This window comes from Paenibacillus sp. FSL P4-0113 (assembly GCF_038009305.1).
Classification (GTDB): domain Bacteria; phylum Bacillota; class Bacilli; order Paenibacillales; family Paenibacillaceae; genus Paenibacillus; species Paenibacillus polymyxa_D.
This window is the reverse complement of record NZ_JBBPAZ010000001.1, coordinates 5,466,415-5,524,085: the sequence shown is the minus strand read 5'-3', so window position 1 is coordinate 5,524,085 and position 57,671 is coordinate 5,466,415. Positions and strand designations below refer to the sequence as shown.

At 44.0% G+C, this 57,671-nt stretch carries 56 protein-coding genes, 1 tRNA gene and 1 pseudogene (2 of these 58 only partly in view); 12 read left to right on the top strand and 46 right to left on the bottom strand.

The annotated features are described in order from the left end of the window. The 3 genes in view from hemG to hemE are tightly spaced (at most 31 nt apart) and all read right to left on the bottom strand, a layout consistent with a single transcriptional unit that may run on beyond the window. Positions 1 to 631: the start of a protoporphyrinogen oxidase gene (gene hemG, locus MKX46_RS24305; protein WP_341071879.1), read on the bottom strand. Its footprint begins 815 nt before the window's first position; 631 of the gene's 1,446 nt are visible here — the first part of the coding sequence; it begins with the start codon at positions 629 to 631; the stop codon falls past the left edge of the window. Between the two features lie 7 nt (positions 632 to 638). Next, on the bottom strand, positions 639 to 1,580 hold the full coding sequence (gene hemH, locus MKX46_RS24300; RefSeq protein WP_029516690.1) for a ferrochelatase: 942 nt from the start codon (positions 1,578 to 1,580) through the stop codon (positions 639 to 641). 31 nt (positions 1,581 to 1,611) lie between these two features. After that, positions 1,612 to 2,658, bottom strand: coding sequence for a uroporphyrinogen decarboxylase (gene hemE / locus MKX46_RS24295; protein WP_029516689.1), 1,047 nt, complete (start codon positions 2,656 to 2,658; stop codon positions 1,612 to 1,614). A gap of 235 nt (positions 2,659 to 2,893) precedes the next feature. Between hemE and MKX46_RS24290 the strand changes: the two genes are divergently transcribed. After that, on the top strand, positions 2,894 to 4,114 hold the full coding sequence (locus MKX46_RS24290; RefSeq protein ID WP_029516688.1) for an MFS transporter: 1,221 nt from the start codon (positions 2,894 to 2,896) through the stop codon (positions 4,112 to 4,114). A 112-nt stretch (positions 4,115 to 4,226) separates the two neighbouring features. On the opposite strand, the gene MKX46_RS24285 is transcribed toward MKX46_RS24290, so the two are convergent. Then, complete coding sequence (locus MKX46_RS24285; RefSeq protein WP_340884995.1) at positions 4,227 to 4,871, bottom strand: O-methyltransferase; 645 nt, start codon at positions 4,869 to 4,871, stop codon at positions 4,227 to 4,229. 157 nt (positions 4,872 to 5,028) lie between these two features. On the opposite strand from MKX46_RS24285, the gene MKX46_RS24280 reads away from it, so the two are divergent. Both MKX46_RS24280 and MKX46_RS24275 read left to right on the top strand, forming a co-directional pair. Continuing rightward, positions 5,029 to 6,189, top strand: a complete 1,161-nt coding sequence (locus MKX46_RS24280) for a THUMP domain-containing class I SAM-dependent RNA methyltransferase (RefSeq protein ID WP_023987994.1) — start codon at positions 5,029 to 5,031, stop codon at positions 6,187 to 6,189. Between the two features lie 188 nt (positions 6,190 to 6,377). Next, the gene (locus MKX46_RS24275) at positions 6,378 to 8,360 is read left to right on the top strand and encodes an LTA synthase family protein (RefSeq protein WP_069011070.1); all 1,983 of its coding nucleotides are present in this window, start codon (positions 6,378 to 6,380) and stop codon (positions 8,358 to 8,360) included. A 199-nt stretch (positions 8,361 to 8,559) separates the two neighbouring features. Here the strand turns inward: MKX46_RS24275 and MKX46_RS24270 are convergent, their stop codons facing one another. From MKX46_RS24270 to MKX46_RS24200, 15 genes are all read right to left on the bottom strand, one after another. Then, positions 8,560 to 8,829, bottom strand: coding sequence for a hypothetical protein (locus tag MKX46_RS24270; protein WP_023987992.1), 270 nt, complete (start codon positions 8,827 to 8,829; stop codon positions 8,560 to 8,562). Positions 8,830 to 8,923: 94 nt separating this feature from the next. Beyond that, a complete protein-coding gene (locus MKX46_RS24265; protein ID WP_007429791.1) occupies positions 8,924 to 9,145 on the bottom strand; it encodes a DUF1450 domain-containing protein in 222 nt (73 codons plus the stop codon). 23 nt (positions 9,146 to 9,168) lie between these two features. After that, positions 9,169 to 9,471 carry a heme biosynthesis protein HemY gene (locus MKX46_RS24260; protein WP_013370462.1) on the bottom strand — a complete coding sequence of 101 codons (303 nt, stop codon included), beginning with the start codon at positions 9,469 to 9,471 and terminating at the stop codon, positions 9,169 to 9,171. A gap of 140 nt (positions 9,472 to 9,611) precedes the next feature. Continuing rightward, positions 9,612 to 9,878 carry a hypothetical protein gene (locus MKX46_RS24255; protein WP_069011069.1) on the bottom strand — a complete coding sequence of 89 codons (267 nt, stop codon included), beginning with the start codon at positions 9,876 to 9,878 and terminating at the stop codon, positions 9,612 to 9,614. A 136-nt stretch (positions 9,879 to 10,014) separates the two neighbouring features. Beyond that, the gene (locus MKX46_RS24250; protein WP_039269978.1) at positions 10,015 to 11,235 is read right to left on the bottom strand and encodes a M14 family metallopeptidase; all 1,221 of its coding nucleotides are present in this window, start codon (positions 11,233 to 11,235) and stop codon (positions 10,015 to 10,017) included. Positions 11,236 to 11,352: 117 nt separating this feature from the next. Then, a complete protein-coding gene (gene racE / locus MKX46_RS24245; protein WP_069011068.1) occupies positions 11,353 to 12,162 on the bottom strand; it encodes a glutamate racemase in 810 nt (269 codons plus the stop codon). A 209-nt stretch (positions 12,163 to 12,371) separates the two neighbouring features. Next, on the bottom strand, positions 12,372 to 12,695 hold the full coding sequence (locus tag MKX46_RS24240) for a YtxH domain-containing protein (protein WP_318626741.1): 324 nt from the start codon (positions 12,693 to 12,695) through the stop codon (positions 12,372 to 12,374). 96 nt (positions 12,696 to 12,791) lie between these two features. Next, positions 12,792 to 13,439, bottom strand: coding sequence for a helix-turn-helix transcriptional regulator (locus MKX46_RS24235; RefSeq protein WP_029516682.1), 648 nt, complete (start codon positions 13,437 to 13,439; stop codon positions 12,792 to 12,794). A gap of 8 nt (positions 13,440 to 13,447) precedes the next feature. Next, the gene (locus MKX46_RS24230) at positions 13,448 to 13,888 is read right to left on the bottom strand and encodes a DUF86 domain-containing protein (RefSeq protein ID WP_029516681.1); all 441 of its coding nucleotides are present in this window, start codon (positions 13,886 to 13,888) and stop codon (positions 13,448 to 13,450) included. Between the two features lie 23 nt (positions 13,889 to 13,911). Next, the gene (locus tag MKX46_RS24225; RefSeq protein ID WP_013309679.1) at positions 13,912 to 14,199 is read right to left on the bottom strand and encodes a Dabb family protein; all 288 of its coding nucleotides are present in this window, start codon (positions 14,197 to 14,199) and stop codon (positions 13,912 to 13,914) included. 80 nt (positions 14,200 to 14,279) lie between these two features. Then, positions 14,280 to 14,705 carry a phage holin family protein gene (locus MKX46_RS24220; protein ID WP_029516680.1) on the bottom strand — a complete coding sequence of 142 codons (426 nt, stop codon included), beginning with the start codon at positions 14,703 to 14,705 and terminating at the stop codon, positions 14,280 to 14,282. Positions 14,706 to 14,911: 206 nt separating this feature from the next. Then, positions 14,912 to 16,048 (bottom strand): polysaccharide deacetylase, encoded by a 1,137-nt coding sequence (locus MKX46_RS24215; protein ID WP_341071878.1) that lies wholly within the window; start codon positions 16,046 to 16,048, stop codon positions 14,912 to 14,914. 477 nt (positions 16,049 to 16,525) lie between these two features. Beyond that, positions 16,526 to 16,855, bottom strand: coding sequence for a hypothetical protein (locus MKX46_RS24210; RefSeq protein WP_318626743.1), 330 nt, complete (start codon positions 16,853 to 16,855; stop codon positions 16,526 to 16,528). A gap of 28 nt (positions 16,856 to 16,883) precedes the next feature. Continuing rightward, positions 16,884 to 22,319: a polymorphic toxin-type HINT domain-containing protein gene (locus MKX46_RS24205; protein ID WP_341071877.1), complete on the bottom strand. Its 5,436-nt coding sequence runs from the start codon at positions 22,317 to 22,319 to the stop codon at positions 16,884 to 16,886. Positions 22,320 to 22,390: 71 nt separating this feature from the next. Then, the gene (locus tag MKX46_RS24200) at positions 22,391 to 25,630 is read right to left on the bottom strand and encodes a hypothetical protein (RefSeq protein ID WP_341071876.1); all 3,240 of its coding nucleotides are present in this window, start codon (positions 25,628 to 25,630) and stop codon (positions 22,391 to 22,393) included. Between the two features lie 295 nt (positions 25,631 to 25,925). Between MKX46_RS24200 and MKX46_RS24195 the strand changes: the two genes are divergently transcribed. After that, positions 25,926 to 26,510 (top strand): helix-turn-helix domain-containing protein, encoded by a 585-nt coding sequence (locus tag MKX46_RS24195; RefSeq protein ID WP_007429779.1) that lies wholly within the window; start codon positions 25,926 to 25,928, stop codon positions 26,508 to 26,510. A 205-nt stretch (positions 26,511 to 26,715) separates the two neighbouring features. Here MKX46_RS24195 and MKX46_RS24190 read toward each other — a convergent pair. The 3 genes and pseudogenes from MKX46_RS24190 to MKX46_RS24180 form a co-directional block, all read right to left on the bottom strand. Next, positions 26,716 to 27,097 (bottom strand): annotated as a pseudogene (locus MKX46_RS24190) (ribulokinase); the annotation flags it as partial. 267 nt (positions 27,098 to 27,364) lie between these two features. Then, positions 27,365 to 28,471, bottom strand: coding sequence for a GntR family transcriptional regulator (locus MKX46_RS24185; RefSeq protein ID WP_341071927.1), 1,107 nt, complete (start codon positions 28,469 to 28,471; stop codon positions 27,365 to 27,367). A 197-nt stretch (positions 28,472 to 28,668) separates the two neighbouring features. Continuing rightward, entirely contained in the window at positions 28,669 to 29,820 is a 1,152-nt protein-coding gene (locus MKX46_RS24180; protein WP_341071875.1) for a sn-glycerol-1-phosphate dehydrogenase, read from the bottom strand. A 168-nt stretch (positions 29,821 to 29,988) separates the two neighbouring features. On the opposite strand from MKX46_RS24180, the gene MKX46_RS24175 reads away from it, so the two are divergent. Then, positions 29,989 to 30,192 carry a hypothetical protein gene (locus MKX46_RS24175; RefSeq protein ID WP_029516673.1) on the top strand — a complete coding sequence of 68 codons (204 nt, stop codon included), beginning with the start codon at positions 29,989 to 29,991 and terminating at the stop codon, positions 30,190 to 30,192. A 112-nt stretch (positions 30,193 to 30,304) separates the two neighbouring features. Here the strand turns inward: MKX46_RS24175 and fabV are convergent, their stop codons facing one another. Together fabV and MKX46_RS24165 are read right to left on the bottom strand one after the other, a co-directional pair. Beyond that, positions 30,305 to 31,486, bottom strand: coding sequence for an enoyl-ACP reductase FabV (gene fabV / locus MKX46_RS24170; protein WP_341071873.1), 1,182 nt, complete (start codon positions 31,484 to 31,486; stop codon positions 30,305 to 30,307). A gap of 169 nt (positions 31,487 to 31,655) precedes the next feature. Continuing rightward, entirely contained in the window at positions 31,656 to 32,012 is a 357-nt protein-coding gene (locus tag MKX46_RS24165; protein ID WP_029516671.1) for a winged helix-turn-helix transcriptional regulator, read from the bottom strand. Positions 32,013 to 32,209: 197 nt separating this feature from the next. Between MKX46_RS24165 and MKX46_RS24160 the strand changes: the two genes are divergently transcribed. Continuing rightward, positions 32,210 to 32,740, top strand: coding sequence for an NAD(P)H-dependent oxidoreductase (locus tag MKX46_RS24160; protein WP_341071872.1), 531 nt, complete (start codon positions 32,210 to 32,212; stop codon positions 32,738 to 32,740). 92 nt (positions 32,741 to 32,832) lie between these two features. On the opposite strand, the gene MKX46_RS24155 is transcribed toward MKX46_RS24160, so the two are convergent. Continuing rightward, a tRNA-Leu gene (locus MKX46_RS24155) sits at positions 32,833 to 32,917 on the bottom strand. A gap of 394 nt (positions 32,918 to 33,311) precedes the next feature. Between MKX46_RS24155 and MKX46_RS24150 the strand changes: the two genes are divergently transcribed. Then, positions 33,312 to 33,746, top strand: coding sequence for an N-acetyltransferase (locus MKX46_RS24150; RefSeq protein WP_039269959.1), 435 nt, complete (start codon positions 33,312 to 33,314; stop codon positions 33,744 to 33,746). Between the two features lie 108 nt (positions 33,747 to 33,854). Here the strand turns inward: MKX46_RS24150 and MKX46_RS24145 are convergent, their stop codons facing one another. Then, complete coding sequence (locus MKX46_RS24145) at positions 33,855 to 34,364, bottom strand: GNAT family N-acetyltransferase (RefSeq protein WP_039269957.1); 510 nt, start codon at positions 34,362 to 34,364, stop codon at positions 33,855 to 33,857. A 70-nt stretch (positions 34,365 to 34,434) separates the two neighbouring features. Beyond that, complete coding sequence (locus MKX46_RS24140; RefSeq protein ID WP_069012170.1) at positions 34,435 to 34,950, bottom strand: hypothetical protein; 516 nt, start codon at positions 34,948 to 34,950, stop codon at positions 34,435 to 34,437. Between the two features lie 286 nt (positions 34,951 to 35,236). Between MKX46_RS24140 and MKX46_RS24135 the strand changes: the two genes are divergently transcribed. Both MKX46_RS24135 and MKX46_RS24130 read left to right on the top strand, forming a co-directional pair. Further along, positions 35,237 to 35,731 (top strand): hypothetical protein, encoded by a 495-nt coding sequence (locus tag MKX46_RS24135; RefSeq protein WP_039269955.1) that lies wholly within the window; start codon positions 35,237 to 35,239, stop codon positions 35,729 to 35,731. Positions 35,732 to 36,057: 326 nt separating this feature from the next. Beyond that, a complete protein-coding gene (locus MKX46_RS24130) occupies positions 36,058 to 36,552 on the top strand; it encodes a hypothetical protein (protein ID WP_069012171.1) in 495 nt (164 codons plus the stop codon). 108 nt (positions 36,553 to 36,660) lie between these two features. Here MKX46_RS24130 and nspC read toward each other — a convergent pair whose 3' ends face one another. The 7 genes from nspC to MKX46_RS24095 form a co-directional block, all read right to left on the bottom strand. Then, on the bottom strand, positions 36,661 to 37,800 hold the full coding sequence (nspC, locus tag MKX46_RS24125) for a carboxynorspermidine decarboxylase (RefSeq protein ID WP_029516665.1): 1,140 nt from the start codon (positions 37,798 to 37,800) through the stop codon (positions 36,661 to 36,663). 8 nt (positions 37,801 to 37,808) lie between these two features. Beyond that, the gene (locus MKX46_RS24120) at positions 37,809 to 39,008 is read right to left on the bottom strand and encodes a saccharopine dehydrogenase family protein (protein ID WP_016819676.1); all 1,200 of its coding nucleotides are present in this window, start codon (positions 39,006 to 39,008) and stop codon (positions 37,809 to 37,811) included. A gap of 314 nt (positions 39,009 to 39,322) precedes the next feature. Continuing rightward, positions 39,323 to 39,592 carry a bacteriocin immunity protein gene (locus MKX46_RS24115; protein ID WP_069012172.1) on the bottom strand — a complete coding sequence of 90 codons (270 nt, stop codon included), beginning with the start codon at positions 39,590 to 39,592 and terminating at the stop codon, positions 39,323 to 39,325. A gap of 157 nt (positions 39,593 to 39,749) precedes the next feature. Continuing rightward, positions 39,750 to 41,630 carry a molecular chaperone HtpG gene (gene htpG / locus MKX46_RS24110; RefSeq protein ID WP_069012173.1) on the bottom strand — a complete coding sequence of 627 codons (1,881 nt, stop codon included), beginning with the start codon at positions 41,628 to 41,630 and terminating at the stop codon, positions 39,750 to 39,752. A 180-nt stretch (positions 41,631 to 41,810) separates the two neighbouring features. Further along, the gene (locus MKX46_RS24105; RefSeq protein ID WP_069012174.1) at positions 41,811 to 42,434 is read right to left on the bottom strand and encodes an SMI1/KNR4 family protein; all 624 of its coding nucleotides are present in this window, start codon (positions 42,432 to 42,434) and stop codon (positions 41,811 to 41,813) included. A 154-nt stretch (positions 42,435 to 42,588) separates the two neighbouring features. Beyond that, positions 42,589 to 43,902 (bottom strand): PQQ-binding-like beta-propeller repeat protein, encoded by a 1,314-nt coding sequence (locus MKX46_RS24100; RefSeq protein WP_029516660.1) that lies wholly within the window; start codon positions 43,900 to 43,902, stop codon positions 42,589 to 42,591. Positions 43,903 to 43,952: 50 nt separating this feature from the next. Continuing rightward, positions 43,953 to 44,426 carry a DUF7716 domain-containing protein gene (locus MKX46_RS24095; protein WP_069012175.1) on the bottom strand — a complete coding sequence of 158 codons (474 nt, stop codon included), beginning with the start codon at positions 44,424 to 44,426 and terminating at the stop codon, positions 43,953 to 43,955. Between the two features lie 133 nt (positions 44,427 to 44,559). Between MKX46_RS24095 and MKX46_RS24090 the strand changes: the two genes are divergently transcribed. After that, the gene (locus MKX46_RS24090; RefSeq protein WP_069012176.1) at positions 44,560 to 45,690 is read left to right on the top strand and encodes a phosphodiester glycosidase family protein; all 1,131 of its coding nucleotides are present in this window, start codon (positions 44,560 to 44,562) and stop codon (positions 45,688 to 45,690) included. A gap of 131 nt (positions 45,691 to 45,821) precedes the next feature. Here MKX46_RS24090 and MKX46_RS24085 read toward each other — a convergent pair whose 3' ends face one another. From MKX46_RS24085 to MKX46_RS24075, 3 genes are all read right to left on the bottom strand, one after another. Then, on the bottom strand, positions 45,822 to 46,268 hold the full coding sequence (locus MKX46_RS24085; protein ID WP_245231559.1) for a DUF6386 family protein: 447 nt from the start codon (positions 46,266 to 46,268) through the stop codon (positions 45,822 to 45,824). A 224-nt stretch (positions 46,269 to 46,492) separates the two neighbouring features. Beyond that, positions 46,493 to 46,591 carry a hypothetical protein gene (locus MKX46_RS24080; protein WP_014599622.1) on the bottom strand — a complete coding sequence of 33 codons (99 nt, stop codon included), beginning with the start codon at positions 46,589 to 46,591 and terminating at the stop codon, positions 46,493 to 46,495. Between the two features lie 100 nt (positions 46,592 to 46,691). Continuing rightward, positions 46,692 to 46,919, bottom strand: a complete 228-nt coding sequence (locus MKX46_RS24075; RefSeq protein WP_256026102.1) for a hypothetical protein — start codon at positions 46,917 to 46,919, stop codon at positions 46,692 to 46,694. A gap of 391 nt (positions 46,920 to 47,310) precedes the next feature. Here MKX46_RS24075 and MKX46_RS24070 point away from each other — a divergent pair, with 391 nt between their 5' ends. Beyond that, positions 47,311 to 47,649: a helix-turn-helix domain-containing protein gene (locus MKX46_RS24070; protein ID WP_029516656.1), complete on the top strand. Its 339-nt coding sequence runs from the start codon at positions 47,311 to 47,313 to the stop codon at positions 47,647 to 47,649. A 204-nt stretch (positions 47,650 to 47,853) separates the two neighbouring features. On the opposite strand, the gene MKX46_RS25660 is transcribed toward MKX46_RS24070, so the two are convergent. The 8 genes from MKX46_RS25660 to MKX46_RS24035 form a co-directional block, all read right to left on the bottom strand. Continuing rightward, positions 47,854 to 48,339 (bottom strand): DUF1036 domain-containing protein, encoded by a 486-nt coding sequence (locus MKX46_RS25660; RefSeq protein WP_029516655.1) that lies wholly within the window; start codon positions 48,337 to 48,339, stop codon positions 47,854 to 47,856. Positions 48,340 to 48,641: 302 nt separating this feature from the next. Continuing rightward, a complete protein-coding gene (locus MKX46_RS24065) occupies positions 48,642 to 49,781 on the bottom strand; it encodes a 5-methyltetrahydropteroyltriglutamate--homocysteine S-methyltransferase (protein ID WP_069012179.1) in 1,140 nt (379 codons plus the stop codon). Between the two features lie 123 nt (positions 49,782 to 49,904). Beyond that, entirely contained in the window at positions 49,905 to 50,807 is a 903-nt protein-coding gene (locus tag MKX46_RS24060) for a LysR family transcriptional regulator (RefSeq protein ID WP_029516653.1), read from the bottom strand. Positions 50,808 to 50,942: 135 nt separating this feature from the next. Continuing rightward, on the bottom strand, positions 50,943 to 52,352 hold the full coding sequence (locus MKX46_RS24055) for a glycoside hydrolase family 1 protein (protein ID WP_069012180.1): 1,410 nt from the start codon (positions 52,350 to 52,352) through the stop codon (positions 50,943 to 50,945). Between the two features lie 74 nt (positions 52,353 to 52,426). Continuing rightward, complete coding sequence (locus MKX46_RS24050; protein ID WP_069012181.1) at positions 52,427 to 54,307, bottom strand: beta-glucoside-specific PTS transporter subunit IIABC; 1,881 nt, start codon at positions 54,305 to 54,307, stop codon at positions 52,427 to 52,429. 183 nt (positions 54,308 to 54,490) lie between these two features. Next, positions 54,491 to 55,348 (bottom strand): BglG family transcription antiterminator LicT, encoded by an 858-nt coding sequence (licT, locus tag MKX46_RS24045; protein WP_029516650.1) that lies wholly within the window; start codon positions 55,346 to 55,348, stop codon positions 54,491 to 54,493. Between the two features lie 247 nt (positions 55,349 to 55,595). Further along, the gene (locus MKX46_RS24040) at positions 55,596 to 55,931 is read right to left on the bottom strand and encodes a carboxymuconolactone decarboxylase family protein (RefSeq protein WP_069012182.1); all 336 of its coding nucleotides are present in this window, start codon (positions 55,929 to 55,931) and stop codon (positions 55,596 to 55,598) included. Next, positions 55,928 to 56,314 (bottom strand): tautomerase family protein, encoded by a 387-nt coding sequence (locus MKX46_RS24035; RefSeq protein ID WP_165145314.1) that lies wholly within the window; start codon positions 56,312 to 56,314, stop codon positions 55,928 to 55,930. Before MKX46_RS24035 ends, MKX46_RS24040 begins: the two co-directional genes overlap by 4 nt. 111 nt (positions 56,315 to 56,425) lie before the next feature. On the opposite strand from MKX46_RS24035, the gene MKX46_RS24030 reads away from it, so the two are divergent. After that, a complete protein-coding gene (locus tag MKX46_RS24030) occupies positions 56,426 to 57,301 on the top strand; it encodes a LysR family transcriptional regulator (protein ID WP_341071871.1) in 876 nt (291 codons plus the stop codon). A gap of 153 nt (positions 57,302 to 57,454) precedes the next feature. Here the strand turns inward: MKX46_RS24030 and MKX46_RS24025 are convergent, their stop codons facing one another. Beyond that, on the bottom strand, positions 57,455 to 57,671 hold the 3' end of the coding sequence (locus MKX46_RS24025) for a PTS fructose transporter subunit IIABC (protein WP_029516646.1). The gene runs 1,712 nt beyond the window's last position; 217 of the gene's 1,929 nt are visible here — the last part of the coding sequence; its start codon lies off the right edge, out of view; the stop codon is at positions 57,455 to 57,457.

Genomic DNA, 57,671 nt, shown 5'->3' with positions numbered 1-57,671 from the left:
TCATCATTCCGTGAATGAGACTTCCGTATTGCTTCTCTACCTCAGCAAATTGTGGGAAGGTCGCTTGCAAACTTAGTGTCTTCATGTTGGCAGCATAAATCCCTGCCAGTAGTGGTTCGGTTACATTTTCTAGCACTTCTTTGCCAAGTCGGCGTTCAATAAAATCACCCAACGCCTCATCTCCCGGTACACGGCGAGGCGGAATGACAAAATCCATCATAGCCCGCATTTTCCCGCCTAAAGAGATCAAGCCGCTGCGCAAAAAGGGTTTCAGCTCCGTTGGAATCCCCAGCACCAGTCCAGGGGGCATCGGATGAAGCTGTCCTTCATGCAAAATGTATGTCTTTTTAGCCTCAGGATTCGTGCTCACCAGTTCATGATCCAACTCCAGCTCTTTTGCCAGGTCTATCATGGCCGTTTTACGGGCCAGAAAGGAATCTGGCCCTTTTTCAATCACAAAACCATCTTTATGCAGTGTTTCAATTTTTCCGCCCAGCACGGATGCTTTCTCCACCAGCGTAATTCGAGGTGTGTAGCCAGCTTCTTTGTACATTTTTCGTGTATAAAAAGCAGTGCTAAGCCCGGTCAAGCCTCCGCCTACAATTACAATATTACGTAACCTTTGCTCCATTATGTCCTCATCCCTTTTTCCATTGGTCTATGATGACATCACTAAGCGTCTCCATATACAGTGGATCACTGTTGAGTGAATCAATACGCTGAAAACGCATATCCAATTCCTTCGCCAAAGCCTGTGCTTCAATATCCAGATCGTATAACACCTCTAAGTGATCAGAAACAAAGCCAACTGGTGCAGCCAGCACATACTCCACTTGCTCCTCTTTAAGACTGTGCATGGTATCCAAAATGTCTGGCCCCAGCCATGGTTCTGCTGTACGACCGGCGCTTTGCCACGTAAACTGCCAGTTGGTAATCCCCGCCTTGTCCGCAACAGCCTGCGAAGTAGCCATTAATTGCTCTACATAAGGATCACCCATAGCCAAAATCCGCTCAGGCAAGCTGTGCGCACTAAATAGAACACGAACCTCATCCCGCTTGGCTCCAGCTTCTTCAAAAAGCGCCAGCTTGGCGTTCACACGCTCAGTTAGCGTCTTAATCAACTTTGGATGAAGATAATAGCTCTCCACAAATGATATGGCCAGATCCAGTTCCTGTGCCTTAGCCTGTGCGCGCTTAATATAAGTGCCTACACTCATAACGGAATAATGCGGAGCCAGCACGACACCCACCGCAGCACGAATGCCATCTTGCACCATGGCTTCCACACCGTCCTCAATAAACGGTTTCGCATGTTTGAGTCCCTGATAACAGGCAAATTCAATGTCCGGGTTGCGATTTTCCCGATTTAGGGTTTCCTGCAGGTTTTGAACCTGCCGATCCGTATTCTGACGCAGCGGAAACACACCGCCCACAATAGCTTCATAACGATCCTTTAATTCCTTTAGCTGCTCCGGCGAGGGAGCATTACCGCGACGGATATGTGTATAGTAGGCTTCCACCTGATCCAGACTTTCTGGCGTCCCGTAGGACATAACCAGTACACCCACTTTGGTTTTCATTAGCAGATCACCTCTTAACATTTCTAATGGTTTAATTCTTTGACAAAATCGAGTGGGAATACTCATGTACATAATCAGTAAGCTCTCTTAGCTTATCTAGCGAGGCTTCAGGAAATAAACCGTGACCGAGATTGAAAATGTAACCCGGCTCCAAGATACCTTCATCTACAATGGTTTTCGCATACTGCTTGATAACATCGATTGGCGCAGTAAGCACATAAGGATCCAGATTTCCCTGTACACCAAAACCGTTGCCCAAGCGACGACGTCCTTCAGGTATACTTACCCGCCAGTCCAGTCCAATCACATCGGCTTTTAACCCATTCAAGTGTGGGAGCAATTCACCAGAGCTTACGCCCGGAAAATAAATTTTAGGTACATCCAGATCAGATAATTCATGAAAAATACGTGTGATAGTCGGCAGCACAAAAGTTTGAAAATCATAGGGCGAGAGCGCACCTACCCAACTATCAAACAATTGAAAAGCCTTACCGCCATTAGCGATATGAGCTCGCACGTATGTAATAACCATGTCCCCTAGCTTATCCATCAGGCGATGCCACAACTCAGGCTCTCCATACATCATCGCTTTGGTGCGAATATATCCTTTGGAGGGTCTTCCTTCTATTAAATAGCTTGCAATGGTAAAAGGCGCTCCAGCGAACGTAATCAATGGCACGTTCAGTTCACGGTCCAAAATGCGGATCGTTTCCAAAATATGACCCAAATCGCGTTCCACATCAATTGGACGCAACTTGTCTACGTCTGCAGCTGACCGGATCGGATTATCAATAACCGGTCCAATATTTTTGACAATATCAAAATCAACCCCTAGCGAGGCCACCGGATTCATAATATCAGAATATAAAATTGCAGCGTCCACCCCGAGCTTGCGCACGGGCATTAAAGTCACTTCTGCGGCCAACTCGGGCTGGCGGCATATCTCAAGCAACGTGTATTTTTCTTTAATTTTGCGATACTCAGGGTCATACCTTCCGGCCTGCCGCATGTACCATACGGGAATATGATCCACAGCTTGCTTGCGGCAAGCGCGGATAAAAGTATCATTGTAGGTCATGACTTCAGCCTCCAGTTCGAATCATAAATACTATATTTTAATTATGCCCTTTTTCAAGAGTCGTAACAACCGTAGCTCTCGAACAAACCATGACAAACCCATGACATTTGGATAAAGTTTCAATGAAGTGTGCTATACTAGAGAAATGGCTTTTTTTAAAGCTCCGGAGAAGTTATGCGTTGATACGTAGGATTTACAACAGGATGAGAATGGGCAGAAAGGAAGTGAAAGCACATTGAAAACGTGGGAGACGTGGAAAATCAATCTCATTGTGCTTTGGTTCGGTCAGTTTCTGGTCAATGCGGGTATTACGATGATTACTCCGTTCCTCGCCCTGTATCTGGCTCAGGACCTTCATGTGAAGGGAGAGCACGATATTGGTCTATGGGCTGGAGTTATTTTTGCCGCTAACTTTTTGACCTCATTTATGTTCCAGCCTTTGTGGGGCAAGCTGGCTGACCGATATGGACGTAAAGTCATGCTGCTTCGCTCAGGCTTTGGTATGGCTTTGGTCATCGGATGTATGGGTTTGGTCACCCATCCGTGGCAACTGCTGGCGCTTCGCCTGCTGAACGGTACGATTTCGGGTTTCAATCCGGCATCGATTTCCCTAGTATCGGGCACCACTCCCAAAGAGCGAACCGGATTCGCTATGGGGATTATGCAATCCGGTCAGATGGCCGGCACGATTCTCGGTCCTCTGCTAGGCGGATTTTTGGCTGATTGGGTCGGATTCAGACCGATCTTTTATATTACAGGCGCTCTGATTTTTATAGCCTCGCTCATTGCAATGTTTCTGGTTAAAGAAAATTTCAGTAAAGCGGAAGCCGCACGCACACCGCAAATTTCGGTTCTTGCCGGATTAAAGGAGCTAAGCCATACGCCCCAGCTTCCGGCTTTGTTCACCGTAACGTTTCTGCTCCAATTTGCCATGATCAGTACGGTATCTCTGCTGCCGTTATATGTGCAAAAACTATATGGGTCGGCAGAAGGAATTGCACTGATTGCCGGGTTCGTTACAGCTATAACAGGCGTATCCAATATGATTGCTGCACCACTCCTTGGAAGATTGAGTGACAAGATAGGAGCGCACAAGATCTTGACCATTGCACTGCTCGGAACGGCGGTTATGCTCATTCCGCAGGCTTTTGTCAATGAAGTGTGGCAACTTGTCATTATCCGTTTTTTCATGGGTGTATTTATGGGCGGTCTGCTACCAAGCGTAAATGCGCTGATTCGCACGTATACACCGGAAGGAATGGAAAGTCGTTCTTTCGGCTTCAATACCAGCTCGCTGGCGCTTGGGAATATGCTGGGTGCTGTCATTGGCGGGGTGCTATCCGGGTTTATCGGCATCGAAGGACTGTTTATCATGTCAGGTGTCCTGTTAATCGTCAACATATTCTGGGTACGCATGAAGCTTTTTGATCGTAAGGCTACGCCTGATTTCAGGTAAGAAACCTTCAGGTAAGACAAGCCCACCTTAACAGACAAGAACCTCCTTGCCCACGCTATAGTGGACAAGGAGGTTCTTTTTTGTATAGATAGCTATACATGGGGAATGAACGCTATTTAACTCGAGCTAGCGCCAATCCATCGTAAGCTGGCAAAAGCGTGCTGACCAGCCGCGGATCTGTTGCTATCGTTTCGTTAAAACGTCTCACGGCCTGAACGGCAGGGCCGTTCTTATCCGTATTCAGCGTCCGTCCGCGAAGGAAACAGTTGTCTCCCGCAATAATGGCACCTGGATTCGCCAGAGCAATCGCATATTCCAGATATACTGGGTAATTTTCCTTATCTGCATCAATGAAGAAAAAATCGAAAGTTCTTCCCTCTTCCTGAAGTTCTTTCAAGCTGTCCGCTGCGGGTCCAATACGATATTCGACACGGTCACCGTATCCATTGTTTTCCATATGTCGATGTGCCAGCGCTGCGTACGCTTCTTTCAGCTCCAGTGACACAATACGGCCCTTTTCTCCCAGCCCACGGGCCAGACATAATCCACTGTAGCCGCCTAATACGCCGATTTCCAGTACATGCTGTGCGCCAGATACTTCAATTAGAAAGGTCAACAGTTTTCCATAAGGATGGGCAACGGATACTTCCGGCATACCTTCTTTAACGATAGCCTCCCTAATACTGCGAAGTGCTTCATCCTCTTGTACCAGCTGGTCTACATATTGTTCAGGCGTCATATTGGGTGTAATTTCCACGGTTCATCTCTCCTTATTACTTAATCATAACGCAGGTAGGACGTGGTGTCCTTCGTAAATTTTTTACCTTAATGATTTGTCTCTTCGAGTACAATGACCTATACTATAGGGATTGAACCAAGCTTACATGATTATGGGGACGGAGTGAATACGTTTAATGACTCAACTGCAACTAATTGCGACTGCGCCAATGGGACTTGAGGCCGTCGTGGCCCGAGAACTCAGAGAACTCGGGTACGAAGATCTAACCGTCGAAAACGGCCGCGTCGTTTTTACCGGAGATTATATGGATATATGCCGGTGTAACCTGTGGCTTCGCACATCAGACCGCGTACTTATTAAAATGGGTGAATTTGCTGCAACAACCTTCGATGAGCTGTTCGAGGGTACCAAAGCATTACCCTGGCAGGATTGGATTCCTGTAGATGGTGAATTCCCCGTAGAGGGACGTTCGCACAAATCACAGCTTAGTAGCGTACCAGCCAGTCAAGGAATCGTCAAGAAGGCGATTGTAGAGAAGCTCAAGGAAACCTACCACACAGATTGGTTTGCTGAAGATGGCCCTCGTTACGTCATTGAGGTCATTCTATTGAATGATCGTGCGTTGCTGACGCTTGATACAACCGGTCCAGGACTGCACAAACGCGGCTACCGTAAGCTCGTTACAGAGGCGCCCCTCAAAGAAACGATGGCTTCTGCTCTTATTCAGCTTAGTCGCTGGAGCCCGGACCGCCCCTTCTATGACCCATGCTGCGGTTCCGGTACTTTATTGGTCGAAGCTGCCATGCAAGCCTGGAATATTGCGCCAGGACTGAGACGTACCTTTAACTCGGAAGACTGGCCTGTCATTGGCAGAGAATTATGGGATCAGGCTCGCGACGAGGCGATGGATTTGACCCGCGATGACATTCCTTTTGAAATTGCAGGTAGCGATATCGATCCAAATGCCATACAAGTTGCTGAGGCAGCTGTAAAAGCAGCAGGCTTTGCTAAAGACATCCCTCTTAAGGTGATGCCTGTAACTAAAGTCAGACTCGAAGGACAATATGGTGTGATGATTACAAACCCACCTTATGGCGAGAGACTGAGCGAACAATCCGAGGTGGAAAAGCTGATCCGTTCACTCGCACGCACGGCAGCCGAAATGAAGACCTGGTCCTTCTTTGCCATCAGCTCCACCAAGCAATTTGAGCATTATTGGGGCCGTAAAGCAGACAAGCGCCGGAAGTTGTTTAACGGCCGGATCGAATGCCAATACTATCAGTATCTAGGCCCTCTGCCTCCGCGCCGCAAAGATACTTCGCCGTTGCAGCCTTAAATAAGATGAAGCCTAGGCCAGGAAACGAACTCTCCGTTCGTTGTTCTGGCCTGATTTGTGCTGTATTTTCTTTACTTAATCATTGAAATGCGCGAGATGAGCGCTATAATAATTAAAGGCATTTCGGTTTTAACATTACGTTAATATGTAATTTATACTAGCCGAACATTTCTGCCAGAGGGGGTAAAGTGTTGGTTATTCGCACGTCCAGTGCAAGTCGCACTGGTAACACGTTCAGCAGAATGCTGCTGTCTCGATATTTTGGACTAGGTCTGTTTTTTGTGCTTATGATCGGCAAGCTCGTACTGATTCACTATAACTTGCATGCCCAAAATATTGACATGAATCCGCTGGATTATGTCATCGCTATTGGTTCGCTTTTACTTGTGAGCTTCTGGACCTTATGGCTGCCACGTCGCGGACGTTTGATTGCTCTTGTGGTGCTCGATATGTTGCTCACCGCGCTCATTTATTCCGACATGGTTTATTATCGGTATTTCCAGGATTTCATTACGATTCCCGTCTTACTTCAAGCTGGACAAGTTGATTCTCTAGGCGGAAGTATCGCATCCCTTATGTACTGGGGGGACATTCTCTTTTTTGCAGACTGGATTCTATTCATTCCGTATGTCATATTTGTGGCTTCCTTACGACGTCGATTTACCACGAATGATACTTATTTAAAAGCATCCCGAAGCTCCTACACAAAGAGGTTCCTGCTTCGCTTCTCTAAAGGAGCATTGGCCTTCCTGATTGGCTATGTATTAACATTTGGGCCGATCAAATATTATACCTCCACGTGGGCAACTGGCATATTTGTCGGCAACTGGTGGTCGATGGCCTTGTACAATGTAACAGGGTTGATCGGATTTCATGGATATGACATCTACCGCTATGGTCAGGATCACCTTGGTCCTCAGCCTACATTGGCTCAAGCGGAATCCGATAAGGATAAGGAATGGTTTAATCAGCACCAAAAGTTGCTTCAGGTAAAAAATGATCTATCTGGCAAGTATAAGGGCAAAAACGTGATGGTCATTCAAGCTGAAGCGTTCATGAACTTTTTTATCGGCAAACAGATCAACGGTGCAGCGATTACGCCTAACTTTGACAAACTGACGAAGGAAAGCATGTATTTCAACAATTATTTTCACCAGACTGCGCAGGGCCGTACTTCGGACGCGGACTTCTCTACACATGCTTCGCTGCATCCGCTCCCTACAGGCTCTGTATTTATCCGTTATGCGGACCATAAATTCGATACGCTACCTTCCATTTTGAAGGATACTGGATATAGTCCCAATGCGTTTCACGTGTATGACAGCAGCTTCTGGAACCGCTACACTATGTATAAGGCAATGAACTATGACAAGTTCTACAGTAAAAAAGATTTTAAAATTGATGAGCCATTGGGCTGGTCCCTGGGAGACAAATCCTTTTTCCGTCAAACGCTCAATGATCTCACTACCGAAGTTAAGCAGCCGTTCTATGCCTATATGGTCGGTATCTCGAGCCATCATCCGTACAACCTGTCACCTGACGCGGTAGATTTAGACGTTGGCGAGTTTGAAGGTACCATGTTCGGAGACTATCTAAAATCTGTCCATTATGTAGATGAAGCACTAGGCGAATTGGTAGATCAGATGAAGAAAGACGGACTGTGGGATGATACGATCCTGATGTTTTATGGGGATCATGATAATTCTATTAAAGACAAAGCACTGTATGAGAAATTTTTAGGCAAGCCACTTACGGATCTGGACATGCAGAAAATCATGAATCAGGTGCCATTGCTTGTGCATCTTCCTGACGGAAGTCAGGCGGGCACGTATACAGAACCGGCAGGTCAGTTGGATCTGACTCCTTCCGTAATGCACCTACTTGGGATTTCTACAAAACCATATCATTTTATGGGAAACGATCTGTTTAGCGGGAAGCCTCGTATGGTTGTGCTACGTACTGGTGCTTTCACGGATGGACGAGTGTACTACATTCCATCTGAGGACGGTACATTCTCCAAAGGGACCTGTTACAACCTGAGTACAGGCCAGCCTACAGACGTAAACGCCTGCGGACCGGGATATACCGAAGCTCTCAATCGGTTGAACATATCCGATCAGGTTATCACATACGATCTTATTCGCGAATGGGAACCACAAACAAAGAAGTAACTCCTTCTGTATCTGTATCTAATAGACTTTATGTGGGAGGTTGCTGATATAGCATCTTCCCAAACCCCTTTAACGATGTCGCCGCATAACTACTCTGTATATAACAAAAAAGCACGATCCATCGGCTTGTAAGTGCTGTGGATCGTGCTTTTTTATGGATTGTCACTCGACTGCGCTCGTTGTTACCAGTCACAAATGCTTAGGAACGCAACGTTTTTTTGGCCTGTTCAAGCCGTTGTACCTCTTCACCAAGCATATCCTCCGCAACTTCTACTGAGTCGTCACCAAGGCTATCCTTCGCCTGCTGTATGGCATGTTCAGCATGAGTGCGAGACTGCTCCGCCTGTTCAATCAGTTGCTCAGCTGGATGTGACAATGCCTGAGAGACGGCATTGTGGAGCCTGTCCACCGAGTTTTGTGTTTGAGCCTCAACACTGTGATTGTCGAGATTGGAATCATATTGGGCCATGAGTCACTCCTCCTTCTGGGCAGTGGTCTACATCCATTAGCATGGATCAGAAGAAGGGGAACTATTCAAAAATTGCGAATGCTGCGTACTGGAACTATTTGATAAAGCGCGCAGCCTTCTCCAATACTTCATCCTCCGTAGCCGCACTCACATAACGTCCGTTCACATACACAAACGCCCGTTTCCCACAAGGACCGCAATACGATTTGCAGCCGATTTTGATCTCGGCATCTGGTGCCATCTTTTGCAACTTGGGCAAGATTGTTTTCAAGCGAATATGATTGCATTCATCACATACGCGAATATCGTTGGCCATCTGTCATCCCTCCGAGCTCCGGCTTAGTGGTCGCCGTGATTACCTTGGGAAGGGTTAGTAATGACAAATCCTTCTTCGGGGAAGTACAAGTAATCAATTTTCACACCATCCAGCAGCGGCTGGCCGCTTTCCAAAATTACGTCAATGCCTTTATCTGTAGATACGACAGTATCTGTTTCTTTAGGCGTGTCCAAATCCAGCCCGTAATGAGCATGATCTCCATGAGCATGAGTAATAACAACGCGCAGGCTCTTCCCTTGGTTCTCTTCCTTATCCAGTTCAAGTTTCAATACTTTAGCTGCGTTACGAGTAATTTTGCAGTTCATCAAACTTCATCTCCTTCATATTCATTAAATGAAATGTGGTTTATTGGATAAATCACAATTATGTTTAGCATAGCAAAAGGCAATATTCCTATTGTAAAGAAAATCGCGAAAAATCGCAATCACGAAATTCATAAGCTTATCTACCGAACACGTACATGTTGCTTTTCAAGCACATCTGGATATTTTCGTTCGGCACGGGTGACAAACCAATTCATAAGCAATAGCGTAACACCAATATCGTCGATGGGCATAAATGGCATGACATCAGGTAATACCCAATAGAGCAACACAGGCACCGCAAAGAGTAATTTTTCTCCCAGCGGAATCCTTGATGAAGTAATCAATCGGGGCATACGACGAAATACATGTGACCATTGACGGAGAGTTAGTAATCTTTTCCACTTCATAGGTTGTTCACTCCATTTCCAATGCTCCTAAGTATATATACCCCATTGAAGGGACATGTAAAGAGGAACACTTATAAAAAACGTGTTCCTCCTAATACGTGCAAGTGATTCGATACGTTTCAGTAGGCCGAATTTTTTACCATGACAGCACTGTTGCCATTAACATGCCCACTTCTGCTGCAATATCATCGTAATCACGCATGGGCAGCGGATTTACGCCTAGACCGACTTCAACGGTAAACCCCGGTTTACCAAATCGCTGTATAAACCAATCCTTGTACCCTGCATCGCTCCCACCCAGCTTTACCGCCCGGTAACCTGTTGCGGCAGCTAGCCGTAAGGCCCAATCTCGGCTCTCCTTAGGCTCTAGATCCCGATAATTCCAATAGATCTCCTGTCCCTGACTGTGTATGGATAACACCATGTCGAACTGTTCGCGCTCCGTTAGATCGGCAAGCGCCTTAGACTCCGGTTCAGACAAAGGTGCAGGCCCTGCATAGTCTCGTCGAGACGGACCTGTTTTACCGCGTCTGCGCACCTCTTCTTCCCAATATGCCGGAAATTGATCGTTGAGGTCGACACCACGAATATTCGCCTTCCAACCGCGATAATCAGCACGTCCTTCATTCCACTTTTTGAGGTCATGATACAACGGATGAGTTGGGAGTATACCTTGTTGCACCAGCTCTACCCCATCCGGGTTGACCATCGGAACCACCCATAAGGATGTATGCTCCAGCAAATCCCGCGGAGAACCTCCATACACCCATTGAGTGGCCCCTACATGTTCTTCAGTCCCACCGATCCCTTGTGCATATTGCTCTATAAAACGCAGCAAACAAGGCGTCGTCAGCCATTCATTAGCATGAACTGAAGCATTGGCGTGAATTTTACGCGTTCCCTGCCCAATACGTACATAAGGAATATCCTTCCCCATGACACTGGTTCCAATGCTGCCAACTTCAATAAACGGATATCTGCGGGCCAAGGCCGCTAGGTCTTCCTTTAAATCTTCATATCCATACTCTCCACGTAATCGTACAATCTGATCCTGATGGTCTTCAGGAATAACAATAGTTTTTCCTTCCATAAAATCATGCTCCGCAAGTCCGGGGTTGGCTAGCCGTAACTCATTAAGCTCCACACCAAACTGCTTGGCAATCTGTCTTGCATACTCACCAGGCTGAATAACGTATTTACGATCCGTAGACGGACGAATATATAACACTTGACCACTAATCAGATAGGGTTGCGTGGCGGCCCACGGATTATCTACGATTAAAGTATCCGCCGATAGTTTAAAAGCCGAGGCGACCCGGTGCAATGTATCTCCTTTTTGAACGATATATTCCCTCATCTTCTACGCCCCTTCCATCTGCCTTACTGCATGTTATGCAAACGCGGCGTGTCTTGATGTAGCGAAAAGCAAAACAGCCGACTTCTTTTGTCCAATGACAAAAAGTCGGCTGTCTCGTTAATCCAAATTGGTGACTTGCCAGACGACAGGCGTTTGGCGAATTTGCTCCCCGAGCCACTGTGCGGCAATGCGCTGGAACAATTCAGGATCGCCGGAACAAAAAAGCTGATGTACCGGGGTTTCGTCCCCAGCTTCCAACTTGTCTTTGTTATACAAAATGGTACTCGTCTCACGCGCCGTTTCATCTGCCGAGCTAATGAGCTTTACTGCAGGCCCCATGACTTCTTGAATCGTTTCCTTCAAAAAAGGATAATGCGTACAACCAAGAATCAGACAATCAATCGGATACGTTTGAATAGGTCTCAATGTCTCCTCCACAACCTGCGATGTCGTCTTAGAGCGAAATAACCCTTGCTCCACCAATGGAACAAGCGCAGGACACGCATGGCTCACCACGTCTACGTAAGGAGACAATTGCTTGAGCGCAGCTGTATACGCTCCGCTTCGAATCGTACCGACAGTCCCAATCACCCCGACATGCCCGGTAGCAGTCGCGCTAATCGCAGCACGAGCCCCGGGGTGAATGACTCCGATCACCGGAATGGATACCTTTTGGCTAATATAGTCCAATGCCGCGGCAGTAGCCGTGTTACAAGCAATAATAATGACTTTCGGATCAAATTGAATCAGAAAATCAACCATTTGCTCTGTAAATTTTTTAACCTCTTCCGATGGTCGGGGGCCATACGGAGTGCGCGCAGTGTCTCCAAAATAAATGATTTTTTCCCGTGGAAGCTGACGCATGACTTCTTTAACAACCGTCAAACCTCCTACACCGGAATCCAATATTGCAATCGCTTGCTGCACGTACACACCGCTTCCTTTTTTTGTTCAAATATGAGTTGTTTCATCTCGGAAAGCTATCCGTTGCTACATACCTTATGTCGTATCAGTGTAAAAGGTACCCCAAAAGATTACCCTAAAACGAGGAAGTGATCAATAAAAAGGCTCCATCCCAACGGGAGAAGCCACGAATTCAAACTGTATTCAGTGTTTCACCTATTTTTTACAGACCGTTACAGCGTATCTTTTTCCGTATCTTCTTGAGCAGTCGCTGATGAAATACTAACCTCAGGAATCATTTCACCTTTTTTACGCCATTGCCCAATTTCATGAATGACGGCTGAGGCTGTCTCCTTAATTTTGTCAGTATACTCAATTGAGGTGTCTGAAATTTTCCCCGCTAGCTCCTGTCCCTTATCACTTACGTTGCGCGCCTGATCTGTAATATTCTGACGCAGCTCACGACCTGACTTAGGGGCAAATAATAAAGCAGCAACCGAACCAACAATGCTGCCTGCCAACGCGCCTCGGATAAAACTTTTGCAGTTCTCCTTCATCATCATCTCTCCCTTGTGCCCGGGCGAATGCCCATCTGTTAGTGCATTATAAGCATGGGGAGCTTGTCATGATACAGAAAACAAGCCTGAAAAGTTTTACTTTTTTTTAGAGCGGATACGATACAGGCAGCAACGGCCCCCATCTGCCAAACAATCCTCACGAACAACCTCGGCATCAAGTAGCTCCTCAAACATTTGCTGCTCGCATTCACAAGCCTTGCGGTAACGGCCTGCAATTTGAGAGATAGGACAATTGTATTCCACAATAGAGTAGCTACCATCCTCTTCCTCGCGCCACTCTGCCATATATCCGGAAGCATTCTGGATGCCCGAAAGCTTTTCCACACGTGAAGCCAGTGTAGTCTCCCCCTCTATATGAGGGGCGTAACGCTTCATCATTTTACGTTTTCTACCATCAAACAGCGAGTAAACAGCTTCCATTCCCTGTTCTTCATCGAGTTCCTCTAACAGTTCCAGTAACAAATGATCATAATTACGTGGAAACTGCTCGCTTCCCTGCTCGCTCAGGCTGTACAAAAACGTCGGGCGTCCCATCGCCTGTCTCACGATTGTAGCCACGATCAGGCCATCCTGCTCCATCAATTTGAGATGCCTACGCACTCCCATTTCGGTAATGCCTAATTGAGCTGCCAAGCTTCCGACGCCCACAGGTCCCTGGGTTTTCAATAGTGTCATGATCATGCGCCTAGTGGGCATTTCGGGTACGATATACTTATCCGTCACTTTTGCCTTTACACTCCCTCGGGCTGGTGACCCAATTCCTTATTTAAATAATCATGCACGTTAGATGCAAAAAGCTCCAGCAACCCAGGCAGCTTTGTTGTAAGCGGGTGAAGGCTTGTCCGGTCCCAATGGAAATACTCCTGCACTAAGGGTTTACGTAAGCCTACCAGCTCTACTAGCGAATGAAATACGGTATCATCCAGTACACCTTCCTCATGAATGATACCGATAATATCCTCATAGCTACTGGCGTCACGCATAATAAATCCGTCGATGATATAGCTTCCTACGTCCGTTACCGTCTCAATGGCCAGATGAAGACAGCGCTCCTGCACTAGCCCCTGCAACAGATCGCCGTTCCAGGAAGCAGAAGTCTGGCGAAGTCCGGCGACAATGTCGGGAACAGCCCCTAGTCGAAGCTCAATTTGTTCCCGGTTGACATAATACAAGGTCCTGCACCTCCAGTACCGCTTTAGATTTCATAATCAACTGCGATAGATACATCCTTCACTTCATTCATGTGTACAATAATTTCCTGGTGCACAGGGTGTACCTGATACGTTTGCAAATCCTCCAGTGTTTCGACAACAGCGGTAAGGGAAATATCATAAGAACGTTCCGAACGAATCACATCCGTACCTACTTCGAGTGACAGCAGCTCTTTGATTTTGCCGTTCATGCTGCGCAAAATGGATGCTGTGTGCTCAATGCTTTCGGGGGAGCGGTCTTTCAATTTGAACAAAACAATATGTTTAATCATGCGTATAGGCTCCTTATCTTAAAATGTTCTCTTGAAAATTTTATCATAACGCCCCACATACGGAAAGAAACTTTGTAATTCTAGCGATCTTTTCCACCATTTTTTCCATCAGACTCCTTGTCCTTTAATAGGGCAAAAAAATTCTTGAGCTTCGGTGGGAGCGGTAAACCCATTCGTGAACAGTTTTCCGTAATAGAGATCAATTCATTGGATAAATAAAAGTACGTTGCCGCCCCTTTCATGATTTCGGTACCCATCAGGAGGTCCACATGATGCGCCAAAGAAATTACCATTAGCATTAAAGCCTTTCTCGCCAACCCCCAAAAGCCGGCTTTACTGCTTAAACCTTGCCCAGTCTTAATTGCTGCGGCGACTCCAGTCACATAATCGACAGCCATTGCAACCGTGAATAGCACCATTAGCTGATTCCAGCCGCCAAAGGCAAACGTAATAAAGGCTCCTGCGGTAGCACAAATCATACTAAACATACTCGGATTAATATTCATACCTTCCTCCTCTCGGGACGGTTACTGTAATATATGCAGCGACATGATAACCCGTAAAGTCATATGACCTGTGCATAGACATGAATTCATAGATTCATATAAACCATGCTGCAAACTTCACATTTTCGAGCAAATACAACAAAAAGACACCTTCCAAACCACTATACAAATGGTTGAAAAGGTGCCTTTTCTTTCATGCTATTCAATTAACGATGATCATTCCAAAAATTAAGCGGAGTCAGGTTATCATTCAACGGCTCGAACGAATATCCTTCTTTCTGCAAGGCCGCCATGATTTGTGGAAGCACCTTGATCGTAGATGGCTTATCATGCATAAGAACGACTGGTGTTCTGCCTTGCTTTTTCAGTCTCTTAATATCACTGAGGACTGTCTGTACAAAATGCTGCGGATTTTTAGTATAACGCCAATCATTCGAATCGATGTTCCAGTCCCAAATATGATAACCTGCACCCGTCAGTTGATCACGATATGCTTTCTTCAAATACGGTTTGCTGCCATAAGGTGTACGAATCAAAGAAGTGCGTTTCCCTGTGGCCTTAAATAAAATGTCGTTATCCTGATTCATCTCTGCCAATGCTGCTGCCGGAGATGCATAGATTTTCTTCACCTGATGCGTCATCCCATGCAAGCCCAAACCATGCCCTGCGTCTACCATTCTCTTCATCACTGTGCTATGTTGGCGAATTTCAGGTCCCAGCATGAAGAAAGTAGCCTTCGCATTATATTTATCTAAAATATCCAGCAGCTGCGACGTATGCGCCGTAGGACCATCATCGAAGCTCAAATAAATCGTACGGCTGGATGATGAGGCAGTTCCCTTGTTGCCTGTATTGCTGGCTTTGCCCGGTTCGACAGCTGCATACTGTTTAATTTCTGCCGCGAATGTATTCAAGAACTGAGCATCAGACAAACTAGCATTTGCGTTCTGAATTCGATACAGATTACTTGTTGGAAGTGTAATAGTGAAGCCGAACGCATCTGTCAAAGTGCGAATTGGCACCATTGTACGTCCTTCATGCTCGAACACATCCCCCTTGTTTAAATCCAGCGTAAAGCTGCGATTATGTCCAGTCAGTACCAATGTATTTCCGTTGGCCGAAGTAGAAATCCCCATCTTTTGCCCTAACGTAACGATAGGAACATACAACTTATCATTTTCCATTACAGGTTTAATCGTATTCGAATCTAGTAACACATCATTGACCCCCAGCAAAGGAGCCTTCGCTTGTGCACTCGCCGTATTCGTATGTATACCCAGCAAACCCAAACAACAGATTGCCATCAAGCATACAGCCATCCATTTTACTTTTAAAAGCTTCATTCATTACACCATCCTGTGCTGTATTTTATAATGTGCGGGAGCTATCTCTAGCTTGTCTATGAAGTTATACAGACATGACGATATAGACATGGCAATATAGACATTCACTCAACATATAGAACATAAACGCATATAAACCGACTGAACCGGACGTCTTTTCGTTCCCCCTATATATACTAATAGATTACCAGACTATAGTAGGTAAATATAGTAAAACAATTTGAAAACAATCTCGCAATCCATCTTACCAAATAAGTTACAAAGTTGTGAATAAATTTTGATAGAACTAGAGACTACCTGAAGAAATATGAAGGTAAGGTACTTGGGGATAGAACTCTGGTATCTGACTAAATATTCTAGGTATCTAATAAACTATGGAATGTCATAGAGGAGTATCATTTAACCCGTTTACAAGGTACTAGGTATTGATAGATATAAAGAAAGACCCTGAGGATTGCCGCCCTCAAGGTCTCAAACTTATTGAATAACTACATAAAACAAGAAAGCTTTTTTGCTATCAGTTGAAGAGAGCAGGTAGTATACGAATGAATCTTTTTTATCTTCCCTCACATAGAATGTCGATTTATACTCTATAAATCGTACTAATGAGGCGAATATGGTTTTTGCCGCATTTAAGTTAAACTCTTTTAGTTTAATCACAATATTATACTGACCATCATCATATTTAACAGAAAAATCTGCGATATTATCCTGTCTTTCAAAGAAGTCCGTTGTCTCTGACCAAATCCCTATCTCATATTCAGTATTTAGATTCTTTGATAATTCTAATAATACATCCTTATTCATCTCTTCTTATCAACTCCAACTATAATTATTAAGGTTTAGGAATATAAACGCCCCCCGAAGCAGGAGAATGGACAGAAATAATTCCTCCACTTTCGTTGGTTACAACCTTATTGCCCCGAGCATCTGTATATTCCCATGTTTTCCGCCCTAGGTCATCAACCTTACTTTTCCTATTCTTTTTATTGTTGTTTATTATGTTGTCAATCGTTTGAGATGAAAACCCTCTCTCATTTGCACGTTCTGCACCATGTTCACTAAATGAATGACCTCCAGGTGTCTTGTCACCTGTTTTAATAATACAATCACCCGTATTAGTATTGTGTACCCAAATTCCTAAATCGGTTACATAATACGTATGGTAGTCAGCAACGGCAAAATTATAAACTGTAACAAGTTCATCTTGTTCGACAAACTCTACCTTGTCAATCGTTAGATTGCTTCCGTCAGCTTTTTGGAGTTTATCGCCCACTCGAAGTTCATCTGCAAGTACCCAACCTTTTCCTTCAACATAGAATGGATGATTATTGGTCGTCTCAATGACTTGCTCTCCAACATTCAATTTAATAATATCATCACGTTGGTTGCGGAATAAAGCTGTTACTTCCTTGTAAGCCAACTCCCCATCAGGATTATTCTCATCTTTGGCGAGAACCTTATCTCCGACCTCAATGTCTTCGATATTCTTCTCCCCTTCGTCTGTTTGAACCTTCGTACCCGCTGTAAAACAATTACATTTCCCTGATTTTATTTTACCGCTATACTTCCCTCTACCAACAGACTTTCCGCCAAAATCACCGATCATCCCCATCGCAGCTATGCCAAGGACTTCGGCATCTGTCCACTTTTGGTATGCACTTAACAACTGATCTTTAGCCCAATCAGACTTGCCAGAACTATTCTTATAATCACTGGTTCCCGTTAATAGATCGTATAAGTAATTGTACTGGTTTGCTCCTCCAAAAATGGACACAAAATCATATCTTTTTCGTATGAAATCCTTGTATACCTGATAATCCCGATTTTTGCTGGAACTCGATTTAAGCCTAGCTTCATTTAGTAATATTCTAAGCTCTTGATAATCAATGGTCTCAAAATAATGTCCGCTTGGGTCCACATAGATTAGTGGATTATTGGCTACATACGTATACCAGTTCAAGCTTTGAGGATTGCTGATCTCTCCCTGATACGTATCCTCGCCCATAAAACGGGCTGTGCCTGGATCGTACCAGCGAGCCCGCAGGTACTGTAGCCCGGTCGTATCGTCCCAATACTCACCAGCATAACGCAACACGTTCGGAACGGTCTCTTTGACCTTCTCCGGTCCACCCCAAATATCGTAGCTGTAGCTATTCAGTTCCTTGCCCGAACTATCACTTAGACCTACCACATCACCGTGACCGTTGAGCTGATAATATTGCAACTGCCCGCTTGCCTTGTCCTGTCTGGCCCACAGTTGACCGGACAAGTCATACACGTAAGCGTAAGTGATCTTGGCTGTTTCACCTTGGACCTCGGCTTCTGCAATCAGCTTCGCTTCTTCGTCATAGTAATACCGAGTCGTTTTGCCGCCCTCTGTACGCTCGTACAGTAGACCGTCTCCGTTATAGCTGTACCCTACCTCTTTGCCTTCACCGGTCACCTTTGTCAGACGGCTGGCAGAATCATACGTATATTCAGCATTTTTCATGCCGAACACTTTGCCACTGCCTTCAGCGCTTCGATTTCCATTCGGATCGTAGCCATAGGTCTTATTCTTCTCACCTGCGGTTGCGCTGGCAATTCGGTTTGACGGGTCATATCCAAACTGGTCTGTTGTTCCGTTTTGTGTACGTCCGATGATGTTTTTATTCCCATCCCGTTCATACCCAAATTGATGTAGCGACGTACCACCGTGCTCCACCGTAACCCCGGATAAATCCAGTCCGTTGTAGCTGAATCGCGTACTCAGCCCTCTGCTCGAAGACTGGCTTTTCAGCAAACCATTAGGAGCATAATCGAACGTCATTCGATCCAATGATCCGCCCGCAGCAGCACTCGCTTCTCCCAAACTCTGTACATTTGCCGCACCGGCCCCAGCGCTAATGTCCATTTGAGTAACTCGGCCCACACTGTCCAGCTTGGATTGAACGTGCATAGACGTGCCAGCAGCATCTGTTAGCACATAGCCTGTACGAGACTGCTTGTTGTATTCATAGCTGATGTGCGTACCATCAGGGTACTTCAGCCCAGTCAAGGCTCCATCTGATGGATCATAGGCATAGGAGGTCGTTCCCTGACCATCAGTCATGCTTTTTCTTCGTCCTGCGCTGTCATAGGTGTAATTGGTTTTAAAATCGGGACCCGCCGCTTCGGTAACTAATCCGTCAGCGTTATATTGAAAGGTAATGGCCTCCGATTTTCCTGTCAACATACGGGTGATGTTTCCATCTGTATCGTAAATATTTAACGTAGTTCCTCCGCTTGATTTCTCAAGTAACGTACGTCTACCCAGCTCATCGTATGAATACACATTCTTTTGCCCATCAGGAAACTGAACGGTCTTCAAATTTCCGGCTAGATCATACACATAGCTGACCTGCTGTCCGGATGGATCAGTGACCGAGGTCATTTGTCCCAAAGCATCGTAATCATAGAGCGTGCGTTGACCATTACCGTCTGTACGGCTAGTGACCATACCCGCATAATTATAAGCTAACGATTCCAGCGGCTGAAATGATCCATTTTTAGCTTCTTGTGTGGAAGTCACACGACCTAAAGCATCTGATACTTCACGCACACGATAACCGGACGCATCCGTCTGAGTAACAGTACGATCCACTGCGTTATAAGTCACGGTATCTGTGGTTCCATCCGCATAGGTCGTCTTCACAGGTCGTCCAAAGGCATCATAGGCATAGCGAGTGGTTGCTTGTTCAGCATCCGTGCTTTCTACCATATCTCCATGATCATCATAACCATATCCGTAAATCGCATCACCCACCTGCTGCTGGAGCATCTGTCCGAATGGATTATACATTCTTTCAGCACTTACTCCATCTGGTCCGGTGACGGTGACATCGTTCGTATCATCCTTATACACCACAACCGTCTGAGTTCCATCCGGATAAGTAACCTTCGTTACACGTCCCAAAGCGTCATATACGTAGGACTCTGTTTTGCGCTTGGCATCTGTTTGGGACTTGATTTCCCCAGTCGGATAATAATCATACGTATACTCAACACCTTTAGGCAAAAGCTGTCTTGTTGGGAGCTGAGAACCATAGGGAGATTTATAATCAATCGAAACATCCGTATAGTTTCTGTCATCAATAAGAACTTTCTGACCACTTACATTCCCTTTTGCATTGTAAAAAGTATAGGTATCTGATAAAAGCTTCCCTTGCTCTGTACCTTCATAGTTTTTCAGTTCATACAATGTACCCTCTGCTTTATAAGTTCGAACTGTCGTTCCAGTTTTTCCTTCACTTATTTTAGTAACCGTCTGGGTAGGTTGAATCCAGAAAAAAGGCTCACTAGAGGTTTTATACGTATGAACAGTCTCCAATCCAGTACTTTGGGATACTTTTAGTGGAAGACCATATTCATTGTAGTCATAGGAGGTGGTTACAGGTTCTGACGAAGAACCTCCCTCCGTATACGACTCTTGCATTTGCACAGGCAAATTCCAGTCCATGGCATCATTATATATGTAGTTTATATGATAGCCGGTAGAATCACCCTCTTGATCATAGCGGTTAAGAACAAGCTTGTCTGGTGTATTATCACCTCTAAAGACTTTACCAAAATGGAAGGTTTCTGTTGTACGCGTCCCTTTAGCAACCACCGTCCACTCAGCATTTTTGCCATAACTTGCTAGATCTTCTCCGGAATACGCGAAATCAAGTTTATTTAAAAAACGATCGCCGGCAGTTGTACTGTACATATCAGCGCGTGAAGCCACCTTAAACACGCCTTGTGTACCGTATACGCCTATCTGCTTGTTATAGGCTTCATACCGAATGTCTGTAATCGATGAAGTAGGTCGTACAATTCGTGTAAGGAGCGCGGTTTCATTGGATTGTAGAGCTCCAGTCTTTCCTTCACCATTTACGACTACATTAAAAGGAGCATCCATAAATGTGTACGCATAGCTTGTGCTTCGGGAAAGAGAATCCAATACTTCTGACAGCACCTTGCTGCTTCCCTCGCCACTTTGGCGATAGGTGTACTGATGGTCCGTGCCCTGCTCTTTAACAACAATTTGCCCGGCATTGTAAGTGAAGTCAAGCTCTTTGCCATCACTGTTTCGAATCGATCGAATAAGCTTTACTCCACCAGAACTTGTATAATCAAACTCCACCCGATTCTTATACGCATCCTGGATTAAAATCAAATAACCGTCCTGATCGATATAATAGTCATTTCCATTCAGCACTGCTATTTTGTATGCACTGCTTACTCCCTGCACACTTGCGCTTTGATCTGTACTGATCTTCAGATCTTTGTACGCATATCCTTCTAGCTGCAAATCATCTCTCAGTTCATAGGAGCCTGTTCCCGGAATATACAAATACCGTTTACCATCCTGTTTCTGCATATGAGGAAGATCCCATTTCCAGCCTCTCCCCAGACCAGAAGCTGCTTCTTCCTCGCGGATGGCACTTGTGTTTGTATACAACCCTTCATTTTGCTGCACACCAATCTGATTATTTGCCAATGAACTGTTATACACACGAGTCAATGCAAAGGGCAATGACCCCGGCAGTACCAAATCCGTATTTTGAACAACGAGCTGTCCTGAAGCGGTGGACACACTGTTGTCACCATAGTCCATTCCATAACGAGACGTATCATCACTCAACCTGCTTTGTGCAAGCGCCGCCTGATCAAAAGGAGCATACACATCTGTTGTAGCTGATACCTGCAACAAACTTTGTTTAAATAAATCCTGCCCGATCAGTCCGCTTTCTCCTGGAGTCGGAGCATATACGGAATCATTTACTCGGGGTATAGATGGGATAACCATCTCAGTCGTGTCTGGAGCCGGCTCTTTACCCTCTTCCTTATCAAGTGGATGTTGAGTTGCCTTTTCATCCTGGGTGGTCTGAGCGCGCTTTTCGCCCTCCTTCAGTGCAGCCGACTCATCGGATGGTTCCACCTTTGTATTTGTGCTCAATGTCAGTCCATTCTGCTGTACCCACAAGCTTGGACTTTGTTCTGGTAATGAATTTTCTCCACCATCTTTTTGCCATGCTTTATAAATATCATATAAGGTATAGCCTTTGGATAACTGTGCATTGACCCACGCCTGATCCTTACCTGTTTGCTGTGCAAGCCAAGCTCTGGTAATAATCTGCGGAGTAGAAGACGAAGAAGATTGAGAAGTTGCTGCCTCTCCACGACCTGCTTCTCCATATGCCCATGTGCTCCATGAACCCAGTAACATCAGCACACATAGTAGACTACAAATATAACGTTTAAACACTCGCTCACCCCTATTAATAATGCCTATACATCTAATGATCTGTTATATTTTTTCGAAGCCAAGACATCCTTTTAATCTGTAAAAGGAAATACCTTTTTTGTCCGTTTAATGATGTTTCCGTTTAAATCATAATCCAATTGAATTTGATCACCGGTGAATAAGATAACTTTATTCAGTCGGTTTCCTTTGCCGTATTCGTATGAAGTATCTTTGCCAAGCGCCATATGGGCTGCCTTAATTACAGTTTGTAATGCACCGCTATTAATTTCTGACAGCTTCACATAAACCGTTTGACCTGCCTTCATCTCATACTCTAAGACCGTGTAATCCCAACCATATATTTGTGCTTGCTCAGTTGAGGAGACAAGCTGACTACTAAAATCAGGGTCCGTAAACAAGGCTAGAATTGGCTGCTGCGCAGCAAAGTTGGATTTCTCCTTCACCGCAAAACGGTAAATCCCGTCTTCTTTGGGTGTAAACCGATATTTCCCTTGTTGGCCTACCGTAAAGTCAGCTTCCTTATCTATAAGCTCAATTAGCTCGTCCAGCTTGCTGTCATCGTTATTTTTTACAGCAAACACACGATAAGGCGCTCCAAAGTTAACAGCAGGAGTAGTTGCAGCTACGGAAAGATGAATATTTGCGTTAGCTGGCACTTGCTGTTGAGTATCTGTCGCCTCTTTATGTTCTCTAATCACTTTTCCAGCACGATCTGCAACAGTGAACTGATATGTTCCACCCGTTGCTTTCGCATTCGTCAAAACAGGTGCTTCCTGGCTCCCGCGATTGATCCATACTTCCTGCTTGCCGCCAGACAAAGACGTTTTTAATAATGCTGGTTCTGTGCTTGGATCTGCTTTAATGTCATTGTTGAAATGAATGGTTACAGCTTGCGGCGAAGTGACGGTTACAACAAGCGTACCTCCTGCTCCAAGTGAGATTTCAGGTAGAGAAGCATCCATACCTGCCCTATCCACCTTGGAATTCACACCGCTACCTTCTCCATACATGGCATAGTCATAGAGACGGCTTTCGTTTGAAGCATCTGTGGTTAATGAGGAAGCCTGTGAGCCAACATTATGGAATACATAGCTTTCTCCCTGCTTGATGGTAACCTGATTGCCTGTTGGCACCTCGGCATCCTCAACGTCGAATATTCCTAACACAGCTCCATAAGTCACGGGTACATCCGAGACCGTCGTTACAATGGCATAACCTCCAGCCTGTACCAACGGCAATTGAGTCGTATCACTGGCCTGACTGTATACCGTCCCGTCTGCCTTGTAATTCATGTAATTCCACTTCATACCGCTGACTGAAATGACGTCTAGGGCCTTGTCCAAAGTGCTTACATTTATAAATTTCCGGCTTTCACCGCGTTTTAGTGTAATTCGATGGAAGGCAGCCTGCCCGCTAAGCAAAGCCTCCACCTTATTGCTATAGGTAAAGGTAATTGGCCGATCGGATACATTGGTGACAATGGCTTTACCGCCAGCGACAATCTCTGGGTCCACTGTATTGTTGAAATGATCTGATGTCAGTAATCGAAGTACTTTATAACTTGCAGCATCAAAGTGTGCATTGCCACTGCTTTTGTCATGCCGCAATGAATTCGATTGACTATCATGATTACGAAACTCATACGAATCTCCCGGCTCCAGCGTCGTTTGCCCGATACCATTATCATCTTCGCTGGCCTTAAAGCTCCGATAGATACCCCCAAACGTGATTGGCGTGTCACTGGTTACCGTCACACTAGCCTTTTTACCTGCACCAACCAAAAAGGTTGAGTTCCCGGTATTGCGCCTAGATTGCTCTGTATCATCTGCTTTATACAGGACCACATCAAATTTTCCTTTAACAGTTTTGGCTGTGCTGTGCAGATTCCTCAAATGATCACTAATATTGGTAAAAGCATAACTTTCACCTTTCGAAAGTGTTACCCGCAAGAAAGCAGGATGGCTACTCGTTTCCCAGGAAAAATCATCTGTATAATCAAAGATAATAGGATTCGGACCAATCACAGTCACAATGGCATATCCCGAAGGCGGGATCATGGGACCAGACTGGCTGTTAAAACCAGAGGAATTTACCGTTCCATCCGGCTTGTAAATAGCATAGTCGAACAAGCTTCCTACCTTTTTGGAGTTATTGTAGATCGGATTCATCAGCGTACCATTGTTGTGGAAAATGTAGCTCTTGCCTACCTCAAGCTCCACACGGCTGATTGCATCTCCACCCACTGGACGGGCAATAAAATTGCGATACGGAGCCCCGTATGTCACCGGGTTTGCAGTGACCTGGGTAATTACCGCGTATCTGTCCACAGCAATCTGCGGCTTCGCCGTAGTGCCACTGCCGCGCGAAGCCTCTGTTCCGTTTGCCAGATAAACAACATAATCAAGTTTATCTTTAGATGTACCGTCACTTTCCACCGTATCCAATCGGGTTCCCACATTGATAAATTGGTAGCTTTCCCCCTGATTTAGGGTAACCCGCGCATAAGCCGGCTCGCCGGTGCTTTCTATACTGTATTTACCGTATGGAAATCCGAAGGTAACCGCATTGGCAGTGGAACCTGTAATAATCAGTTCCTCGCCATCACCCAAAGAGGGATGAGCAATGCTATTAAGATCAGATGCGGATAAAGTTCCGTCTGCCTTGTATTTTGCGTAATCAAAACGGCGATTGTCTGCATTTGACCCATCATGCTGAATCGAACGGGCAGTCCATCCTTCATTCACAATCCGATAGCTTTCATTTTTAGAGACCGTAACTCGCTCTAGTGCCGGGTCCTCCGATGTACTGTAGGTGAAGACGTCCGTTACTTTTACGGTTAATGCTGCTGTTCCTGTATTCGTAATAAACGCTGTGCCTCCCCCAGGAACACCAATGGGGCTTATGCCATAGTCCATATGGACAGTGCTGATGTCTCCGTCCTCTTTGTAACTTACACTATCGTACAAAATGCCTTTTGATTGAGAAGCGTTGCTATATATGGACTTACTGATCGTATCTGTATTCTCGAATTCATAGGTTTCCCCAGGTTCGATAACAATTGACGTATACTCCACCGCTGCCAAACTCATCATGAGTGCGTTATAAACGCTGTTTGTTGCAGAGGTAGGCGGATTGAAAGAAACTGTTTCATCAGAAAGCTCCTGCTCCTCCTGTACCAAACCTGCCTGATCCAGTTGCATTCCGTCCTTTAAATCTTGTTTTTCCGCTCCTGCCACACTAGGCAAGCACAGCAAAGTGTTTGTTGCTAAAAGTGCCGTCAGAAACCATACCATTACCTTTTTACAAATCATCTAGCTGTATAACCTCCTTTTTTCTCGTCAAAAAAATCCATGTCGGGCTGCAAGGACCCACTTTTATCTCTGTACATCCTTACAATTGTAAGAGAAGAACATGTTACCTCCATTTCCATTAAAAATGTCACATTTTAATATGTCGGCACCTTAAACTTCCATTTTTATAGGCCAAATGGACCTTATTTTCCATAAACCGGTTAAGCCCATGGGATTAAAAGAAAATCAGGAGAGGAGCCACTTGCAAACCCCCCTTCGGGTATAGTAGTATGTGTTTAAAAAAATCGGAGGGTATATGCCTAAACAACAAGATAAACATTCCATTCAGGCGTGGTCTCTGATCAATCGCAAATATTTGGGAAAAGGCGTGCGTGTCAAACGTTTTCGTAAACCAACACGCTGTCAGGTGCGCAATCGCGTTTTGCTTGCCGTTTTGATGGCTAATGACATTAAACTGTCCCAACTTGCCGAGGAGCTTTCCATTTCCTCCCGTAGTGTCAGTGCGTGGGTATATGAAGGTCGCATTCCCGGCAACACTAATCTGGAAAAGACGTGTAATACACTTGGTTATCCGCACCATATCCTATTTAATGAAGAGGTTGTCCGGCGTTCACCACTCATCTGTCAACCAGCGCCGTCCCGTTTTATGAAACGGACTGTGACTCGCTCTCCGGTTAAAAATCGGATTTTGGCGGGTCTATGCATGGTACATGATATTTCGGTGACCGATGTGAGTCATTGGATTGGCGTTCACCCCGGTACATTTCGGAAATGGTTGCATCAGGGTACCGTTCCTTCGCAAACCTTCCAGGATCAGGCGGAACAGTTTTTCCGTATTCCAAAATCCATTTTGTTTGCTGATGCCATGCTGAAAAAGTAAAAATGTCCGTAAAAGAGAAATGGTTGTAATTTTCATGAAAGTCTTTGAAAGGAACGCATTACCATCTTTCATTCACTGAGACTTTCACATCATGTAATTTCACAGAATATAAAATGCAAAAAAGCACAGTCTGCCGATTCCTCGGTGTACTGTGCTTTTTAGATAACAGAGCTTTAAATATTTCTTGCTTATATTTGTCAGTATCTTAAGAATGAATGCTTGCCGCTTCAGTTGAACGTCCCGCTTCTTCCTTAATGGACTTTAGCTTTTTCATCACAGGGTTGCTCCACGTCCAAAGTAGTCATGAAGACGGCAGTATTCCTCGTACAGCTTATCATACACGGCCGCGTTCTCAGGGATCGGTTTGAAGCTCTCGTCCCGTACACGTGCCATATGACGCGCTGCTTCGATGATATCATTGTACCCTCCAGTTTAAGCTCCCGCAGCACTGCTGCGAACATGGCCGCACCCAGCGCAGGAGTTTGGGTGGAAGCTGCAACCTTAAATAAATTCCCGTCCGGTTACGTCAGCAACGTATACCCGACAATAAGCCCTGTCAGGTTAGTGTCGACCAACAGAGAACGGTTACAGACCGATTGCATTGACCCTTTATTCTTGGTTCTGCTTTCATTATATACTTGTACGTACAACTTAGCTAACCTTTTTATGTTTTTTCGATAGATTTATGTACTTATTTTCAGAAAAGATATAACAATAACAGTCTATTTCTGCAATCCAGAAAACAGACTGTTCGGTATGGCGAGAACCATGCCCATCAAATATGAAGCGTTACAGCTGTATACTTACTAACCTGTCCTTACATGTTAAGTAATAAAAGTGACTGATCTCCCAGCCTAGTGTTCTCCAGGCATGACCTGGACAGGCCCTGTAGATTCACGAACGATGAGCTCAGGCGGGAGAATTAACTGACGATCTTCTTCATGGCACCCCTTCTCTTCAATCATCGACAGCATGGTATCGGCAGCACGTAACCCCAATTCTTCCTTTGGATGCCGAATTGTCGTTAGCTTGATTTCTGTTGCTGTCGCCAAAAACGAATCATCAAACCCAACCAGCGATAGATCATTGGGTATATTCAGACCCGCCGAACGTACAATATCCAGGAGTCGAACAGCCAACTCATCATTATAGGTCACCCATCCAGTAGGACGCTCTCCCGCCTCCATCGCCAGCAGCCTCGACGCACGTTGTAGCGGAATCTCATTTTTTTCTTCTGTCCGGTAAGTCGTTACTGCGTTCGGGTGTAATGTCACTCCGTATTTGCGGTGAGCGGCCACAAATCCCTTCATACGAAGAATCCCCTGCATATCATCGGTTTTGAAAAATCCAGCCAAGCGTCGATGTCCCAGCTTAATCAGATGCTCGGCCGCCAAAAAACCACCCTTTTCATCATCTACTCGCAGACATGGCGCATCCATTTCCTCATAACGCGCATTGATCATCAAATAAGGGATTTGGCGATTTTCCACGGTTAAATAATAGTTCAGATTGGGGTTACGCTCTCCACTTTTGGTCGGTTCAATAATAATTCCGCTCAGCGGTTGACTTAACAGCATTTCCAGGCACTGACTTTCTTGCTCAGGGTCATTACCTGTACTTGACAGCAGCATCTTGTAGCCCTGGCGACTCAATTTGGATTCAATTCCCTGTACAATGGAAGGGAAAATATAATCCGAAATATAGGTTGTAATGACTCCAATAATCTTTGGATCTTCGGGCTGTTTACTGTCACGTGTCGCGACAAAGGTTCCCTTGCCCTGCATTCGAAACAGCCATCCTTCCTGCACCAGTTCACCCAGCGCCTGACGCACCGTTTGCCGACTAACAGCAAATTGTTCAGACATTTCATGCTCAGATGGAAGCTGGCTTTGCGGTTCCAGTTTGGATGAATGAATCCAGGACAAAATTTCCTGTTTAACTTGTATATATTTGGGCGCCATAATTTCCTCCGTACTTGCAATATCGTGTACCTGTTCATATTCCACGATTATAGCATACCGTTCATTTGTACATACAAATGTTACAGGAACAGGATATCGTCGTATTGCTGTCGGAAATGTAAACCCATTCACTTATCCCTTCCTTGCCACACATAACTGGCCGAATATCTAAGGACAATTTGTATAGATGTTGCACATTACGAACGAAGCAATTGATGTTCGTTCATATACTTGAGCCCAGTATAGCGATCACGCAAGGTATGAGCCGTGCGCAATGCACGAGCAAGCTGTTCCTCCGTAACCCCAAGCTCGGTAATGGTAGATGGACCTCCGACCTGAGCCAGCCATGCACGCATCTGCTCCGACGTAGGCAAAGCCTGATACACCTTAAAAGCCTCTACATCCTGACTGGCTGCTAAATCCCTGTACAGGTCAGACAGCAATGCGGATGCTACGCCTACTTTGGCACCATGCAAAACTTGCTTGCGTCCCTCTGCAATAAAATCCATTTCAATTCGATGGGAAATATGATGCTCTCCCCCTGACGCTGGACGGGAATGATCTATCATCAGCATCGAAATACCGGATGCAATCAGCGCATTCATCAATACCTCGACACCAGCCTTGCTGCCTGCCGCAATCTCATCGACATGCTCTACACAGGCACGCAAAGCCTCCTCGGTAATGCGATTAGCCACAGGCGAATACGGCTCATTTCCCAAATCTCTGGAAACTTGCCAGTCCGCTAGTGAGGTGAACTTACCAAGCATATCGCCAAAACCTGCAGCAGTCATCGTCTGTGGCGCATTTGCCAGCACGGACAAATCAGCAAAGATCGCCTCTGGCGGAACTGCTTGGAATGTCTGCTTGCTGCCGTCCACAATCAGTGGTGCGCCTGCGGAGGTAAAACCATCCACCGAAGCAGCCGTCGGTACTGACAAGAAGGGACGATTCATTTTATAACATACGAAGCGAACCAGATCATGAATCGTGCCAGAACCTACAGCAAGTACAGCCTGACTCTTATCCGCCACACCCAGCAGCACCTTCATAATGTAGGTTTCATCAGCAATGACATCCCCTACAGCATTCGGAGATAAACGGACTACATCAACTATCAAACCTGCCTCACGGATCAGCTCAGCCACTCTTTTTCCTGCTGCCACTGAAGTATGCTCATCTTCTACCAGAGTTACATGACGATAATCCTGTTGGTTCAAATAAGGAACAACAGCCTCCAATGCTCCATCTCGTACCTCGATAAACAATTCAACCTTTCGGTGAGGATGATCAGCGTTACTAGCCTGCGCCTCTTCATTCCACAGCTTGATCTGTTCATTCATATTCATTTCATCAGCCTCCTGAAAAAGGAATAATTTGTACAAGAATGATACATAATGATTAATAGATTCCGTTTGAAAACGATTACTATTTAATTGTACGCACAAGTGTGTGCCCAAGTCCAGAGAAAAAGTACAAGTTACTTTTTAATTTATACATTTGAAAGGAACATGTTTATGAAATTTGGAACGGATATTGCCTGCGCACTTGGGTTACTGGCAGGTACAACGTTTGGCAGTGGTATTACATTTTTGTTCGGCTGGCAAGCTTACCGGGCCCTGACTTCTGTTGCAATCTTTGGCATTGCGGGGATTATCATTACCATTGCCGTTTTTCGCTTGCTGCACCGTAAGTCGCTTTCCACGTCTAATTCTCGATAAATGCTGTTAGTGAAACGAGTGCAACTTGTATTTTGCTAGAATATAAAAAAACGGGCCTCTTAAGCCAATTGCATCGCTTGAGAGTACCCGTTTTTATTTTACACATATTCACTTATGAAGTCGTGTCTACCTCTGGGTTAACATCTAATTCATAATCAATTTCATCAAACCCGAATCCAAATAATTGGAGGAAATCCAGACGGTATTGTTCGAGATCGCCCAATTCAGATACATTTTCTGTAGTAATTTCGGACCAAGCTGCTTTGACAGCCTGCTGTACATCGTCTCTCATTTCCCAGTTATCCAGACGGATGCGTCCTTCTTCATCCGTTTCCACCGTGGACCCACTGTATAGCGTCTCGAACAGACGTTGTGCCTGCTCAATACATCCCTCGTGCAGTCCCTTTTCCTTCATGACCTTAAACAGCAAAGAAATATACAATGGTACGACTGGAATAGCCGAACTGGATTGTGTAACCAAAGCTTTATTCACAGAAACGTAGGCTTTTCCATGATAACGTTCCAGTTGCTTTGTTAGAGTATGTGCTGTAGCTTCCAAATCATTTTTAGCTTGGCCAATGGTTCCTTTACGATAGATAGCCTCCGTAATTTCGGGACCAATATACGAGTAAGCCAGTGTGGTTACCCCTTCAGCCAGCAGATCAGCTTCTTCCAACGCTTTTAGCCACAAGGACCAATCTTCGCCACCCATTACCGTGATGGTGTTCTCAATTTCCTCCTGCGTAGCCGGTTCCAGCGTAATTTCTGATACGACACCTGTATTCGTATTCACTGTTTTATTAGAAAAAGACTGTCCGATAGGCTTGAGAACGGAATTAAAAGTTTCACCCGTATCGGGATGTGTCCGTCGCGGTGAAGCGACACTATACACAATCAGGTCTACCTTGCCCAGCTTTTCCTTTACCAGCTTCAATGTCTCCTGCTTAATTTCATGAGAAAAAGCATCTCCATTAATGCTTTCTGCTATGTAGCCAGCTGCTCTGGCCGCTCTTTCAAAGGCTACTGTATTATACCAGCCTGCTGAAGCCGTGCGCCCCTCTGATGCGGGACGTTCATAGGATACCCCTATGGTATCCGCTCCCAGCCCAAAGCTCGCAGCAATACGAGAAGCCAGCCCATATCCAGTAGATGCTCCGATCACAAGTACCTTTTTAGCTCCTTGTATTGATGTACTGTCTTTGATGTAGTTGATCTGACGATTAACATGAGCCGCACATCCTGCAGGATGTGCAGTCGTACATATGAAACCACGAATTTTCGGTTTAATAATCATTGTAAATGGTCCCCCTACTTTGGCATTCATTTAATATGGATGGAATGGTTGTCCAGTCATTACTATATAGCAAATCAGCTTGTGGCTCAACATATAACATAGCACTTGAAGGCAGCCGAAGAAAACCGCCGCAAACATCGTAGTCTATAACGCTTTTTTACTCCACTATTCATTTTGAATCATATTCTAACAACATCACATCTTCTCCTTGCTGTTGTCTTATTTTGATATTAGCTCTTCCCCAAGAACACATTAAATCAATTATTTCATTTGCTGTTATACCATATTCCGTTATATAATACTCCACTTTTGGAGGCATCTGATTATACACATGTCTGCCAATGATGCCATCCTTCTCAAGTTCACGGAGCTGCTGTATAAGAACCTTTTGAGAAACGCCTGGAATACTGCGCTGTAATTCACTTGTCCTCTTTCTACCAGACATTAGTAAGCATATGATTAAGGATTTCCACTTACCTCCGATGATCTCAAGTGTTGCTTCTATGCCTAAATTATATTGTTTCATACGACCACCTCTTCAACGCTAAAATAACTAAGTTGATCTGATTAATTCTATAATCCCATATATTTACTCTAAGTACCATGCACACTTTCTAGTAACTATATTACTTTATTGTGTGTATTTACTTTTTTTATAGCGTACAGAATAATAAGACGTACCAACAAAAAACAAATGATGCTATGTAAGAAAGGTGATTTATGATGAAAACTCTCGTGATTTTAGCACATCCGAATATTGAAGATTCCAGAGTAAATCACAGATGGAAACGAGAATTACTTCAATATACCAATGAAATTACAATTCATGAGATTTATAAAGAGTATCCAAACTGGAGCATTGATGTTTTGAGAGAGCAAAAGTTACTTGAAACACATAGTAATATCATATTTCAATTCCCTTTATATTGGTATAGTTACCCACCTTTATTAAAAAAGTGGTTCGATGATGTTTTTACTCACGGATGGGCTTATGGTTCACAAGGTGATAAGTTAAAAGGAAAGAAGCTAGGGATAGCCATGTCCATTGGCGATAAAAAAGAAAATTACTTACCTACTGGTTCCGTTTCTTTCACTGTTGATGAAGTTATAGCACCTTTTAAAGCAAGCGCAGTACATGTTGGCGCCATAACATTACCCTATTTCGCTGTCTTTGGAGCCTCGTTTCAAGCAAGTGACGAAGACATTAATCAGAGTGCAAAGGATTATATCAAATATATATTTCAGTATAAATAAAATAGTTATAATAGTACACGCATCTTACCCATATAAAAACAGGCTCTTGGTGGCATCCAGCCAATCCAAGAACCTGTAAATGTTAGGCATGATGCGGTCGAGAGGACTCGAACCTCCACGGGGGGTTAGCCCACACGGACCTGAACCGTGCGCGTCTGCCAATTCCGCCACGACCGCATATTATGTATTCACACCGATGTTTTTCAATCACGGTAATTTAGATTATATCTTCCATAGAACATAAAATCAAGCTATTTTTATCTTATATTTTCTATGAATCATTCCCGTAAATATAAGAAAATCACTGGATATCACAAACCAGATATGGTAAAATGGGTTCATCAGGAAAGGAGGTGCGTCAACATCAATAATCACATGTTGAACGTATCCCTTACCCGGTCCGTTATTCTCTAATTTACAGAGTTAACGGAGGCGCGGGATACGGATCAAAGCTTTAATTAAGCGCCACGGGTAGAAAGACCGTCCTCGGACGGTCTTTTTTATTTCAACAACATCTTTCTCATACTTGACTATCGGAATAGGATTACATACTGTGAAAAGAGGCGTTACGATGTCGATTAGACCCGCGAATGTAGAAGAGTTCAAGGAACTGGCAGCCATCTGGCTGGATGCTTCCGTAGAAGCCCACCATTTTATTGCTCCGCAGTATTGGGCATCACAAGCTACTGAGATGGAGAACAGGTACCTTCCCCTCGCTCAAAACTACGTTATCATACAAGATGATCATAGCATCGGCGGCTTCGTTTCCATGTTGGATGGATACTTGGCGGCTCTATTTATACGTGTTGATTCTCAAAGAAAGGGCTACGGCAAGTTACTATTAGATTGGGTTAAGGAGCAACATGATGAGATTCAATTAAAGGTGTACCAGTCAAACACGAAAGCATTTAACTTTTACACTAAAAATGGATTTACCATTCAAGAGGAATCTGTAGATACCGAAACTGACGAGAAAGAATTCGTGATGAAATGGACACAACATTAACAATAATGAAGCACCAACAGCTTTATAGCACAAAGGCTCTGCTCCCGTAGAAATACGGCTTAAGCAGAGCCTTTTGCTTTTATTTAATACAACTGACTATGTAGTCTCTTATTTAAGCCCATAAACCTCGGTATATAAAATCTTTTTAAACGGAGCAAAATCCTGTTCAGCCAGCGCACCTGGATAGCTCATAATTTGAAGCCGCAGATCAGCCTGTCCTTCTCTTAATGGGGGTTGTACGTAGTCAAAATGGTTTAGATGAAACCCCAAACGTTCGTAAAAACCAATCCTTCTCCGTGTCCATTCATCCCCTGGTGGCTCAACCTCCAGTACTACCGGTTTATCAGACTGTGAGATAAAACTACTCATGAGTTTTTTGCCTAATCCGCCACCTCGTATACGGGAATCTACCGCAATGTGCTCTACAAACCGAAAATGCGCGAATTCCCAGCCTGCCAAAAAAGCCACTGCCTTGCCCTGCTCATTCTTTTCAGTGATAATACGATAGCTTGGATGCTTCAGTAAAGCCTTTTGAGCCTCAAACGTCCTGCATTCTGATGCTGGAAAAGAAGACTCCATAATCGCATATATTTCAGAAAAATCGTGTTCATTTATCATATATTCCTAGCTCCTTTACCTCTAAATCCCCCAAATGACAGGCTGTCTTTATTAAGAGGAAGAGGGATGTTTAGACCTTGTTTAATTCCATAAGTGTCAGCAACATATGTTCCAATAACTCTGGAATATCCTCCATCTGATCTTCATTAATTTGTCTGGAAAATCGGAGTTCAATCCTATTTTGGTATGTAGGTGTCTTCTCTCCGTAAATCTGACTAAGCGTTTGTACCGATCGAAGATCGGGCTTCCAAATTTCGGTCAGTATATTTTCAATCCGCCTGCATTGTGACTCAATATCACGAATTTCCATGTAAAAACTCAGCAACAAGACACATCCCGGAATTTGATCTTTGATTTCCAAAATTTCCGCAGCCAAGTTGTTTAAATCCATCTTTAGTTGAAGTTCTGCCATCACATCCGGCTGTTCCCTCAGTCTGAACTGTACGCCAAATTCACGCGACATCACAGACATTTCCAATCTATCGATCCGCTGAGTAATGTCAATACGTGAATCCAAATTATCCAGATCGTAAACCGCATTTTCCATAGCCACTTTTAAATTATCAAAAACCGTCGGGTCGAACATTTTTCCACCTCCAATTATTGAGTATAACATAGCTTCTGTTACCTCTAAAATAGAATGCCCCTTTTCATGAAAGCATATTAAGATGGAACTTTATAGTATACAGCAAGTTGGTCAATTTATATGTCGAAGTTCGGTGAATAAATTTGTAAAAACACATAATTGTGACAAAAAAATATATATTTTCGTTTATTATTCCAATTTATTGTAATACACTATATAATACTGGATGGGATTAGTAATATATCATATATATCCCACAAAACAAAAGAAGGGAAGAGATTATTAAATGAAAAAGGCAGTTTTTTCCACACTAGGTCTTGCACTTCTATTAAGCACATCCTCCGCTGTTGCATCTGCTCAAGAAGCTCAAGAAGGAGCACCCGCTTTACAAAAGGAATCTATCCAGCTCTTTGGAAATGGGACTGACAGAGAGCCTAATAACTGGTTCGATGAAGCTAGTGAAATACTGGCAGGAGACGACATCTATGGGGAAATAGGCAAACACATTGATGGAGGTTATGACAATACCGATTATTATAAGTTTAAAGCCTTTCAGTCTGGTTGGTATCAATTTAATATTCAAGGGGACATATACCCTAATACATGGCTGAGACTTGGTTTGGCTGACAGTAACGGACACTTCATTAGATATGCAAATGATCGTGAATACTCTTTAGGTAAAAATCTTGAAGCTGGCAAATGGTACTACCTGGTCGTAGAAACACCCGGTGCTGAGTTAGGACAATTATTCGACTATAAAATTACTTCTACGATCAAGTAGATCAAAGGATAAATTGAAGTTAACAAAAAAACACGATCCTTTTTCAGGACCACATTTTTACCACTTTTAACAACTCCTGTCTTACCACAAACGCAGCTATCCTCGTAGGAGAACTACGGATGAACGCTAACACCTTCTCCGTGCTTATGGCTGGTATAAGCTTCTGCATCATGGAAAATCACCATCTTATAACAAGAATTCTATTATACTCACGTATTGTTATTTCTTTTTTGTATATGATTATTTAGTGAATGATATAGAATAACAACCTAAAATTAATATGTATACTTAATGAATATAAACCAAAAAAGTGAGGGCTCTTATTCATGAAAAAAACATTATTAGCTTCATTAGGTCTTACACTTATGTTGAGTACTACTGCCAGTGTCGCTTTAGCTGCAGAAGCAGATTCTGTACCAGTTGCAAAGGAAACCAACCAACTCTTCGGTAATGGAACTGACAGGGAGCCTAACAATTGGTATGATAAGGCCAGCGAAGTTTGGCTAGGTAGTGATATATACGGAACCATAGGGGAACTCATTGAAGGAAGAGACTATGATACTTACGATATGTATAAATTTAAAGCTTTTCAGACCAAGTGGGTTGATTTTAAAATTGAAGGGGATAAGTATCCTAATGCATGGTTAAATTTGACTCTAACAGATAGCGATGGTCATATGATTAAAACAACAGAAGAAGGACAGAATACTTTAGGTAAAAAACTTGAGGCTGGCAAAGAGTACTACTTAGAAGTGGGAGTGCCAGGCTACGAAATCGGTCAATTGTTCTGGTACAAGATTTCCGCCAAAATTGAGGAATAAAGATACTAATTCAGTTTCCTATACAAAAAAGCCTCGCCCCTATCTCAAGGGGCGAGGCTTTTGTAGTTCATTCATTCTTCGGTACAGTCATTTAATCACATCTATTTCTTACGACAAACGAGAGCTAAAGTCCTCGTAGGAAAACTGACGGATTACCTTAATGCCTTCTTCGTCGTTGTAGCTGGCGATGGCTGGCAGGTTGACTCCGTTGAACATGTGGTTTTTGACCATGGTGTAATGGGCCATATCGCAGAATACAAGCTTGTCTCCTGGCTTCAATGGCTCTTTAAAGGAATAGTCTCCAATTACATCTCCGGCCAAGCACGTAAGCCCACCAAGTCTATAAGTATGTGCATACTCACCAGGTTTGCCTGCATCAATGATATTCGGGCGGTAAGGCATAGCCAGCACATCAGGCATATGACATTCGGCCGAAGTATCCAGAATGGCAATATCCATTCCGTTCTTCATCGTATCCAATACAGTAGCCACCAGATATCCAGTATTCAAAGCAATAGCTTCGCCTGGCTCCAGATAAACCTGCACACCATATTTATCCTGAAAATATTGAATACAGCGTACCAGCGTGTCCAGATCATAGTCTTCTCTGGTAATATGGTGACCGCCTCCGAAATTGAGCCATTTCATGTTTTTAATGTATGGCCCGAATTTCTCATCCACGACTTTAATGGTGCGCTCCAGCGTATCTGAATTCTGTTCACACATCGTATGAAAATGAATACCGTCCACGCCATCCAGATCCTCAGGTCTAAAGTTAGCCAGGGTCACACCCATTCTGGAGTTGTTGTAGCAAGGATCATACAGCGGCGTTTCGATTTCCGAATATTCCGGATTAACCCGAATGCCAATGTCAATTTTTTTGGAAGTTACGCCTTGCACTCTGCTTTTGTAGCGTTTCAGTTGATCAAAGGAGTTGAAAACAATATGGTCAACATACTCCAATAGCTCATCAAATTCACTGTCAACATAAGCAGGTGCGTATACGTGAACTTCCTTGTCCATTTTTTCGCGACCAAGTCTAGCCTCGAACAACGAACTGGAGGTTACCCCTTTTAGGTATTTGCCAACCAGAGGAAAGGTCGAAAACATCGAAAATCCCTTAAGAGCGAGCAAAATACTGCAGCCTGTCCGTTCTTGAACGGAATTTAAAACCTCAAGGTTTTTGACAAGAAGTCTTTCGTCAACAAGATAACAAGGTGATGGAAGTCCTGTAATATCAATATTCATCGCAGACCTCAATCAAGCAACGTTGGCGTAAAGTTCTCTTGCCATGGCAATCCGTGTTTATTTAGGGCTTCCATAAATGGATCTGGATCAAATTCCTCAACGTTGTAAACGCCTGGTTTTTTCCAGAGACCTTTGATGATAAGCATTGCGCCGATCATGGCAGGAACACCAGTTGTGTAAGAAATGGCTTGGGAGCCAACCTCTGCATAACATTCCTCATGATCACAAACATTGTAAACATAATAGGTTTTCGGCTTTCCATCTTTCACGCCTTGGATGATGCAACCAATGTTCGTTTTGCCTTTTGTTCTTGGACCCAGAGAAGCCGGATCTGGCAAAATAGCCTTCAGGAATTGCAGTGGAATGATTTGTTGTCCTTCGTAATCAATAGGCTCGATCGAAGTCATGCCTACGTTTTGAAGTACATTCAAATGATTCAGATAATTGTCCGAGAACGTCATCCAGAAGCGGATTTTTTTCACGCCTTTAATATTCACTGCAAGAGATTCCAGTTCTTCATGGTACAAAAGATATATATTTTTCGGTCCAATTTCAGGAAGGTCGTATACCTTTTTCTCAGAAAGTGGCTCAGTTTCAATCCATTCTCCGTTTTCAAAGTAACGGCCCTTCGCCGTAATTTCACGAATATTGATTTCCGGATTAAAATTAGTTGCAAAAGGATATCCGTGGTCCCCTGCATTCGCATCCACAATATCAATCGTATGAATTTCATCAAAGTAGTGCTTTTGAGCATAAGCCGTAAATACTCCAGTCACGCCTGGATCAAAACCGCTGCCCAGCAGAGCTGTAATTCCTGCTTTTTCGAATCTTTCTTTGTAGGCCCATTGCCAGCTGTATTCAAACTTCGGCGTATCCGGCGGTTCATAGTTCGCCGTATCAACGTAATGAACACCTGTCTCAAGGCAAGCATCCATTATCGTCAAATCCTGATAAGGGAGAGCCACATTGATAACTACATCCGGTTGAAAGCTTCGAATCAAGTCAATGACCATGTCGGTGTTGTCAGCATCAAGCTGAGCCGTTTGAATCTTCGTACGACCTCCACCCAGCTTCTCTTTAAGCGCATCGCATTTCTCAACAGTTCTGCTTGCGATACAAATTTCTTCAAATACATCTGGGTTTTGGCAACATTTATGCACCACAACGCTGGCCACGCCACCGGCGCCAATAATCAATGCTTTTCCCAAAATAAATAACCTCCTTATTCCATACGCTAATCGCTAATCATTCTTGCAAACAAAATGATTATAAAGACATCCCACCAAATAATCAAGAAAAACGATAATTTGCTGTGTCAAAATTCACAGGAGCATGTCACAAAAACTTTACAAAACCCAAAATTAGGCATAAAACTCCGTAAAGTGAACAGAAAACAACTATTACCCCATACACCCCAGGGAAGTCAGCACACGTTTAACGGAAGTTTTTTTGAATATAATGCTCATAGCCCTAAAGAATTAATACTATCTTATTTCTAAACAAAAGACCACCCCTCCACATCCTATGGAGAAGATTCATGGGGTGGTAAAATGATGGGCTGATAGCGTAATGCCTCATCTACGATCTCTGCCGCACTCAAATCACGATCATCCCAGTAGATCAAATTACTGATCCCCGGATGGGGCGTATTTTGCTTCACTATGGTCAGCATACTGTCGATTTCCTCTTCTGTTCCCTCATCTCTGATGATTTTTTCCACTAACTCTATAAGCTCACTTCGTTCTAAACGGTCTAAATTTTGGAGTTCCTGGTTGGCTTGATCCAGACTCATATAATTGCCCTCCTTTGTATTGAGTATGATCGGCAATGTGTGGGCCCATCCCTTCTTCTGTAAGCGCTATATGATCTATCATGAAGCTTTAGGAAACGTTTATGATAAATAAAGCCGCTCCCAGTACGGGAACGGCTCTATATAGTAATAAAACTTGTTAAACCATGATTTTGCAAATATCGTTCGTGAATTCAACTGGATCTTGCAGTGGCAAGCCTTCGATCAGCAAAGCCTGATTATACAGTAATGCCGTATAGAGGTTTACTTTCTCCTTATCCTCGGCAAAAGCTTCTTTCAAAGAATTGAACACGGCATGGTTTATATTGATTTCCAGCACTTTATTCGCTTTGACATCAGCGTTATTAGGCATGGCGTTCAAGATTTTTTCCATCTCAATCGTCACCTCGCCGTCTGCGGACAGACATACCGGATGTGTCTTCAAGCGCTTAGAGGCTTTAACACTGGATACCTTGCCTTCCAGCAAGCCCTTCATGTACTCGAACAGCTCTTTGTTGTCGTTTTGTTCTGCTTCTGTTTCTTTCTCAGTTTCGTCAGGCTCAATGCCCAGATCGCCGCTTGATACAGATTTGAATTCTTTCTCTTTGTAGCTTAAGAGCATTTTAATAGCGAACTCATCAATATCATCAGTGAAGTACAGAATTTCGTAGCCTTTGTCAGCCACCATTTCGGTTTGCGGCAGTTTTTCAATACGCTCGTTGGACTCGCCGGAAGCATAATAGATATACTTTTGATCTTCTGGCATACGTGATACGTATTCGTCCAAAGTAACCTGCTTTTTCTCTGTAGAAGAGTAGAACATGAGCAGATCCTGCAGAGTTTCTTTATGTCTGCCGTAATCGTTGTAGACACCAAATTTCAATTGTCTGCCAAATGATTTGTAGAATTGATCATATTTCTCCCGGTCATTTTTGAGCAAGGTCAGCAATTGGCCTTTGATTTTGCTTTCGATATTTTTGGCAATCAGCTTCAGCTGACGGTCATGCTGCAGCATTTCTCTGGAAATGTTGAGTGACAAGCTTTCGGAGTCAACCATACCTTTGACAAAGCTAAAATAATCCGGCAGCAGATCAGGGGATTTTTCCATAATCAGCACACCGTTGGCATACAACTCCAGCCCTTTTTCATATTCCTTGGAGTAGAAATCAAACGGGATATTCTCAGGAATAAACAGAATAGCTTGGTACACTACCGCGCCGTCCGCGCTGACATGGATATGCTGGAGCGGCTTGTCGTAGCCATAGCGTTTTTCCGCATAGAAATTTTGATAATCCTCGTCGGTCAGCTCGCTTTTGTTTTTTCTCCAGATCGGAACCATGCTGTTGATACGCTGTTCTTCCTCGTAATCCTCAAACTCGTTGTCGCTTCCCTCTTTCAACCGCTTGCCTGTAATATCCATTTTAATCGGATAGCGGATAAAGTCGGAGTATTTTTTAATCAGTGCTTTTAAACGATACTCGTCCAAATATTCGTCGTAGGACTCATCTTCGGTGTTTGCTTTGATTTTCAGAACAATCTCGGTTCCGACCTCGTCCTTCTCAGCTGCCTCAATGGTATACCCGTCCGCACCTGTGGATTCCCATTTATATGCAGTATCGCTTCCCAAAGCCTTGGTAGTCACTGTAACCACATCTGCTACCATGAAAGCTGAATAGAAGCCGACGCCGAATTGACCGATGATGTCATGACCATCCTTGGATTCATTTTCATTTTTGAATGCCAGTGAGCCGCTTTTAGCAATAACACCCAGGTTATTTTCTAGTTCTTCCTTAGTCATACCAATCCCGGTATCACGCAGGGTTAGCGTTCTATTATCCTTATTGGCAGTTACTTTGATATAATAATTTTCTTTGTCAAAGACCAGTTGATCATCCGTCAATGCTTTATAATAAATTTTGTCAATCGCATCACTTGCATTGGAGATCAGCTCTCTTAGAAAAATTTCCTTTTGCGTGTAAATCGAGTTAATCATCATTTCGAGCAGACGCTTGGACTCAGCCTGAAACTGTTTTTTCTCCATTCGGATATCTCCTTTCAGATGTAAACCTATGTAAGGCCAGCAGATATGAGCTATGCAAACGATTCTACTTTGTTAGCACTCCCATCTTTCGAGTGCTAGCCTACCTTTTTTATAACATTCCTCATTTTTTATGTCAATATCTCGGTTGGCTGAGCAGTAAAATTACATTTTAGGAAATCGCTAGTGTCTAATGTGTTTAAACATCACGTTAAACATTTCGACAGAGGAGGGAAACAGCCCTTGTACATGGGGAAGCAGATTACTCCTGATCCGCAGCTCATCCTCATCCAAATGCTGTAGGTCCTCATGAAAGAACCAAACAATAGGATAATCGCCGTCCTTATGTCTGCTACCTACATTTAAACAAACGGGACCTTGGTCGTCCTCTGCTATTGCAAAAGGAATGTAGCCTGCTGACAGCAGAGGTGACCATTGATCGATCAAATCATAAAATGCCTTTAAGCCTTGACCTACAGGCAGACGCGGGAACTCAACAAACGTACAATCGCTCCAGTATACTCCCGGAATGGATTCATTATCGAATTGTAAAGATACATAATGGTAGGACATGATAAAACTCCTTAGCAGAGGCGGCAGCTCAAAATGGTATTTTTCCTCCATCTCCCGAATTTCCTGTTCAGTAATCTGTGAAGGGAGAGGCTTCCACTTGATCCATCCCTCCTCGTCGACATTCCCATCACGCATTTCAATCGGTACATTTTCTTCCACATCCATAAAAAAGGCTTCATCCATCTGTGCAAATAGTTCCTTCATAGATGTACGAATATCCGCTTTCTTGTCCATGTCCTCACACCTCTTTCCTCTCTATTCGCATTTTGCATCATGGGTTTATGCCAAATGCTCTCTATATGAAAATAGCATTGTATTCATGTGTTACTGCACTTTTAAGTTCAGCTTATCAGAACTTGCTTTTATCACCATTTGCGGAATATTAGTATTACCAGCGCAACGGCTCATAGTTACGCCAGATCATCCAACGTTCTGTCTCGTGAATTAGAGCGGTGCCAATGCTATATTCGTCCTTCGTGCTGCTCTGCAAATCAATCAAATGAAGCATACCACCATACGTTCCAACCGCCAACATGCCTTCATCGGGTGTAACTGCCAGCCCGGATATCGTACTGCCGACAAAATAGCGCCAAAGTTCACGCCCCTCCCTGTCAATCAGACGGAGATAACCGTAGGCATCACCCAAAATAGATCCTTGCGTCAGTGCTGTTGCAGCGTATACTCGCATTTCTTCATTTATCATCGGCCACTCTTCCTTATTCTGAGCAAGACCCTGATCCACCTCAGCAATCGACACTTGAATGGTGGCGCCGTTGTAGAAATGACAGGCATTGTACCAGACATTCAAATCATCTTTGGAAAATACAGCATAATGCGGATAACTAGAATTTGGCTCCAATGTATGCACCGTCTTATCGGACAGATCCATAAGCATATGCTCACTCATCTGGCTACCGTAAGCGATCCAGCGTCCATCCCTCGACACAGCTCCATGGGCCATATCCACAATCGTGTCTTCCAGCTCTAGTTCTCTTCGTTCAGACGTCTTGGGATGGATCAAATCCACCTGATCACCAGCCAACAAATAAACGCCGTAACCGCATACCAGCAGAACTCGCTGTCCATCGCCAAACGGAATCACTTCATCTAATATATCCTCTGGATGCTCTTCATCTCCCAAGCACTCCAAATCAGGAATGGATGCTTTTAAGCGTCCTTGTATATCCTTCCACTGAAAATGTGCTGTCTCTTCTCCTTGCAGATTTAAGTCCGGTTGACGAACAATACGAATCCCCTGTCCATCCACCAACGCAAAATAAGTCCCGTCTGGCGAACAGCCTACTCGATGCAGTCCGGGGATTTGCAAGATTCTATCTTTTCCCGCCACATAGATCATTCCACATTCCCGAGGATTGCCCGCATGTAGAATGACTTCATTGCCTCCATTCATAAAGGCTATCGGCCTAACGGCTTGCAAAGCCTCCTCAAACGCTGCTGTAAGCGGCCAGGATGCAGCCGGAATTTCCCGACGTAACTGCTCTGTTTCCTCTGCCTGATTTGCGTCCTGAATCATACGAAAAATATCTTCGGCCAGTTTGGAGCGTTCGTCTTGCTTTGGCTCTGGCTGCTCTTGCTGCCACTGACTTTCCATACCGATTCTGACAAATTCATTCACATCTGCAGCATACCTTTTTCCTTCCTGTCGCCACTTTGCTGCCATTTCATGATCCAACCAACTCATTCGCTTCCCCCATCCAGTGTATGTATGCCCCGTTCGATCTACAGGCTTGTTCATTCTGCTAGGTGGTTTCTCACCTTTGTCAGCACAGACCACAGGTCTGTCACTGCCTTCACCTCTTCATAGTCCAGATAGGCATCGTGCTTGTCATAGTATTTTACCGCTATAATCACCATCTGAAGCGTCACTGGCTGTCCAGCAGCCTTAAGGACTTCCACAATACTTTCGAAGGTCGCCAACTCAAACCAGGTTTGAACCTGACGATCTGGCACCCACTTGGGAATAGACTCGTCATGTTCGTTGGTTACGGCTGTACCCTCCTCTGCACATTCCTCTAGCCAATGCTCATCCCAATAATAAATCGGTGTGTGAACAGGGTCCTGATCCAATTGATCTACATTCACATATAACCAGTTATTATGCAGTTGCCCCACGCTATGCACCAATTCCTGCAATCCTTCAAACACACGATAAGACGGGCGCTCTCTGCGACGGTAATCCTCAAGTCTCGTCTCATACCTGCTCATCCCCAGCCACCCCGCTTCCTATATCAGTTAAACACTCAACATTCGTATAACATACATTTACAACTCACAAAATCCGATATAACTACAAGCACCTCGTAAAGTGTCAAGACTACATAAGGAGATTGATCTATTCATGAAAAGAATCACCGCACTTGTTATCCTGTCCTTGCTATTACTTGTAACCCCGATCTACGCTGCTGCCCCAGCACCTATGCTGGTCTATGTGGATCAAAGTAACCACTCCTTCATCCCGCTCCGTCTCCTGAACAGCTATGAAGGGATCACACTCAACATGACTGCCGCGGACAAAAAAATAGAAATCGCGCAAGGCAATACCCGGATCACATTATTCACCGGACAATCTACCGCCAAAGTGAATGACCAGACGGTCCGTTTGCAAAACGCTCCTTTTACCGATAATGGTTCGACCTATGTACCCTTGCAGTTCGTCAGCCAATATCTAAACCTGCAAGTCTCATGGCAAAAGGAAACCTCAGCTGTACGCATTAAGCAGGGTACAACGTCCGTCACGCTTCCGGTACTTACTGGTAAGCTACCCGGAAATACTCCCCCCATTACAACGGCTCATAAAAGCTTCAAGGTCGGGTCTCGTACCTTTTCCGCTAAGGTGGTCACCATCTCTATGCTCCATCCCAAGGTAAGCCTAGACGTGGCTCTAGCAGGCGATACCATTGGTAAAGTGGAAGACTTAAGCAGTCTCGCTAAACGTAATCAAGCGGTTGTAGCCATAAACGGTACATTCTTTGATGCCTATACCAAAAGCTCCTACAAAACGCCTTACGGCTACCTGGTCAGCCATGGAAAGATGTTGAAAAAGAGCTCCGGCGACCAACGGACGGTCTTCACCTACGATGCTAACCATTTATCCGAGCTGGTGTCAGGTTCTGCCTTTGAACAACGCTTAAGTCAAGGCAGCGTCGAAGGTGCTCTTCAAGCTGGACCTCGTCTGGTTACGAACGGTCAGGTTTCCCTAAATGTCAAAGCCGAAGGCTTCAAGGACCCTAAAATATTAACAGGCGGCGGCGCCCGCAGCGCACTCGGAATGAGTCGGGATCATAAGCTGATCCTCCTGACCACAAGCGGAGCGACCATTCCGCAGCTCGCCCAAATGATGAAGCAGGCCGGCGCTTATCAGGCCATGAATCTGGACGGCGGTGCTTCCAGCGGGCTGTATTACAACGGCTCCTATCTCACCACACCCGGCCGCCAAATCAGCAATGCCATTATTGTAAAGTATCAATAGACGGATTAAGGGCTGTCTTCACGGATCTGTAAGCCGTGGGGATAGCCTTTTTCCATTTCCTCTAGCTTCGGTTGTTCCTGCTTCCACCTGTTCAAGCGGCATGTATGGCCGTCACGTATTGATCCTGCAATCTACAATCGAATCAGATCTGTAAAGCTATTGCTGCCTTCGCTTCCTTTTTTTATAGAAAGGTAAATACGGTTGTCTTCTCTGCTTGCCATGCATTCATAAAGTCCCGGTTGCAAAGAAAGGAACATCCCTCCCCATACACACTCAGGCTCCAGCCCACCACTTGTGGCTTCCTCCCCTGCTCCAATAAATAGGTTGCCTGAGGGAACCTTCAAAAACAGCCGCACAGCAGGCTTGTCGATATGATCTGTCATCACAACCTCATACGTTCCGTCCGCTCCCAGATTCAAAAAAGCAACATTTCCTTTGTTCAACTCGCCCAGCTCGTCCTCTTCAATGGACCACCAATCCGGCTCATCGTTCAAGCGATGCTTCAGAGCTTGCGTATCAAATAGGCAAAGAGTCGCCGTATCTGTTGTAAATTGAAATGGATTGCTTGCCGTATTCATCATGCGACCCTCCTAATTTCCGTCAGCGAATTTCCGTTTTTTCACGTCTTCCGCTATCCGTATTGCTATATACTAGAGGGAATATCTCCCTGTATGTAAAGTATAACAATGCTTGCAGGGCCAGACAACATACTAGAGCTACCATCCATTTTGCATAAAAAGCCCTCCCTCACGATGTCGCGAAAGAAGGCCGATTTGTGGATTTAAGCAATACTAATCTGCTGTTAGATCAGAAAAGACTTAGTAATAATTACCAACAAAATGAACAATACCAAAATTGCACCTGTGGATGTCCATGCTCCACCGTAACCTACTTCACCCATGTCTGAATCCCTCCTTGCGTTAAAGCATACTCTTATCTTATGAAGAAAAGCGGATACCGACAGGGCGGATTGGCAAGTTTATTTGCCATGGAGGGCCCTCTCAGAAAATGGACTGATACGTCTCGGACGGATCGCTGATCACTCGGGATGACAACTGGCAGAGAATGTCGTCCGTTCTTCGCAGTAGCCTGCTCACATCCTTTCGCTTCATCTTTTGAAGGAGCGGAGTTTCTAACTGGGCTGAAAGAAATTGAGTGGTGCCTATAAATACGACAACATCCAATCCCGGGCTGGTATCAGTATGTAATAAGTGCAGCAGATCCGTCATGGACAGGAATCCCGGAGGGAAAAGGCTGTTGGTTTCTTTCATATATAGTGCTTTTAACATAGAGGTCAAAGCCCAGTCACATAGGATAATGCAGCATTGGACTTGATTGTGCTTGTACAGGATTTGGGCTAGTTTCATGTGGTATTGTGATAGAGTTTGAAAATCAGTTATTGAATGATGTAGGTGTTGTGAGGATCTGGACGATTGTGTGGGACTTGGAATACAGGTAGAAAGAGCTTCTTTCATATCTATTCCTCCAGAGAATTTCAATATTTGTCTTATTATACTCCAAAATAATACTTATAGATATTATTATTATTTATTATATTCATTATTCAATGTTTTCGTTTGGATATCTTGTCTACACTTTTAGAATAGTGAGGTGTAGACGATGGAAGATAAAGAAGTTCTTAAATTAGTGGGTGCCAGAATACGTGCTTTGCGAAAAGAAAAAGGATTGTCTCAGGAGTCGCTTGGGGAAAAAGGTGGATTCCATTTTTCATACATAGGGCAGATTGAGCGTGGAGAAAAAAACGTATCTTTAATAAATATAGCTAAAATTGCTAATGCACTGGATGTTAATTTGATTCAGCTTTTTGCTTATGTAAATGAGGATATTAAGGTTACAAAACATGAAACTGATATACAAGAAATCGTAAAAATACTCCAAAAATCGAGTCCAGAGAAAGTACGCTTGGCGAGGAATGTGATACGGGAGATTACAAAATAAAAGGATTTTTTAGCAAAAATAAAGGAGCCACCTTTAGTTAACAAGGCAGTTCCTATTGCACTATTGTTTTACGTAAGTTCAATACCCTATCGAACATTAAAATAACATATATATATCCAGTATTATCTTAATTTCAAGTTTCTTATATAAAAGCGCGAACCGAATCGAATACGAAATTGCAAAGGATTTCCCGCCATTATGAAATTATTGGCTTCTAGGTAGTTTCTTGCGGTCATTCAATTTAAATTTTCTTTTTACCCTTTTTGTGGGCAATACCATACGAACATTTTTTAGCTTCGCTTTTCTTTGAGCACTATTTGTAATAAGGTTGACTGTGAAGTTCACGAAACCGCGTTGGATGTTAAGTGTTTTAAAACCAACTCTTCTGCAATTATTGCATAGATTACCATTAATATTCCAGATCCAACATCCACTGAAGTTATAATTAGGAACATGTATGGGGAAACTACCTGACCACACAAGATTTCTTGATACGCTCTCAGCGTAATAATATATTGTTCTATCCCCTACGTTGCCAGTAACAACTTCCCTCGTTTGACCAGGCGCCAAACGGTACCAGGTAGACAATATACCAGTTTGTCCCACAAAGACAAACCCACACCTACTCGCGTGATAGAAAATGGCTACCTGTACGGTAGAATTGGTGCTGTTTCGAAAATAAAGACTCATTTTTTTGTCACTCCCTCTTAATACCATTCTACAATCCATTGTATGCAAGAGTTGTAAATAGGAAGTGGACAAACATAAAAGAGTCTTAGCCTTTTTTAGGATACTCAGAGATTATGCTTTTTTAGAGTTTCCCGCCATCAGTTTGGCGAAACCATATGACCATGTTGTTAATGTTATAGAATTCAATCAAAAGAAAACCCCCACCTAATCTTGTAAAGATCAAAAAACACGTCCATATATGACGTGTTTTTCAATAAAATATTTTTAACTAATAGAACCTTTTAAATATCCTAAACCAAACCTTACTTCCAAATCTCGTCCGCAATCTCTTTAATGAAAGCAAGCTTTTTCCACTGCTGCTCTTCTGTCAGAATATTGCCCTCTTCTGTCGAAGCAAAGCCGCATTGTGGGCTGAGGCAGATGTGGTTGATGTCGACGAATTGAGTCGCTTCCTTAATGCGATTAATGACCGTCTGCTTGTCTTCCAGTTCACCCGTTTTGGAGGAAACGAGACCCAGTACGACCTGCTTTTGATCTTTCAGATGCTTAAGCGGTGTGAAATCGCCTGCACGGTCGGTATCGAATTCGAGATAGTAGCCGTCGATGTTGTCGATGCCGAACAGGGTTTCGGCTACAGGCTCATAGCCGCCAGAAGATGCCCAGGTGGAATGGTAGTTACCACGGCATACGTGGGTCGTAACGACCAAATCGGCTGGAAGATCCTTCACCGTTTCCTGATTCACGCGAGCGAATAGCTTTTTGGTATCTTCCACATTCTCACCCGCATGCTGTCTAGCTTCCCAATAGTTTTTATCACAGAGCATACCCCATGTGCAATCATCCAGTTGCAAGCTGCGGCAACCCTCATTGTACAACGCTTGAATCACGGATTTGTAGGCTTTGGCGATATCCGTCACCAGTTCATCCAGATTGCTGTAATACGTATCGGTTGTTTCTTTATTCTCTCCGCGCAATAGCTCGGCCAGGAACTGTGCAGGTGCCGGGATCGTTTGGCGTGCGATCGCATCCTCACCTGCTACTTGCTTCAGGAATTTGAAATCTTCAATGAAAGGATGACGGGAATGTCCGATTTTACCGGACAAGCGTGCGGTTTCCGCTCTTGTTTCCACACCTTGGAATTGGTAGCCGTTCGAAAGCTGTACCTTTTCCACACCGTCCAGACCCCACATAAAATCAAGATGCCACCAAGAGCGTCTGAATTCACCGTCCGTCACGGCTTGAAGTCCTACGGATTTTTGCTTTTCCACTAGCTTGATAATTTCGTTATCTTCAATTTGTTTCAGCTCGTCCGCAGAGATTTCATTATTTTGAAATTGAATTCTGGCGTCTTTAATCGCTTGCGGGCGCAAAAAGCTGCCGACCATATCATGTCTAAAAGGGGTCACTTTACGTTGGGATGCATTATCAAGGATGCTGCTCATTAGGGTTATCTCCTTTTTCGCTTCTATAGTGAAGTTCTTGTAAGAAAGATAACATACATTTTCAGTTATAAGGTAACTCCAATAAACTATAGCTAGTTATAGCCTAGGGCTATACCCAACTTTTTATTCCCCTATCGCCTCATGCAGCGCTTCTACATAGACAGTGGCCAGCTTGGAGAGCGCAGCATTTTTATGGCAAATCCATCCCACATTAATAGACTCATCACATTCCAGAGGGACGGAAATAATGTCGTTACCGTTCAGATCGGCACTGATCACTCCGGTAGAAATGGTATAGCCGTTCAACCCAATGAGCAGATTAAAAAGGGTCGCCCGGTCATGGACGCGAATGCTTTTGGGATGCGATAACGTACTGAGAATCTCCTCGGAAAAGTGAAAGGAATTGTACTCCCCTTGCTCAAAGGACAAATACGGATACGGATAAAGCTGGTCAATGGTCACGATGGACTGTTGGGATAGCGGATTATTGGCACTGATAAAAATATGTGGCTTGGCCGTAAACAGGCTGTTGAATTGTAGATTCGCATCTTTTAGCAGCTTGTTAATGACCTTGGCGTTAAATTCGTTCAGATACAGGATTCCGATCTCACTGCGCAGGCTTTTGACATCCTGTATGATTTCATGGGTTTTGGTCTCTCGCAAAGCCAATTCATACTCTTCTTGACCATATTGATTCACCAGATTCACAAATGCATTTACGGCAAAAGCGTAATGCTGCGTGGACACAGCAAAATGCTGTGGTGTAGGCTTGGCATCCAGATAGCGACTTTCCAGCAGCTCCGCCTGCTCAACGACCTGACGTGCATAACCGAGGAATTCCACGCCTTCCTTGGACAAAGAAATCCCCTTATTGGTACGCTCAAAAATGGTGATATGAATTTCTTCCTCCAGATCACGAATCGCGTTCGACAGACTGGGCTGGGAAATGAACAACCGCTTTGCCGCCTCATTCATGGAACCGCGATTGGCAACCTCAATGACATATTTTAATTGTTGTAGGGTCAATGCATGATGTCCTTTCCGTTTGTGTTTCTTCTATTATATAATACATGCCCATGCTCCTGAAAAAGGGAATTTAAAAATACCCCCTCAAAATGGTAACATCCATTTCAAGGAGGTGCTTTTTCACGGCGGCTTTAATTAACGAATTTCACCGTTTGTGGAGATCAGCTTTTGATACCAATAAAAGCTTTGTTTACGAATACGACGCAGATCCTTGAGATCAAACTCCTCACGATCCACATAGATAAACCCGTAACGCTTGCTGGAGCCTTGATGGGTACTCACCAGATCAATTGCAGACCACGGACAGAAGCCGAATACGTCTACACCATCTGTAATAGCAAATTGAATCTGCTCAATATGTTTCTTGAAAAAGTCAATACGATAAGGGTCATTCACTACATCCCCTTCTTCCAGCTTGTCAAAAGCGCCCAAGCCGTTCTCTGTCACGATCAAAGGCAAGTGGTAGCGAGAATAAATTTGGCGTAACGTGGATCTAAAACCGACCGGATCAATCTCCCAACCAAACTCCGTCGTTTGCAGATTGGGGTTAACGGAACCTCGATATGCTCCGGGTTCACCCACAATTTCATGCTGATCTCCTGTATGTGAAAAATCATTCCCGTCATCTAAACTTTCTCCTACGGTTTGAGAGGTATAATAATTAAATGCGATAAAGTCCGGGTTCCCCTTCGCTAATATATTCATATCCCCTTCTTCAATGACAGGCTCATAGCCTTTCTCGACCAAATAGCTCCAGGCAATATGGTTGTATCGGCCAAACACAGCCATATCCAGATAGAGCCAGTTGCGAATGGCTGCATAGTTGTCCGCCGCCAGCGTATCTTCAGGCTTGGAACTGGCTGGATAAATGACCCCAATATTCGGTGCTGGTCCAATTTTCGCATCAGGCAGCATCTCGTGGCACAATACCATGGCTTTCGCCTGGGCTACTAACATATGATGATTTTGTTGGTACAGTACCTTTTGCGGATTTTCCAGACTTGCATCTAATGTGCCAATAGAACCGGGATGGAGAATCAGCATGTTCTGCTCATTAATGGTTAACCAATATTTCACCCTGTCTCCAAAGTTCTCAAACAATGTTTTGGCATACTGTTCGAAGGCATCAATCGTCTCCCTCTTCGACCAACCGCCTTGTTGTTCAAGAGCATAAGGCAGATCAAAATGATACATAGTAACAATCGGTTCAATGCCATACTTAATGAGTTCGTCAATCAATGAGCTGTAAAACGCAATTCCCTTCTCATTGACTTCACCGGCGCCTTGCGGATAGATGCGTGTCCAAGCAATCGAGAAGCGGTACGCCTTAAAGCCCATTTCAGCCATCAGAGCTACGTCTTCTTTGAACATATGGTAATGATCACTGGTTACCTTAAAATCAGTGACTCCTTCGACGTGATTAGCCATGTCAATGACAGAGGGGCCTTTTCCATCTTCGTCCCATGCACCCTCTACTTGATAAGCAGAAGTTGAACCACCCCAGAAAAAATTTTCAGGAAATGCCTTCAATTGATTATGTTTCATGCTATAGTCCCTCCAGTTATCGTTATATCCTTCTGAATTTGCAATTCATGAATGTGATGATAGGCTTTCCTGTATCACAGAACCAACGTTAGCAATACTTCATTTTTTTGAATTTGCTCCTGATTTGTCTCAAACACATCCACTTTATTTTTTGTAAGCGTGACGATGACAGGGGTCACGATTTCGTATCCTGCTTCTATAATCTGCTCCCTATCAAATTGGATTAACAAGTCCCCTTGTTTTACGATATCTCCTTCTTGAACGACTGGATTAAAATGCTTCCCTTTCAGCGCAACGGTATTAATTCCAATATGAATTAATATCTCCGTACCCGCCTTTGAAGTCAAGCCGATGGCGTGTCCTGTGGGAAACAGCGAGGTTACAACTCCATCTATAGGCGCTACGACCTCACCGACAGACGGCTCAATGGCTAAGCCTTTTCCCATCGCCCCTGTAGAAAATGCCGAATCATTCACTTGGCTCAATGGTATAGCCTTGCCTGTGATCGGGCTGTAGATCGTTTCTTTCTTGATGTCAACAGCCTTCGTTGCTGTAACAACAGGTTCTGGTTCTGCTGTTTTCACGGATTCAACTGTTTCCGGGGTCTCCTCCTTCACCTTGCTTTCATACCCAAAAATAAGGGTTAGTGCGGTTGCTGCCGCGAATGAGCAGGCAATGGCAATCACGTATAGCAAGGTTGGCGTATACACTGGAATCGCAAAAATGTTGTGAAACACATACGCCGTCATTTTCACTCCAAAATGTCCATTGATGGCACCGCCTAGAGCACCTGCGATAATGACAATCGGAATGACACGTTTATAGCGAAGCACCAGACCATACACAATCGGCTCTGTCACACCAGCCAGCAATCCTGTAATACTCGTGGAACCGGCAAGAGTTCTAAGTGTTTTATCTTTTCTCGCCTTCAGGAAGATACCAAATGCGACCCCAATTTGAGCAAATACAGCTGCTGCAGCCATCGCCTCAATCGGATCACCGCCAACACCGATATTTTGAATCGTGATCGGAGTAAAACCCCAGTGAAGTCCGAAGACGACCATAAAGGTCATAAAACCGCCAAGAACAATCCCTGACAAAATGCCACTTACACCGATTAACCATGTCACACCTGAAGAAATCCAATCTCCTACCCCTGTACCGAAAGGTCCAAAAGCCATCGCAGATAGCGGAACCATAATCATTAAAGCCAGCATCGGAACTAAAAATAGCTGTAAATCCTTAAGAATGATCTTCTTCAAAAACTTATCTACCAACGCATAGATGCTAATGGATATAAAAATCGGGAAAACACTGGCGGAGTAGTTCATCATGACCACCGGTATTCCTAAAAACGATACATCAGTGCCTTTGTCCATCAGCCCCGTAAAGTTGGGTTCCATGAGAGCCGCACCGATCACACCAGCTACATAAGGATTCGCCTTCAGCTTTATACCAAGCGTAATCCCCAGCAAAATAGGCAAGAAGTAAAACACAGCATTCCCTGCAGCAGACAGGATCATATAAGTATCACTTGTTGCAGACATCCATCCTAGCAAGGTCAAAACCGTCAGGAGTGCTTTTATCATTCCCGAGCCCGCCATCGCCGGAATTAACGGGGAGAAACTACCGGAAATGACTTCAAAGATTGTGGATATGACCGATGTTTTTTTACCACTGGATTCACTGGCTGCAGGGGAATTCGATCCAAAATCCCTGTTTTTCATGATCTCTGCATATACATAGGCAACATGGCTGCCAATAACAACTTGGAATTGTCCTCCGCTTTCAACAACGGTAATGATTCCCTCATGCTTCTCAAGCGCTTCTCTTTCGGCTTTTCGTGAATCCTTCAGGTCAAATCGGAGTCGTGTAGCACAATGGACAAGTCCATTGATATTTTCTTCTCCTCCAACGAGACATACGATGTCTTCGCCCATTTTCTTATGGTCCATGTTCATTCTCCTCTTGGGCAGATTGCCTGGAAACAAAAAAATACCTAAACGAAAGGCCTGCATGATCAAAGAAAATGATCACTGCCATTCATTTAGGTATCGCCTGCTTAACCAGTAACAATCCTTATATTTAAGTTGTGAGCCTACTATAAATCACTTAGAAATCGTTTGCAAGCTTTTTTTCTAAGAACTAGCTATATCATTTCTGGAGGTTACACGCTGTATATGAATCGTCAAATACACTTTTTCATCAATCGACATAGCACTTTCATGCTTTAACTCTAAATATTGATTGATTAATTGGGTGCATTGAAAAGCCTTCTCGTATTTATCTTTGACTTGGTCATACAAGAAATTATCCCCTGAAGCTAGTTGTTCTTGTTCATTGCTCAGCAATCGTTGGGCAAAGTACTGCAAATGAGTAATAAACCGGGAATAATTGAACGAAGTTTCATCCAGTGTAATCTCGTAGTAATCGGTTACAATGTTGAAAATGTCATCAATAATCTCGGTAATCTCAACCGTTTGTTTCATTCCCTGACCGTCTTGTCTTGCATTTACAAAATGCATAGCAATAAAGCTTGCTTCATGCTCATCCATTTGGATGCCAAATTGAGCATGGATGATGTCCAATGCGTTCATTCCGATCATAAATTCTTTTTTGTAAAATTTTTTAATTTGCCATAACAGTGAATTTTTAAGTCCTACGGATTTTCTGTATCGAGAGATGGCAAATTGAATATGGTCAATCAGAGAAATATAGATATTGTCACTAAAAATATCTCCCATTTCCTTTTTTGCGCTGCCTACAATTTCATCCGCCACCTTTAAATACTCTACAGATGTTTCCCCAATAAGATCTATTAATTTTTGTGGAATTTTATCGGACTTTAATACAAAGGTTTTTTCTATTTTGTCCTCATCGACCCTCTGGCCATTTTTCTTTTTAAAGCCTAGACCATTCCCTATGACAACAAATTCATGACCCACCTGATTTTCGACTCGGATAACATTGTTGTTAAAAATTTGCCGGATGATCATTTATCTGCTCACCTCATTGATGTAATGACAAAGTTTGTAATAACAAAAAAAAAACCAAATAACGACTAAATCAATTAGTCATTATTTGGGTATCGCCTGCTCACCAGTAACAATCCCGAAGGGCACTTCACCCCTCATTCAATTACTCTTACTATACCGCTTTCAATGCAGAATAACAATACAATCATGCCAAAAAACCGCCAAACACTCGGAATCCTTTGTGCTTAGCAGTTTTTTAGGTTCATGCTTAACTTTCTTGCTCTTTGCAAAACACCTCTTTGGCAACCTGAATGGCTGAGGCTGCCCGGGGCCATCCTACATAAAAGGCAAGCTGTGTAATGACTTCAACCAGTTCTTCCTCCGAAATCCCGTTTTCCTTGGCCAGGTTCAGATGATAAGGAAGTTGATTCACATGCTCACCCGCCACCAGAGCAGCAACTGTAATAAAACTCCGTTCCCTAAGAGACAACTCACTTCTTCTCCATACATCTCCAAAAAGAACATCCTCCGTATAGGTTACAAAAGCGGGTGCAAAATCACCTATCGTTTCCCGAACACTCGATTTGATTAATTTATGCTTCATACAATCATCTGGGCAAGTCCATTGCCAAAGGACCAATCCTCTAATTCAGTCTCTACCAGTGTCACAAAAACATCCTCCGGTCGGACTTTACATTCAATAGAGATGAGTTCGGCTAATCTTTGGTAAAAATCCTTTTTTTGTTCCGTAGTTCTACCCGATCCCATCGTAATTTGGATGTACAGCAGCTTGTCTGTTCTGGATACATTCAAATAATCGGGACTATAATAAAACTCGCTTTGCTTATGAGCATGAAAAACCTGAAAGTAATCCTTGGGCGGGACCTGAAAATGTTCGATCAAAGCATTCATGATACAGCGGCTAATGTCAGGCAGCTCTTGCTCTGTGTATTGTTGCTCCATGTAGCCAACTCGTACAAATGGCATGTTCATCTCTCCTATCCGTTGGGATAAGATGATTGTACTCCTCTACCCTTCATCTGTATAATTGAAAATAATCATAAATATATTCAATTTCATCGATGGAGATGAGCAAGCGTGGATCTGAAAGAATTAACTACATTTCGTACCATAATCGAAGAAGGAACGTTTTCAAAAGCTGCTGTCAAATTAAACTACGCTCAGTCTACAGTCACGAACCAAATCCAGAGGCTTGAAAAAGAGCTGGGATTTCAACTTTTTAAAAGGGGTTGGGATGCGGAGTTAACGTCCCCGGGCAAACTATATGCCGAGGAGATAGACGGACTTATTCAGCATTGGAATTTTGTAATGGACCAGGCGAAGTCGCTGAAAAAGGAGGAGATCGGCACGCTCCATATCGGTGTGCTTGAAACGGTAGCGGCTACCTTACTCCCCTTGGCTCTGCAGCAGTTTCGAGAGCATAAACCGAATATTACGTGTCATTTTACAGTTGGAAACACGGATGCACTCGCACATGCTTTGGTGGATGGTAAGCTGGATTTTGCTATCTCTGGGGAACCTCACTCCATTCCTTCCTTACACTTTGAATCCATATATCACGAACACATCGCCTTTATTGTGTCCCGTAATCATCCCTTCGCGGCAAAAAGTGAGCTTCAGCTCGAAGATCTGTACGCGTATCCGCTTATCGTCGGAGGTAAGAACTGCTTGTACCATATACCACTGGAGAAAGAGCTTTCACACTTCCCGTCGATGCCGTTTTTTTATACTGTCAGTCAAATCTCGTCGATCCCCACGTTCGTAAAAACGATTCCTTCAGTTGGAGTGGTTCTATCGTCAATGCCTTTGCCGGAGGAACTGGTCACCGTCCCCCTCCAGTTAACAGACCCTAATATTGCCATTGGACTATTACAAAACAACCATCACCAGCAGTATATGTCTTCGGCCCGAAAGCTATTTATACAGCTGCTTAAGGAGCTTTGCAGGCTATAGCATCTATGCAAGACTACTAATAAGTTATATCATCTTTGCATAAAGAAAAAGCCGCTAAACACTCAGAAACCTGGTGTTTAGCGGCTTTACTATTTTGAAGGCCTAAGAAAATGTGGCCCTCTCTTTATTTTTATACTCTTGTTGTCATACCTGTTATTTCGCTTCAAGCGGTTTTTTCCACAGTCCCAGAATGAGCGCGGAAATTACGGAACCAATCACCACTGCAAGCAAGAACAGCAAAGCATGATTGGCAAGAGCTGCTACAAAAATTCCGCCATGTGGAGCTGGAAGATTGATTTGCCAGAACTGCGTCAGACCACCAGCAATCGCTGAACCTACAATACAAGAGGTTAAGACACGCAGAGGATCA

Excerpts from the sequence above, each read along its gene's own strand:
- hemH (WP_029516690.1), bottom strand. The coding sequence starts at position 1,580 with ATGAAAACCAAAGTGGGTGTACTGGTTATGTCCTACGGGACGCCAGAA.
- hemE (WP_029516689.1), bottom strand. The coding sequence starts at position 2,658 with ATGACCTACAATGATACTTTTATCCGCGCTTGCCGCAAGCAAGCTGTG.
- MKX46_RS24280 (WP_023987994.1), top strand. The coding sequence starts at position 5,029 with ATGACTCAACTGCAACTAATTGCGACTGCGCCAATGGGACTTGAGGCC.
- MKX46_RS24270 (WP_023987992.1), bottom strand. The coding sequence starts at position 8,829 with ATGGCCCAATATGATTCCAATCTCGACAATCACAGTGTTGAGGCTCAA.
- MKX46_RS24265 (WP_007429791.1), bottom strand. The coding sequence starts at position 9,145 with ATGGCCAACGATATTCGCGTATGTGATGAATGCAATCATATTCGCTTG.
- MKX46_RS24260 (WP_013370462.1), bottom strand. The coding sequence starts at position 9,471 with ATGAACTGCAAAATTACTCGTAACGCAGCTAAAGTATTGAAACTTGAA.
- MKX46_RS24255 (WP_069011069.1), bottom strand. The coding sequence starts at position 9,878 with ATGAAGTGGAAAAGATTACTAACTCTCCGTCAATGGTCACATGTATTT.
- MKX46_RS24250 (WP_039269978.1), bottom strand. The coding sequence starts at position 11,235 with ATGAGGGAATATATCGTTCAAAAAGGAGATACATTGCACCGGGTCGCC.
- MKX46_RS24240 (WP_318626741.1), bottom strand. The coding sequence starts at position 12,695 with ATGAAGGAGAACTGCAAAAGTTTTATCCGAGGCGCGTTGGCAGGCAGC.
- MKX46_RS24225 (WP_013309679.1), bottom strand. The coding sequence starts at position 14,199 with ATGATTAAACATATTGTTTTGTTCAAATTGAAAGACCGCTCCCCCGAA.
- MKX46_RS24220 (WP_029516680.1), bottom strand. The coding sequence starts at position 14,705 with ATGAATATTAATCCGAGTATGTTTAGTATGATTTGTGCTACCGCAGGA.
- MKX46_RS24215 (WP_341071878.1), bottom strand. The coding sequence starts at position 16,048 with ATGAAGCTTTTAAAAGTAAAATGGATGGCTGTATGCTTGATGGCAATC.
- MKX46_RS24210 (WP_318626743.1), bottom strand. The coding sequence starts at position 16,855 with ATGAATAAGGATGTATTATTAGAATTATCAAAGAATCTAAATACTGAA.
- MKX46_RS24200 (WP_341071876.1), bottom strand. The coding sequence starts at position 25,630 with ATGATTTGTAAAAAGGTAATGGTATGGTTTCTGACGGCACTTTTAGCA.
- MKX46_RS24195 (WP_007429779.1), top strand. The coding sequence starts at position 25,926 with ATGCCTAAACAACAAGATAAACATTCCATTCAGGCGTGGTCTCTGATC.
- MKX46_RS24185 (WP_341071927.1), bottom strand. The coding sequence starts at position 28,471 with ATGGCGCCCAAATATATACAAGTTAAACAGGAAATTTTGTCCTGGATT.
- MKX46_RS24180 (WP_341071875.1), bottom strand. The coding sequence starts at position 29,820 with ATGAATATGAATGAACAGATCAAGCTGTGGAATGAAGAGGCGCAGGCT.
- MKX46_RS24175 (WP_029516673.1), top strand. The coding sequence starts at position 29,989 with ATGAAATTTGGAACGGATATTGCCTGCGCACTTGGGTTACTGGCAGGT.
- fabV (WP_341071873.1), bottom strand. The coding sequence starts at position 31,486 with ATGATTATTAAACCGAAAATTCGTGGTTTCATATGTACGACTGCACAT.
- MKX46_RS24165 (WP_029516671.1), bottom strand. The coding sequence starts at position 32,012 with ATGAAACAATATAATTTAGGCATAGAAGCAACACTTGAGATCATCGGA.
- MKX46_RS24160 (WP_341071872.1), top strand. The coding sequence starts at position 32,210 with ATGAAAACTCTCGTGATTTTAGCACATCCGAATATTGAAGATTCCAGA.
- MKX46_RS24150 (WP_039269959.1), top strand. The coding sequence starts at position 33,312 with ATGTCGATTAGACCCGCGAATGTAGAAGAGTTCAAGGAACTGGCAGCC.
- MKX46_RS24145 (WP_039269957.1), bottom strand. The coding sequence starts at position 34,364 with ATGATAAATGAACACGATTTTTCTGAAATATATGCGATTATGGAGTCT.
- MKX46_RS24140 (WP_069012170.1), bottom strand. The coding sequence starts at position 34,950 with ATGTTCGACCCGACGGTTTTTGATAATTTAAAAGTGGCTATGGAAAAT.
- MKX46_RS24135 (WP_039269955.1), top strand. The coding sequence starts at position 35,237 with ATGAAAAAGGCAGTTTTTTCCACACTAGGTCTTGCACTTCTATTAAGC.
- MKX46_RS24130 (WP_069012171.1), top strand. The coding sequence starts at position 36,058 with ATGAAAAAAACATTATTAGCTTCATTAGGTCTTACACTTATGTTGAGT.
- nspC (WP_029516665.1), bottom strand. The coding sequence starts at position 37,800 with ATGAATATTGATATTACAGGACTTCCATCACCTTGTTATCTTGTTGAC.
- MKX46_RS24115 (WP_069012172.1), bottom strand. The coding sequence starts at position 39,592 with ATGAGTCTGGATCAAGCCAACCAGGAACTCCAAAATTTAGACCGTTTA.
- htpG (WP_069012173.1), bottom strand. The coding sequence starts at position 41,630 with ATGGAGAAAAAACAGTTTCAGGCTGAGTCCAAGCGTCTGCTCGAAATG.
- MKX46_RS24105 (WP_069012174.1), bottom strand. The coding sequence starts at position 42,434 with ATGGACAAGAAAGCGGATATTCGTACATCTATGAAGGAACTATTTGCA.
- MKX46_RS24100 (WP_029516660.1), bottom strand. The coding sequence starts at position 43,902 with ATGAGTTGGTTGGATCATGAAATGGCAGCAAAGTGGCGACAGGAAGGA.
- MKX46_RS24095 (WP_069012175.1), bottom strand. The coding sequence starts at position 44,426 with ATGAGCAGGTATGAGACGAGACTTGAGGATTACCGTCGCAGAGAGCGC.
- MKX46_RS24090 (WP_069012176.1), top strand. The coding sequence starts at position 44,560 with ATGAAAAGAATCACCGCACTTGTTATCCTGTCCTTGCTATTACTTGTA.
- MKX46_RS24085 (WP_245231559.1), bottom strand. The coding sequence starts at position 46,268 with ATGAATACGGCAAGCAATCCATTTCAATTTACAACAGATACGGCGACT.
- MKX46_RS24080 (WP_014599622.1), bottom strand. The coding sequence starts at position 46,591 with ATGGGTGAAGTAGGTTACGGTGGAGCATGGACATCCACAGGTGCAATT.
- MKX46_RS24075 (WP_256026102.1), bottom strand. The coding sequence starts at position 46,919 with ATGACGGATCTGCTGCACTTATTACATACTGATACCAGCCCGGGATTG.
- MKX46_RS24070 (WP_029516656.1), top strand. The coding sequence starts at position 47,311 with ATGGAAGATAAAGAAGTTCTTAAATTAGTGGGTGCCAGAATACGTGCT.
- MKX46_RS25660 (WP_029516655.1), bottom strand. The coding sequence starts at position 48,339 with ATGAGTCTTTATTTTCGAAACAGCACCAATTCTACCGTACAGGTAGCC.
- MKX46_RS24065 (WP_069012179.1), bottom strand. The coding sequence starts at position 49,781 with ATGAGCAGCATCCTTGATAATGCATCCCAACGTAAAGTGACCCCTTTT.
- MKX46_RS24055 (WP_069012180.1), bottom strand. The coding sequence starts at position 52,352 with ATGAAACATAATCAATTGAAGGCATTTCCTGAAAATTTTTTCTGGGGT.
- MKX46_RS24050 (WP_069012181.1), bottom strand. The coding sequence starts at position 54,307 with ATGGACCATAAGAAAATGGGCGAAGACATCGTATGTCTCGTTGGAGGA.
- licT (WP_029516650.1), bottom strand. The coding sequence starts at position 55,348 with ATGATCATCCGGCAAATTTTTAACAACAATGTTATCCGAGTCGAAAAT.
- MKX46_RS24040 (WP_069012182.1), bottom strand. The coding sequence starts at position 55,931 with ATGAAGCATAAATTAATCAAATCGAGTGTTCGGGAAACGATAGGTGAT.
- MKX46_RS24035 (WP_165145314.1), bottom strand. The coding sequence starts at position 56,314 with ATGCCATTTGTACGAGTTGGCTACATGGAGCAACAATACACAGAGCAA.